The organism is Neobacillus cucumis (assembly GCF_023715505.1).
Window position 1 is genome coordinate 1 of the sequence record NZ_JAMBOH010000019.1, and the last position, 57671, is coordinate 57671.

48 protein-coding genes, 1 tRNA gene and 1 rRNA gene (1 of these 50 running past the window's edge) are annotated in these 57671 nt (G+C 39.5%); 13 read left to right on the forward strand and 37 right to left on the reverse strand.

The window, feature by feature from the left end; translation table 11 throughout:
* Nucleotides 1–219: ribosomal RNA gene (locus M3226_RS21820) — 16S ribosomal RNA — on the reverse strand; the annotation flags it as partial.
* Between the two features lie 395 nt (nucleotides 220–614).
* On the opposite strand from M3226_RS21820, the gene M3226_RS21825 reads away from it, so the two are divergent.
* The 4 genes from M3226_RS21825 (at nucleotide 615) to M3226_RS21840 (ending at nucleotide 3582) form a co-directional block, all read left to right on the forward strand.
* Entirely contained in the window at nucleotides 615–1304 is a 690-nt protein-coding gene (locus tag M3226_RS21825) for an MgtC/SapB family protein (RefSeq protein ID WP_251570602.1), read from the forward strand.
* Nucleotides 1305–1386: 82 nt separating this feature from the next.
* A tRNA-Ala gene (locus tag M3226_RS21830) sits at nucleotides 1387–1459 on the forward strand.
* A gap of 258 nt (nucleotides 1460–1717) precedes the next feature.
* The gene (locus tag M3226_RS21835; protein ID WP_251570604.1) at nucleotides 1718–2047 is read left to right on the forward strand and encodes a DUF485 domain-containing protein; all 330 of its coding nucleotides are present in this window, start codon (nucleotides 1718–1720) and stop codon (nucleotides 2045–2047) included.
* The gene (locus tag M3226_RS21840; protein WP_251570606.1) at nucleotides 2044–3582 is read left to right on the forward strand and encodes a solute symporter family protein; all 1539 of its coding nucleotides are present in this window, start codon (nucleotides 2044–2046) and stop codon (nucleotides 3580–3582) included. The genes M3226_RS21835 and M3226_RS21840 overlap by 4 nt, the downstream gene beginning before the upstream one ends.
* A 220-nt stretch (nucleotides 3583–3802) precedes the next feature.
* Here the strand turns inward: M3226_RS21840 and M3226_RS21845 are convergent, their stop codons facing one another.
* The gene (locus M3226_RS21845) at nucleotides 3803–5218 is read right to left on the reverse strand and encodes a DEAD/DEAH box helicase (protein WP_251570608.1); all 1416 of its coding nucleotides are present in this window, start codon (nucleotides 5216–5218) and stop codon (nucleotides 3803–3805) included.
* Between the two features lie 189 nt (nucleotides 5219–5407).
* Between M3226_RS21845 and M3226_RS21850 the strand changes: the two genes are divergently transcribed.
* A complete protein-coding gene (locus tag M3226_RS21850; protein ID WP_251570610.1) occupies nucleotides 5408–5983 on the forward strand; it encodes an RBBP9/YdeN family alpha/beta hydrolase in 576 nt (191 codons plus the stop codon).
* 156 nt (nucleotides 5984–6139) lie between these two features.
* A complete protein-coding gene (locus M3226_RS21855) occupies nucleotides 6140–7024 on the forward strand; it encodes a selenium metabolism-associated LysR family transcriptional regulator (RefSeq protein ID WP_251570612.1) in 885 nt (294 codons plus the stop codon).
* A 43-nt stretch (nucleotides 7025–7067) separates the two neighbouring features.
* On the opposite strand, the gene M3226_RS21860 is transcribed toward M3226_RS21855, so the two are convergent.
* From M3226_RS21860 to M3226_RS21910, 11 genes are all read right to left on the reverse strand, one after another.
* The gene (locus tag M3226_RS21860; RefSeq protein WP_251570614.1) at nucleotides 7068–8576 is read right to left on the reverse strand and encodes an acyl-CoA synthetase; all 1509 of its coding nucleotides are present in this window, start codon (nucleotides 8574–8576) and stop codon (nucleotides 7068–7070) included.
* Nucleotides 8577–8781: 205 nt separating this feature from the next.
* Nucleotides 8782–9678 (reverse strand): intracellular short-chain-length polyhydroxyalkanoate depolymerase, encoded by an 897-nt coding sequence (gene phaZ / locus M3226_RS21865; protein ID WP_251570741.1) that lies wholly within the window; start codon nucleotides 9676–9678, stop codon nucleotides 8782–8784.
* Entirely contained in the window at nucleotides 9678–10688 is a 1011-nt protein-coding gene (locus tag M3226_RS21870; protein WP_251570616.1) for a 3-oxoacyl-ACP synthase, read from the reverse strand. Before M3226_RS21870 ends, phaZ begins: the two co-directional genes overlap by 1 nt.
* A gap of 17 nt (nucleotides 10689–10705) precedes the next feature.
* Complete coding sequence (locus M3226_RS21875) at nucleotides 10706–10885, reverse strand: hypothetical protein (RefSeq protein WP_251570617.1); 180 nt, start codon at nucleotides 10883–10885, stop codon at nucleotides 10706–10708.
* 12 nt (nucleotides 10886–10897) lie between these two features.
* Nucleotides 10898–11896 (reverse strand): branched-chain amino acid ABC transporter permease, encoded by a 999-nt coding sequence (locus M3226_RS21880; protein ID WP_251570620.1) that lies wholly within the window; start codon nucleotides 11894–11896, stop codon nucleotides 10898–10900.
* On the reverse strand, nucleotides 11893–12762 hold the full coding sequence (locus tag M3226_RS21885; protein WP_251570622.1) for a branched-chain amino acid ABC transporter permease: 870 nt from the start codon (nucleotides 12760–12762) through the stop codon (nucleotides 11893–11895). The genes M3226_RS21880 and M3226_RS21885 overlap by 4 nt, the downstream gene beginning before the upstream one ends.
* Nucleotides 12763–12778: 16 nt before the next feature.
* Nucleotides 12779–13486: an ABC transporter ATP-binding protein gene (locus tag M3226_RS21890; protein ID WP_251570635.1), complete on the reverse strand. Its 708-nt coding sequence runs from the start codon at nucleotides 13484–13486 to the stop codon at nucleotides 12779–12781.
* Complete coding sequence (locus M3226_RS21895) at nucleotides 13464–14237, reverse strand: ABC transporter ATP-binding protein (RefSeq protein WP_251570637.1); 774 nt, start codon at nucleotides 14235–14237, stop codon at nucleotides 13464–13466. Before M3226_RS21895 ends, M3226_RS21890 begins: the two co-directional genes overlap by 23 nt.
* Before the next feature lie 86 nt (nucleotides 14238–14323).
* A complete protein-coding gene (locus M3226_RS21900) occupies nucleotides 14324–15508 on the reverse strand; it encodes a substrate-binding domain-containing protein (protein ID WP_251570744.1) in 1185 nt (394 codons plus the stop codon).
* A gap of 200 nt (nucleotides 15509–15708) precedes the next feature.
* Nucleotides 15709–18957 carry a BTAD domain-containing putative transcriptional regulator gene (locus M3226_RS21905; protein WP_251570639.1) on the reverse strand — a complete coding sequence of 1083 codons (3249 nt, stop codon included), beginning with the start codon at nucleotides 18955–18957 and terminating at the stop codon, nucleotides 15709–15711.
* A 107-nt stretch (nucleotides 18958–19064) separates the two neighbouring features.
* Nucleotides 19065–19817: a glucose 1-dehydrogenase gene (locus tag M3226_RS21910; RefSeq protein WP_251570641.1), complete on the reverse strand. Its 753-nt coding sequence runs from the start codon at nucleotides 19815–19817 to the stop codon at nucleotides 19065–19067.
* Nucleotides 19818–19983: 166 nt separating this feature from the next.
* Between M3226_RS21910 and M3226_RS21915 the strand changes: the two genes are divergently transcribed.
* Both M3226_RS21915 and M3226_RS21920 read left to right on the forward strand, forming a co-directional pair.
* Nucleotides 19984–20127, forward strand: a complete 144-nt coding sequence (locus tag M3226_RS21915; protein ID WP_251570643.1) for a hypothetical protein — start codon at nucleotides 19984–19986, stop codon at nucleotides 20125–20127.
* 60 nt (nucleotides 20128–20187) lie between these two features.
* Entirely contained in the window at nucleotides 20188–22722 is a 2535-nt protein-coding gene (locus M3226_RS21920) for a putative bifunctional diguanylate cyclase/phosphodiesterase (RefSeq protein WP_251570645.1), read from the forward strand.
* A 44-nt stretch (nucleotides 22723–22766) separates the two neighbouring features.
* Here the strand turns inward: M3226_RS21920 and thrB are convergent, their stop codons facing one another.
* Nucleotides 22767–23675 carry a homoserine kinase gene (thrB, locus tag M3226_RS21925; protein ID WP_251570647.1) on the reverse strand — a complete coding sequence of 303 codons (909 nt, stop codon included), beginning with the start codon at nucleotides 23673–23675 and terminating at the stop codon, nucleotides 22767–22769.
* A gap of 98 nt (nucleotides 23676–23773) precedes the next feature.
* Nucleotides 23774–25069 (reverse strand): homoserine dehydrogenase, encoded by a 1296-nt coding sequence (locus M3226_RS21930; RefSeq protein ID WP_251570649.1) that lies wholly within the window; start codon nucleotides 25067–25069, stop codon nucleotides 23774–23776.
* A 385-nt stretch (nucleotides 25070–25454) separates the two neighbouring features.
* Here M3226_RS21930 and serA point away from each other — a divergent pair, with 385 nt between their 5' ends.
* Entirely contained in the window at nucleotides 25455–27089 is a 1635-nt protein-coding gene (serA, locus tag M3226_RS21935) for a phosphoglycerate dehydrogenase (RefSeq protein ID WP_251570651.1), read from the forward strand.
* A 36-nt stretch (nucleotides 27090–27125) separates the two neighbouring features.
* On the opposite strand, the gene M3226_RS21940 is transcribed toward serA, so the two are convergent.
* From M3226_RS21940 to M3226_RS21955, 4 genes are all read right to left on the reverse strand, one after another.
* Complete coding sequence (locus M3226_RS21940) at nucleotides 27126–28250, reverse strand: HAD family hydrolase (protein WP_251570653.1); 1125 nt, start codon at nucleotides 28248–28250, stop codon at nucleotides 27126–27128.
* A gap of 357 nt (nucleotides 28251–28607) precedes the next feature.
* Nucleotides 28608–30029, reverse strand: coding sequence for an NAD-dependent succinate-semialdehyde dehydrogenase (locus M3226_RS21945; RefSeq protein WP_251570746.1), 1422 nt, complete (start codon nucleotides 30027–30029; stop codon nucleotides 28608–28610).
* Between the two features lie 37 nt (nucleotides 30030–30066).
* Nucleotides 30067–31437, reverse strand: a complete 1371-nt coding sequence (gene gabT, locus M3226_RS21950; protein WP_251570655.1) for a 4-aminobutyrate--2-oxoglutarate transaminase — start codon at nucleotides 31435–31437, stop codon at nucleotides 30067–30069.
* Between the two features lie 411 nt (nucleotides 31438–31848).
* Complete coding sequence (locus tag M3226_RS21955; RefSeq protein WP_251570657.1) at nucleotides 31849–32442, reverse strand: cell wall hydrolase; 594 nt, start codon at nucleotides 32440–32442, stop codon at nucleotides 31849–31851.
* A gap of 373 nt (nucleotides 32443–32815) precedes the next feature.
* Here M3226_RS21955 and M3226_RS21960 point away from each other — a divergent pair, with 373 nt between their 5' ends.
* Entirely contained in the window at nucleotides 32816–33262 is a 447-nt protein-coding gene (locus M3226_RS21960) for a Dps family protein (protein WP_251570659.1), read from the forward strand.
* Between the two features lie 276 nt (nucleotides 33263–33538).
* Nucleotides 33539–33625 carry a YjcZ family sporulation protein gene (locus M3226_RS21965; RefSeq protein WP_251570747.1) on the forward strand — a complete coding sequence of 29 codons (87 nt, stop codon included), beginning with the start codon at nucleotides 33539–33541 and terminating at the stop codon, nucleotides 33623–33625.
* A gap of 68 nt (nucleotides 33626–33693) precedes the next feature.
* Here M3226_RS21965 and M3226_RS21970 read toward each other — a convergent pair whose 3' ends face one another.
* The 7 genes from M3226_RS21970 to M3226_RS22000 form a co-directional block, all read right to left on the reverse strand.
* Nucleotides 33694–34101: a disulfide oxidoreductase gene (locus M3226_RS21970; protein ID WP_251570661.1), complete on the reverse strand. Its 408-nt coding sequence runs from the start codon at nucleotides 34099–34101 to the stop codon at nucleotides 33694–33696.
* A complete protein-coding gene (locus tag M3226_RS21975) occupies nucleotides 34094–34807 on the reverse strand; it encodes a DsbA family protein (protein ID WP_251570663.1) in 714 nt (237 codons plus the stop codon). Before M3226_RS21975 ends, M3226_RS21970 begins: the two co-directional genes overlap by 8 nt.
* A 141-nt stretch (nucleotides 34808–34948) precedes the next feature.
* Complete coding sequence (locus M3226_RS21980) at nucleotides 34949–35584, reverse strand: YesL family protein (RefSeq protein WP_251570665.1); 636 nt, start codon at nucleotides 35582–35584, stop codon at nucleotides 34949–34951.
* A 46-nt stretch (nucleotides 35585–35630) separates the two neighbouring features.
* On the reverse strand, nucleotides 35631–37910 hold the full coding sequence (locus M3226_RS21985) for a glycoside hydrolase family 127 protein (protein WP_251570667.1): 2280 nt from the start codon (nucleotides 37908–37910) through the stop codon (nucleotides 35631–35633).
* Nucleotides 37911–38021: 111 nt separating this feature from the next.
* Nucleotides 38022–38870 (reverse strand): carbohydrate ABC transporter permease, encoded by an 849-nt coding sequence (locus tag M3226_RS21990; protein WP_251028741.1) that lies wholly within the window; start codon nucleotides 38868–38870, stop codon nucleotides 38022–38024.
* A gap of 107 nt (nucleotides 38871–38977) precedes the next feature.
* Complete coding sequence (locus M3226_RS21995; protein WP_251570749.1) at nucleotides 38978–39835, reverse strand: ABC transporter permease; 858 nt, start codon at nucleotides 39833–39835, stop codon at nucleotides 38978–38980.
* 194 nt (nucleotides 39836–40029) lie between these two features.
* Nucleotides 40030–41664 (reverse strand): extracellular solute-binding protein, encoded by a 1635-nt coding sequence (locus M3226_RS22000; protein WP_251570669.1) that lies wholly within the window; start codon nucleotides 41662–41664, stop codon nucleotides 40030–40032.
* Between the two features lie 365 nt (nucleotides 41665–42029).
* Here M3226_RS22000 and M3226_RS22005 point away from each other — a divergent pair, with 365 nt between their 5' ends.
* Nucleotides 42030–43025: a helix-turn-helix domain-containing protein gene (locus M3226_RS22005; RefSeq protein ID WP_251570671.1), complete on the forward strand. Its 996-nt coding sequence runs from the start codon at nucleotides 42030–42032 to the stop codon at nucleotides 43023–43025.
* A 215-nt stretch (nucleotides 43026–43240) separates the two neighbouring features.
* On the opposite strand, the gene M3226_RS22010 is transcribed toward M3226_RS22005, so the two are convergent.
* Nucleotides 43241–44182: a family 43 glycosylhydrolase gene (locus tag M3226_RS22010; protein WP_251570673.1), complete on the reverse strand. Its 942-nt coding sequence runs from the start codon at nucleotides 44180–44182 to the stop codon at nucleotides 43241–43243.
* A gap of 364 nt (nucleotides 44183–44546) precedes the next feature.
* Between M3226_RS22010 and M3226_RS22015 the strand changes: the two genes are divergently transcribed.
* Nucleotides 44547–47102: a LamG-like jellyroll fold domain-containing protein gene (locus M3226_RS22015; protein WP_251570675.1), complete on the forward strand. Its 2556-nt coding sequence runs from the start codon at nucleotides 44547–44549 to the stop codon at nucleotides 47100–47102.
* A 48-nt stretch (nucleotides 47103–47150) separates the two neighbouring features.
* On the opposite strand, the gene M3226_RS22020 is transcribed toward M3226_RS22015, so the two are convergent.
* The 10 genes from M3226_RS22020 to M3226_RS22065 form a co-directional block, all read right to left on the reverse strand.
* Nucleotides 47151–48092: an ArsR/SmtB family transcription factor gene (locus tag M3226_RS22020; RefSeq protein WP_251570677.1), complete on the reverse strand. Its 942-nt coding sequence runs from the start codon at nucleotides 48090–48092 to the stop codon at nucleotides 47151–47153.
* Nucleotides 48093–48429: 337 nt separating this feature from the next.
* A complete protein-coding gene (locus M3226_RS22025; protein ID WP_251570678.1) occupies nucleotides 48430–49278 on the reverse strand; it encodes an MBL fold metallo-hydrolase in 849 nt (282 codons plus the stop codon).
* Nucleotides 49279–49322: 44 nt separating this feature from the next.
* Nucleotides 49323–50297 (reverse strand): aldo/keto reductase family protein, encoded by a 975-nt coding sequence (locus tag M3226_RS22030; protein ID WP_251570680.1) that lies wholly within the window; start codon nucleotides 50295–50297, stop codon nucleotides 49323–49325.
* 34 nt (nucleotides 50298–50331) lie between these two features.
* Nucleotides 50332–51708: an MATE family efflux transporter gene (locus M3226_RS22035; RefSeq protein ID WP_251570682.1), complete on the reverse strand. Its 1377-nt coding sequence runs from the start codon at nucleotides 51706–51708 to the stop codon at nucleotides 50332–50334.
* Nucleotides 51709–51963: 255 nt separating this feature from the next.
* The gene (locus tag M3226_RS22040; protein WP_251570684.1) at nucleotides 51964–52929 is read right to left on the reverse strand and encodes a glycoside hydrolase family 43 protein; all 966 of its coding nucleotides are present in this window, start codon (nucleotides 52927–52929) and stop codon (nucleotides 51964–51966) included.
* Between the two features lie 29 nt (nucleotides 52930–52958).
* Nucleotides 52959–53909, reverse strand: a complete 951-nt coding sequence (locus tag M3226_RS22045; protein WP_251570686.1) for a glycoside hydrolase family 43 protein — start codon at nucleotides 53907–53909, stop codon at nucleotides 52959–52961.
* Nucleotides 53910–53950: 41 nt separating this feature from the next.
* A complete protein-coding gene (locus M3226_RS22050) occupies nucleotides 53951–55003 on the reverse strand; it encodes an aldose epimerase family protein (protein ID WP_251570688.1) in 1053 nt (350 codons plus the stop codon).
* A 109-nt stretch (nucleotides 55004–55112) separates the two neighbouring features.
* Nucleotides 55113–56624: an arabinosylfuranosidase ArfA gene (gene arfA, locus M3226_RS22055; protein WP_251570690.1), complete on the reverse strand. Its 1512-nt coding sequence runs from the start codon at nucleotides 56622–56624 to the stop codon at nucleotides 55113–55115.
* Nucleotides 56625–56687: 63 nt separating this feature from the next.
* Complete coding sequence (locus tag M3226_RS22060) at nucleotides 56688–56966, reverse strand: DUF6171 family protein (protein WP_251570692.1); 279 nt, start codon at nucleotides 56964–56966, stop codon at nucleotides 56688–56690.
* A gap of 175 nt (nucleotides 56967–57141) precedes the next feature.
* Nucleotides 57142–57671, reverse strand: the 3' end of a protein-coding gene (locus tag M3226_RS22065) for an alpha-N-arabinofuranosidase (RefSeq protein ID WP_251570694.1). Its footprint extends 958 nt past the window's final position; only the last 530 of its 1488 coding nucleotides appear in the window; the start codon falls outside the window, past its right edge; its stop codon occupies nucleotides 57142–57144.

Consider the following 57671-nt stretch of genomic DNA (forward strand, 5'->3'; position numbering starts at 1 on the left):
CGAAACCGACTTTCAGCTTTTCCTCATGAGAGGAAAAGGATTATCCGGTATTAGCACCGGTTTCCCGGTGTTATCCCAGTCTTACAGGCAGGTTGCCCACGTGTTACTCACCCGTCCGCCGCTAACCAACAGGAGCAAGCTCCTGTTGATTCGCTCGACTTGCATGTATTAGGCACGCCGCCAGCGTTCGTCCTGAGCCAGGATCAAACTCTCCATGAAAGTTGATTAGCTCAATTTGTTACGTTGGCTTAGTTTCATAGTAGAAACTAATTATTATTGTTTGTTGACGTTTTTGTTTGTTTAGTTTTCAAAGAACAATTAGCTTACTCATTTTTGTATCGCTCAAAAGCGACTTCACTAATGTAACATATTTCTCAACTCAATGTCAACAACTTTTAAAATTTCTTTTTCGTTATTTGACCGTCTCGCTGAGGACGAGAATTAATATACCATGATATATAAATGTTTGCAATATAATTTTAAAATTTTATAAAATCGAATCAATAATATTGAATAAGCAAGATGGTCTTATGTTCGGGACTTTCAGTTCTTCCCTTTCCACCCTTATATAGTTTAATATTAAAATACAACTTGAGTATTGGAAGTGAATTTTTATGAATACGGCAGATACGGATATATTGATTAAGCTAGGAATTTCGGCAGTGTTTGGACTTATTATTGGTCTTGAACGAGAACTTAAAAGAAAACCAGTAGGTCTTAAAACAAGTCTCGTTATTTCAGTGGTAAGTTGTTTGCTTACCATTGTGTCAATACAGTCAGCGTATATGTTTCCAAACTCAGATAATGTGAAAATCACGATGGATCCGTTACGATTGGCAGCACAGATTGTTTCGGGGATTGGTTTTTTAGGTGCCGGAGTTATATTAAGAAGAGGAAACGATAGTATTTCTGGTTTAACAACAGCAGCGATGATTTGGGGGGCTGCAGGTATTGGTATTGCAGTAGGAGCCGGATTTTACATTGAGGCGTTTGCTGGTGTAGCTCTTTTGATTATAAGTGTTGAATTAGTCCCATTTTTAATGAAACTGTTTGGTCCAAAGCAATTACGAGAAAAAGAAATTAATCTTCAATTATTTATCAGAGACCAGAAACAAATTGAGCCAGCTATATCTTTTCTAATAGGTAAGAAATATATTATCCGCCGGCTGAGAATTAAAGATTTGGATAATGGAGACCATCTAGTCCAAATCCTAGTTGCCGTCGATTATCGAGAAAAAACAACAGAGGTTTATGCTGCGGTTTCTGAATTAAACGGAGTGAAAAAGGTGGAAATTGATAGTTAAAATAAAAAAATATCATATTCTTTAAATTTCCACTTGCAAGATTTTTATAGTATAGATATAATACTTTTTGTACCACATAAACGGGGGCTTAGCTCAGCTGGGAGAGCGCTTGCATGGCATGCAAGAGGTCGTCGGTTCGATCCCGATAGTCTCCATATTAGTAACTCTTTGCAAAAGCAGAGAGTTTTTTTATTTTTAGATACTACACTTCCAAAAATAGTAAAAAAATACTATTTTTTTTATTTTCGCTTGCTAATTTATTTTTATTGTTACTATAATTAAAAATGTAGTTGTAATTTTTAGAAAAATCTATTTTTGAAGAAGGGGGGGTACTTTCGACTCTGGCTTCGTTTTTTGTTATACCATTTGCACCCTAAGTCATGCTTATAAGTAAATGAGAGGGGGGCTTCCCATTGGAGGCACGGAAAACAAAAATCAATCCTGAAAGCGATTACACAGATATTGTTCATTCAGCTGCATTTCAAAAACTACTCTCCGAAAAGAAAAAGTTTATTATTCCAATCACGATCTTCTTCTTTTGCTTTTATTTTGCACTGCCTATTCTCACTTCCTATTCAACCATCCTAAATCATAAATTTATCGGCAGTATAACCTGGGCTTGGGTTTTTGCATTCCTGCAATTCGTTATGACATGGGGACTATGTATGCTTTATTCAAAAAAAGCAGCTAAATTTGATGCATTAGCAAATGAAGTGATGCAAAAAGGAGGAAAGAACGAATGAATACTCCTGCATTTATCATGTTTCTTGGCATTGTTTTCATTACATTAATCATTACCTACTACGCTTCTAAAAAAACAAAGAATGCAAGCGAATTTTACACAGCAGGAGGGGGACTAACAGGCTGGCAAAATGGAATGGCCATAGCTGGGGATTATATGTCAGCAGCATCATTCCTTGGAATTGCCGGTGCGGTAGCCTTAACAGGGTTTGACGGATTTTTTTATAGTATTGGTTTTCTAGTTGCCTATTTAGTCGTTCTTTATTTGGTAGCAGAACCATTAAGGAACCTAGGGAAATATACTTTTGCAGATATGATTGCAGCCCGCTTTGATGCAAAAAAAGTACGCGGTTTTGCAGCTATGAATACAGTCGCCATTTCTATTTTTTATATGATTGCCCAACTTGTCGGGGCTGGTGCACTTATAAAATTATTATTAGGTTTAAACTACACAACCTCGGTTTTAATTGTTGGAGTTTTAATGACCGTCTATGTTATTTTTGGCGGAATGCATGCAACAAGCTGGGTCCAGATTATTAAAGCCATTCTATTAATGGGCGGTACATTCTTAATCTCGATTATTGTGTTAGCGAAGTTTAATTGGAGCATTACTGATATGTTTGAACAAATGAAAACAGCTACACCTTTAAAAGAATCTTTCTTAAATCCTGGGGTTAAGTACAAAATCGGTCTTGATACCATCTCCTTAAACATGGGGTTAGTACTCGGTACAGCCGGGCTGCCGCATATTCTCGTCCGGTTCTTTACTGTAAAAGATGCAAAAACAGCCCGTTCGTCTGTAGTGTATGCAACTTGGATCATAGGAATCTTTTATGTCATGACCATTTTCCTGGGCTTCGGTGCAGCAGCGTTTGTTGGTAATTCCGAAATTATAGCTGCTAACCCTGCCGGCAATATGGCCGCACCTCTTTTAGCCAAAGCTATTGGCGGAAATATGTTGTTTGCTTTTATCTCAGCTGTTGCCTTTGCAACCATTCTTGCTGTCGTGGCAGGATTAGTTTTAACTGCAGCTTCTGCTTTTGCCCATGATTTCTATAATGAAATTTTAAGAAAAGGAAAAGCATCTGAAAAACAGCAAGTCAGTATGGCTCGCTGGGCTGCAATCGGCGTTTCTGTCATTTCCATTATTTTAGCTTTAGGTGCTCAAACACTAAATGTAGCCTTCCTAGTCTCGCTTGCATTTGCTGTGGCAGCAAGTGCAAACTTACCGGTCATTATTTACACCATTTATTGGAAACGTTTTAATACGACCGGTGCAGTTTGGGCAATGGTCATTGGCCTTATTTCAGCAATAGGATTAGTTCTTATTAGCCCGAATGTTTTCAGCCCTGAAGCCGGAAAAGCTATTTTTGTTGGGAATCCTATTTTTCCATATACTACTCCGGGGATTGTTTCGATTCCACTTGGATTTATTGCCGGGTATTTAGGAACTATTTTTTCTAGACAAAAAGCAGATGTGAAAAAGTTTGATGAAGTGCTTGTAAAATCCAATACTGGAATTGGAATTCGAGGATAAAACACAAGCGCAAGCGCCTTGATCAGCCCCGACAAGCATAAGAAGAGCCTGCCTAAAGGTTGCTTTTTAACCTTTTGGACGGATTGGCTGTAGACCATCGAGGGGGTAGGCGCTGGAGCTGGACGCTTCTAAACCTGTAAATTATCCACAAGTAGTAAACCTATAATTTCCTTTACCAAGACGGAGAGGGGCTGATCATGGATCCGCCCCCTCTCTTTTTTTATCTCTTTCCTTTACTTCTAGATGCTGCTGTCGGTTTACCGCTTCCTCGATTGGATTTACTGAAAGTAGAGTAGTTAGCCCGTTTCCCCTGACTATCCCTTGCCCCACTAGGTTTCTGAGATGTCTCCTTCTTAGGACCCCTGCTTAATCCCTCCGACCTTCTGTCATTCCCGCTTTTAGCCCTAATACGATTTTTGGAATCTCTATTCTGCCTTTCTCTTCCTTGACCGCGTTTTTCTGTCGATGGATTACGCCGCCTTGCCGCGATGCCCTCTTCAGAATTCTCTTTTTCCTTTTTGGCATTCCCATCAGTTTGTTTTGGAATGGTTATAGATAGTTCTTTTTCAATTTGATCAAGTGCAGGCCGGTCGGCCGAGGTATAAAATGTTACTGCCAGTCCGGTCATACCAGCTCTGCCTGTCCGCCCGATCCGGTGGACATAGCTTTCAGCATCCTGCGGGATGTCATAGTTAAAGACATGGGTAATTCCCTCAACATCCAGACCTCTTGCCGCGACATCCGTTGCGACCAACAATTGTATTTCTGCCTCTCTAAAGCGTTTCATGACCTGTTCCCGTTTAGACTGAGAAAGGTCTCCATGTAACTCATCACATGAAAAGCCATGGGCCTTCAGTGCATCGTACAATTTACTGACCCTGCGTTTCGTCCGGCAAAAAATAACCGCTAAGAAGGGGCGATAAGTTTCAATTAAATCAATGAGTGATGCTTGTTTTCCTCTGTCGGTAGTATGAACGGCCATTTGCTTTACACTTATAGCAGGACCCTGCTTTTTTTCAATCTGAATATATTCAGGTCTCTGCATATGCTTTTCTGCTAACCTTCTTACTTCTGTCGGCATCGTAGCTGAAAACAGCAAAGTTTGTCTAGTAATTGGTGTTTCCTTTATAATCTCCTCTACCTCATGAAGAAAGCCAATGTGGAGCATTTGGTCTGCTTCATCTAATACAAGGAAATTGGTTTCACCCAAGCGTACGGTCTCTCTACGAATATGATCTAACAGACGTCCAGGTGTTCCCACTACAATTTGCGGATTTCTTTTTAATTTTTTTAACTGTTTATCAACATCTTGGCCTCCATAGACTGCTAATACAGCTAAACCTTTTATATTCTCTATTAATTTCTCAATTTCCTCTGTGATCTGTAAAGCCAATTCCCTTGTTGGTGCAACTATAAGTGCTTGTATGTGCGAAGCATTTCGGTCTATTTTTTCAAGAATGGGCAAGATAAAGGCAAAGGTTTTACCTGTTCCCGTTTGTGCCTGGGCGATTACATCTTTCCCGTTCATCATCAATGGAATGGCCTGTTTTTGAATCGGTGTGGGAACCGCGACACCGTAAGCGCGTAATTGTTCCGTTAACTCTTTAGATATACCTAGCGATAAGAAATCTGACAACAAATACCCCTACTTTCTAATTTACCTATTCACTAATATTGATTGTTTATCATGGTAATTGCAAATATACATCCTTTTTTGAAACTAATTAATCATCCTCTGTTGTAATTCTGGCCTAAAAACATTATAATTTTTAAAAATACCAACTTAATCAATCGGAATAATGGATATTTAATTTATTGGAGGGGTATGATGAGTCAACAACATTTTCTTATTATTCATGGGTTAGGCGGGAGCGGCCATGACCATTGGCAGACGTGGCTGGCAGACACTTTAACGGAAAAAAATTATCCAGTGAGTTATCCAACCTTTTCAACTTTTCATGCACCAAATCTTAAGGTATGGTTAACGGAATTACATCAGGCAATGGAAGTGATACCAGCCAATTCAGAGCTTACCGTTATCACACATAGTCTAGGCTGTCTCCTATGGCTTCATTATGCAGCAGCCACAACCAAAAGGATAGCTAAGCGTGTAATCCTAGTTGCGCCACCATCTCCAACGATCACACTTAAGGAAGCAGCATCTTTTTTTCCTGTACCTTTAAATAGCAGCCATTTATCAAGGACAGCAGAGGAAATATTGTTTATCCACTCAAATAATGATCCTTATTGCAATATGGAGGATGCGAGAAACTATTTAAATCTAGATCATCCTTCTATCGTCTTACCTAATGCTGGTCATATTAATCCGGCATCAGGTCATGGAAAGTGGCCGTCAATACTGGATTTATCCATAACACATAAAATGCCAATACTAAATTAAATTAACGGAGTGATGTTCATCCATCACTCCGTTTTTGTACGCATATAAATTTAATAAGTCCGGGTTCACTTATAGATGTGTATTTATGGTAAGCTACTATTTATCTAAAACACCTATCATCAACCATCGATTTTATCAATTTAAGGAGAAGATTTAATGGATTTACACCAACTCTATGTATTTACAAAAGTTGTTGAGCATAAAAGCTTTTCCAGAGCGGCGGAAGATATCTTCTTAAGCCAATCAACGGTCAGTTCACATATTCAAGGACTCGAGAAAACACTGGGTGTGAAATTATTTGATCGTGTAGGCAGGGAAAGTATCCTTACTCCACATGGGGAACGGTTGTATCATTGGGCCCGCCAGCTTTTACTTATTAAAGATCAGGCCTTACTTGATTTAAAGGAGGGAATGACATCACTTCGAGGAATGATTCGAATTGCAACAAGTTCTGTTCCCGGACAGTTTATGGTTCCGAAAATGATCAAACAATTTAGAGTGCAATACCCTGAAGTCATCTTTCATATCAACCAGTCTTCATCAAAACATGTTGCCGAAAAAGTCCTAAATGGTTCAGTTGACTTAGGGTTATTAGGTCAGAAATTCGAGGATGATAAATTACGCTACATACCATTATTAAAAGAAAAACTAGTCCTCGTTACCTCTAATGAAATTAGGATCACCGAACCAGTAGAAATAAATGAAATTTTACAATACCCTTTTATCATGAGGAATTCTGATTCAGGAACGAACGCTTTATTAGAAAGATTTTTGAAAAAAAATAAAATTAGCAAGGACCAATTAAATATTGTTTCCTATATTGAAGACGGACAGAGTTTAATACAAATGGTTATTGAAAATGTCGGTATCTCCATCATTTCAGAAGTAGCTGCGCGTGTATATTCCCGCCATCACATGCTGAGGATGTATAACATTCAGAACTTTGATGACGAACGATATTTTTATCTCGTTTATAATATTAATAAAACCCAATCGATTGTCTCAAAATTATTTATTGAAGGGGCAGCTGAATTAGTATAATTTCTGGACTCCCCCCTGAACACAAAATAACAAGGGAAGAAATTTATGTTCTCCCCTTGTTTAAAGCAATCTCCTTTAATTTGTTTTTATCCATTTTCCCGACGTGTGTTTTAGGCAGTTCCTCTAAACGAATAAATTGTTTAGGAATTTTATAACGGCCTAACTTTGACTCACAATAACCTCTTAATTCTTCGTCTTCTACAGTGTGGGGTTTTTTTAGAGAAAGAAAGGCAACTACGATTTCGCCCCATTTTTCATCGGGGAGTCCGATGACAGCCGCTTCGTTAATCGCAGGATGTTCAGAAAGCCAGTGTTCTATTTCAAGTGGATACACATTTTCTCCTCCGGTTATGATCATATCCTTTTTCCGTCCGACAATATAAAAATAACCATCTTCATCCCGCTTGGCTAAATCACCGGTATGAATCCAACCCTCCTTAACCGTTTCCTGCGTAGCTTGTTCTTGGTTCCAATAAAACGAAAAAGAATGCTTGCCTTTGATTACTATTTCACCAACTTCGTTTGCCTTGGTCTCATAACCATCCGCTTTTACCAATTTGACCGAATTAAATAACATTGGCTTCCCAACAGAACCGCGTTTGATTTTTGCATCCTCAGGGCTTATATAAAAATTATTCGGCCCTGCTTCAGTCAGACCATATCCTTCTTTAAAGGCTAACCCTTTTTTATAAAAAGCTTCATAAATTAGGAGCGGGCAGGGGGCTGCCCCCGATAAAAAGACCTTCATATCCGGGAAGCAGCTTGATTCGAACTCCTTCGTTTGAATCAATGTATGATACATAGTCGGTACGAGGAGAACAATGGTACATCGATATCGTTGTAAAGACTCGACCGCCTTTGCTCCAGAAAAACTGTCCCCTATGACGACGGTTCCGCCGCTCATCAAAATCGGAATGCTCAAGGCATTTAATCCTCCCGTATGAAACATTGGCAAGTAGGTAATTGTTGTATCGTCCATCGATAAACTCCAGCTGACGATCGTGTTGATCGCATTACAGAGAATGGCACGATGACTTAATACCACACCTTTTGATTTGCCGGTGGTTCCGCCCGTATAGATCATTGCCAATGGGTCTGTTTCCGCGATTTGTTCTTTTGTAACCGTATTAATGGGATAAGAGACTATACCTTCATAGCTCGCCTCTCCCACTAAAAAGGAGCTCAAGCCTCCGCTTGTTAAGTTTGGTGTGAGCATTTCGAATTTTTGATGGATTCCTATTAAAATCGGCGTACAATCCGCTAAGATGACCCTCAATTCATGCGGTGATAACCGCCAATTCAAAGGTACAAAAATGGCGCCTATTTTTCCGCAGGCAAATAATAAATCGAAATAGCTAATATGATTAGGCGATAATAAGGCGACCCGATCACCTTTTCTAGTGCCGCGTGCATAAAGCCAGTTTGCGGTTGCACATGCTCGCTCATTTAATTCTGAAAATGTCCAGGTTTTGTTAGTTTCTTCATCGATAATGGCATTCTTTCTAGGCGTTAATCTTGCTCTATGCTCCAGCCAATCCATTTCCCAGCTCACCGAATAATCGCTCCTTCTCTAACCAAATAAGATAGCTCTATTTTATCGGATTTTGGTTACATTGGAGTTACAGAATGGCTTTTTTAATAAATTATCAGTGGATATTAACAAATTCTCGGTTTTATTAACAATTTTTCGTTGGATATTAACAAATTACAAAAAAACGACCCTAATAGGGCCGTAACTTGATCTAACCTCTTCTCAACTATACATCCAAAAATCGCGTAATGGCTGATAATAGCTGCGGCAAATCATCCACCAGCGGAGAGTGCCCGCAATTCTTTAATTCGATGAACTTAGCTTTACTTCCTAAATCTTCAAGAATTTCATTCGTCATTTCCGCTGTTACCACATAATCACGTTCTCCCCGCAATACAAGGACAGGAACATTTATGTCATCCACTTTTCCATTTCCTTCAACAAGCCCATTGTGATGATGGCTGATATTAAAGGTATTATTGGAATGATGGACCTCTGCTAGATTGCGCTGCGTTCTCATATCCTGCAGATATTCCTCATAGAGTTCTGGTGATGGTTGGTTATGTGTATAAATCACCGCATTCCAAATTAACTTCAATAATTCCGTATTATTCGTATCATACGCCGTCTGCACTGGGATCGTTTTGGTTACATCTTTTTTAATCTCTTCATGTAAAGCGAAGCGATGCAGTTCATCATTTTCATGTTGTTTACCCTCAAAAGGATAGCCTCTCGTTGATTCGGATGCTAATAAAATCAGCTTGTTACAATAGCCCGGGTAATCAGCAACAAATTGCATCGACACTGCCCCACCAGTTGACCAGCCCACAATGGCAAAGTCCTTTAAGCCAATCGCATCAACGAATAATTTCACATCATCGGAAAAATCTTTAATCGACGTAATTAGATTGTTATAAGTTGACTGGCCAAAGCCTCGTAAATCAACGGCATACAGCTTATATTTGGCGTCGATATTTTCATAAACTAAATCCCAGTGCTTCGAAGAGGTCATATTTCCATGAATCAATAAAACTTTTTGCTTCCCGCCCTCTCTTTCTCTATAGGCAAGTGTCTCGCCATTTGGCAAATGAACTTCCTTTATTGTTATGTTTACCACTTTCATCATCCTTTTCCCCATTTAATGGTCGTCGCTCCCCAGGCATAACCGATTCCGGCACTGACCAGCACCACGAGGTCTCCATCCTTTACTTTCCCGCCCTTCTGGGCAAGCTCCAATGACAAAATCTGATCGATTTGGCCGATATGCCCATAATCTTCGAGATAAATAGATTGTTCAGGGGACAACCCCAGTTCTTTTAAAACATATTCATGGGCTGACTTTTTCATGTGAAGAATCGCTAAATAAGCAATATCATTCACCTGATAACCGCTTTTCCGTACAGATTCCCTAATCACCTTCAAAAAGTTAGCCATTGACTTTTGCTCGAGACGAGACTTCATTCCCTCTGGATCGAGAACATCGAGCATATTAAGCCGCTGTTCAATAGCTTCCTTCGTAATCGGGTTCTTTGTTCCTCCTGCTACAACCACAACATCCTCGGAAAATGAACCATCTGTCATCAGCTCTGTTTCTAACAAAACATTTTCACTATGATTCTTTTTCAAAAGAATGGCTCCACCACCGGCACCAAGATTATACATAAAACGGGTCCTAGGATTCTGATAATCGATAAAATCGGCGTTACGATAACCACCTGCGAGCAAGACAGTCTGAATTCCAGGATCGGCAATCATCAGACTTTTGGCCAATTTTAAAGCCATAACGGTCGTACCGCACCTTAATGCCGCATCAAATGCCCAGGCATTTAGTGCCCCAACCTCTTGCTGAAGCTTGATTCCCGCTGTCCAAAGCGGATATTCCTTATGCTCCTCGCCGATATAAATGACAAGGTCAATATCCATGGGATTAATCCCGGCTTTTGCTATTGCCCGTTTGGCCGCAATAATCCCCATTTCACAGGTATGGTCACCTGCTCCCGGAACATACTTTTTCTTTATACCCATTTTTTCTTCCACAACATGCAGAGGGATACCTGCCATTTGGGCAATCTGTTTCCCCGTCACATAATCCTCTGGCAGATAAATTCCTGTACTAAGAATCCCAATATTCAATGCCGCACCTCCTAAGCTTACGCTTGTTCCGCCATTTCCTTCATATATTCCATCGCTTCCTCCATACTTTCAAATAATGTTTCCCTTTCCAGTTGGACATGTGTAACTTTGATTCTCCAATGCTTTTTTGCAGTGTCTTTTTCAACCCCTGCTAATTGAAATCGGACGACGAAGGAAGCAATCTGATTATTCTCCATTAGTTCCTCCCTCTATCCTGCCACTTTTTCTTTACTTTTTACAGCAGTCTGTTTTTTTCGTTTCGACGGATAAGTGCTTAACGTCCCCACAATTCCTTTTGGGAAGAACATTACGACTAAAATATAAATAATGCCGAAGAAAATAATCCATCGTTCAAAGATGACATGCTCCTTGGCAAGTTCCGTCAGCCAGTCATGGGCAAATTCAATTAACCCCGCCCCAATGATGGCCCCGACTAATGTGCCAACCCCGCCAATAATCGTCATTAACAACGCATCTAACGTAATATCCATGGAAAACACACTGGTATTCACATATCTTAGCGAAATGGCATATAAAATCCCCGCTATCCCAGCGATCACCCCAGAAACGACACTCGCGGCAATCTTATAATGCAACACTTGAAACCCGAGTGATTCGGTCCTTTGTTCGTTTTCCCTGATGGCTTGGAGTACTCGGCCAAGCGGAGAATTGGTAAACCGTTTTAAGAATAAAAAGATTGCCATCATGAGGCAAAGGCTGAGCCAATAAAAATGAGTCCGGTCGATAAACAATTCAGGAACGCGGAAGGTGAATCCATCGTTTCCAAATGTCATGGACCGCCATTTTTCCGCCAGCACTAAAAAGAGCCCCGAAAGTGATAAGGTTAACATGGCGTAGAAATGACTTTTTAGACGGAGAGTCAACAGACCGACAATAAAGCTTACCAATCCGGTAAGAACAATCGTCGACAAAACCGCTAGGAAAAAGTAAGTCATCGTCGGTTCAAATTTTTTCATAAAAATCCCCATTGAATAGGCGCCAATCCCAAAAAACATCGCATGACCAAACGAAACAATGCCAGTAAAACCGATTAACAAATCATAACTCATCGCAAAAATAGCAAAGACAAATATTTGGGTTAATAAGATCAATAGGTTTCTAGACTCATAAACAAATGGAAGAAGGATAAGGAAGGCGGCGATGACTAAAATTAAAGCGGTCATTCTATTTCCTTGGATTAATTTCATCTTCTGACCCCTCCCTCACCAAATAAGCCCTGGGGCCGAATAATTAACACGACTGCCATTAGGAGCATATTGACCGCCAGTGATAAATCCGGGACATAGTACGCCATGAATGAACCGGATAATCCTACTAAAATAGCCGCTAAAACGGAGCCCTTAAAATTGCCCATGCCTCCAATCACCACGACAATAAACGCTAAGATGGCGAATTCCATTCCCATTCCGGCATGGATTACCCCAGAATAGGGGCCGAGCAGTACACCGCCAAGGGCCGCCATACCTGCACCAATCATAAACACAAACATAAAGACCTTTTGAATATTAATCCCGAGTGCTTGAACCATTTCTTTATTCATCACACCCGCCCGGACAACAAGGCCGACCTTTGTGTTTTTAAGGATATATTGAACAGCGGCAAAAATAACAAAGCCGACTAAAATAATAAAGATCCTATATTTAATAACAATGACCCCGCCAAGATCCCAGCTTCCCTTTAAATAATCTGGAGGCGAAGCCGTCAATTGATTCGGTCCCCAAATAACCTTTAACAGTTCTGATAAAACAAGCATAAGGCCAAGTGTAATTAAAATTTGCTGCACATGATTTCCGTAAACGGGTTTAATGATCCATTTCTCGATGATGATTCCGAGCAAACAGCCCGTAATGATGGCCCCGGCAATGCCGATGATAAAACTCCCTGTCTGCTGATAAACCCATAGTCCGCTATACGCCCCCCAGGCAAACAGCCCGCCATGGGCAAAATTCAGCACATCCATCAAACCGAAAATCAGCGTGAGCCCTGCTGCAAGTAAAAAAATCAGCATCCCCGTTGCCAGGCCATTTAAGGTTAAATTGATGATTAATTCCATTTGACGGTCCTCCTTTCTAAGCGATGCCTAGATATTTTCGTTTCATTTCTTCATCTTCTTTTAATTGCTTCATGGTGCCAGACCTAACTGTCCGCCCATCATCAATAATGTAAAAACGGTCACCAATTGTGCTCGCCATCATAAAATTCTGCTCCACTAAGACGATGGTTGTTTGATTCTTCATTTGTAAAATTGACTCCATTACTTTCTCAACAACAATGGGTGCCAATCCCTTGCTTGGCTCATCAATTAACAACAATTCATTCTCATTTACATAGGCTCTAGCAATCGATAACATTTGTTTCTGCCCGCCGCTTAAATGTCCGCCGGTTTTTTTCCAAAACTTCTTTAGGTCCGGGAACAATTCTAGAATCCAATCCATTCGTTTCGCTGTTTCCTCATTTTCTTTTTGAATCGCCACTTTCATATTTTCTTCTACGGTTAAACCCGCAAAGATTCCCTGATCTTCCGGGACATAGCCGATCCCCTTTTTAGCAATTGTATAGGTTGGCAAGGCTTGAATTGGTTCTCCCTTAAAGGTAATGCTGCCTTTTGATGCAGAATTTAACCCCATAATCGTACGTAAAGTGGTTGTCTTCCCAGCCCCATTTCTTCCTAACAGCACGGTTACTTCACCCTTCTTTACGTCAAAAGATATCCCTTGGAGAATATGATATTGACCGATATGTGTCTCTACTTGATCAAGCTTCAACAGGTCGTTCATCCAAATGACCTCCTAAATAAGCAGACTGAACCGTTTCATTTTTCATGATTTCTGCAGGGGTGCCGTCAGCAAGCAGCCCCCCGTTAAATAAAACCATAACGGAATCCGATAAATCTAAGATCATATCCATTTTGTGTTCAATAAGGAGTATGGTCCGGTTGCCTTCATTTTTTATTCTTTTGATTACTTCTAAAATTGCAGGCACTTCCTCTAACGACATGCCTGCTGTGGGTTCATCAAGTAAGAGGACCTCCGTTTCAAGTGCAAGCAGCATGGCAATTTCAAGCTTCCGTTTCTCACCATGGGCCAGATTGATGGCCAGCGAATTCTTTTTATCATCTAAGAGGACCAGCTTTAGCCATTCCAACGCCTTCTCTTCAAACACCCGGTATTTTTTATGATGAAACAGCATCTGGTAACGAACTCCTGCTTGTGATTGAACGGCCAATCTGACATTTTCTAGTACCGTTAGATTCGGAAAGACATTGGTAATTTGAAAGGAGCGGCCAATCCCTGTCCGCGTCCGGAGTGTCGGGGAGAATTTGGTAATATCTTTTCCCCGGTAATAGACTTTTCCACTTGTTGGAGGTAGTTGGCCGCTGAGAAGATTAAAAAAGGTCGTTTTTCCGGCCCCGTTTGGTCCAATGATCGACATAAAATGTTTTTCGGGGACAGCAATGCTGACAGAATCTACTGCTGTATGACCGCCAAAGGTAATGGATAAATCTCTCGTTTCAATAAGAGTTGACATACTTTCACCACCTGATTTTTTAGCGTTAGAAAAAGGCAAGAGGGTGACCTGGTATAACTTGGTCGAACCCTCCTGTTTTTTAAATTTTACTTGTTCCGGATTGGTGGAGCTGTTTCCTCAGGAGTTAGTTCTCGAATCAGAACTGGAACTGGGTATGGAACACCATCCTTCTTTTCTAATTTAATCGCATACAACGTTTGGAGGGCTTGGTGGTCTTCTTTCCGGTAGGTCATTTTCCCTTTTGGTGTCTCAAAGCTCATCCCTTCCATTGTATTGATTAATTTGTCAGCATCGGCGTTCCCATTGGTCTTTTTTAATGCCTCAACAATGGAGATCGCCGCACTCATACCGCCAGGCGTAAATAAATCTGGTACGTCTCCGTTAAACCGCTTTTTATGTTCAGCGACAAGCCAGTCGTTAATTTTGTTTTTTGGAAGGTCATGGTAGTAAACGGTAAAGCCTTCCATCCCAATCAGCGGCTCCATTGTGGAGAGAGCAGCAATATCAGGTGCACCAGTTGAAATCTTAATGCCCTTTTCTTGGACCTTCATGTCTGAAAGCTGCTTCCAAGGAGAGTTTGCTCCGGCCCAGACGACAAATAAATAATCAGGCTTAGCATCAATGATTTTTTGAATATTGGAAGTAAAGTCTGTAGCAGCAGGATCTGCATATTCTTCTTTTACAATTTCAGCTCCGAGCTTTTTCGCCGCTTCCTTAAAGGCTGCCACGCCATCACGGCCAAAAGAATAATCAGGTGCAAGTGTGGCAATCTTTACTCCCTTTTTGGCAATTGCCGCTGCACCTGCTACAGCATCTTGTGAGGAGTTACGAGCGGAATGGAAAATATATTTATTAAATTCTGAACCGGTAATACTATCAGCAGCGGCCGGTTCAACGACCATTACCTTTTGATATTCTTCTGCTAGCGGTAACACAGCTAACGTATCGGCTGAGCTTGATGATCCGACTAAAAAGTCTACATTATCTTCTTCTAATAGCTTGGTAGCTTTTTGAACAGCGACCTCAGGCTTTGTTTCTGTATCCTCTACTATAAATTCAATCTTTCGGCCGGCCACTTCACGTTTACCGTCTGTTGCATAATCAAGTCCAAGCTCAAAACCTCTTAATGTTTGTTTTCCATATGCTTCAAGAGCGCCTGTCTTTGAGGCAAGGACGCCAATTTTAATTGGCTCTTTTTTATCTGTGTTGGTGCCTCCCTTCGATTCTGATGATGATTTGTCCGAGCTGCAAGCGCTCGCAAAGATCATCATAAAAGTAAGTAAGCCTAATAATGCCCATTTCCTTTGATACCCCTTCACTCTTTTTCCCCCTTAATATGTTTTCAACAACTTGTAAAGCTTTAAATCTATGATAGGAGATAATAGTTACAGAAGAGTTACAAACAAGAAAAGCGCAAGCGCCTTGACCAAGGGCGGGAACTGGTGTTGGACGCAAAAAAAACAGCCTGATCTTAAGGCTGTTCAATCGAATTTAAAATACTTTCGGATTCAATGATCATTTCATACATATGTTTGGTCGGTTCTAATGGAGTGACACCAAGTTCTTCCTCCAGCACTTCTTTACATCTTTGATACCACTTCATCGCTTGCGGGCGGTTATTTTTTCGATAATAACAGTACATTAATAAGCGGTAGGCCTCTTCCCAGGTTCGGTCCCGATCCAAGATTCTTTCACACCAATTGATTGCAGCGTCATATTTTTCAGATCGCACCATCAACTGCGCCATTTTCTCCGCACCCCGTAAAAAATATACGGCCATGCTTTCTCTTTTACTAATACACCAATCATCATAACGACGGTCTGGAAGATAATCTCCATGATAGAACGATAATCCTCTCTCTAGGAATGGAATAACTTTCTCCGGTTGATTTTCCTCGAGTCCAGCTTCAATTAATTCTTTAAATTGAGTGGTATCCATTTCAATGACTGCATCCGGGTTTAATCCATAAAACATTCCTTCTCTAATAACGAAAAAGGGTGCTGCACGTGCCTTACGGTGCGGTTCAAGCACATTATGGAGACAATTAAGTGCTACTTTAAAATCACGGTCCGCACTTTTTTTCTCCTGATTAGGCCAGAGGTGCGCAATAATCTCATCCTTGGCCATAGATTCATTCACCGTAATCAAAAGTTGAAAAAGCTCCTTTGCCTTTTCTCTTTGCCATTCTTTGTCTCCCACCTCTTTTTCACCAAGCCATAATTTGAAATGCCCCAATGTCTGAACTCGGATGGAATAGCCCGGATGAGCATCATATTCAGTTATTCCCATATCCTGAAGGATTTTCTTGACATAGGATGATTGAATTTCTTCTTTCAAACATGTAATTAACAATGGCACATAGATTTGTAAATCTCTCGGGCTAAATAGTGTTCTTTTGTGAAAAAAGAATTCATATTCGTGAATCTGCACCAAGTTTAAAAAGGCAGTTATTGCTTCTTTAAACAAACTTGGCTGTTTTTCAAGGTAAAAGACGTAGGCAAGCCAAAACTTACCTAGCATTTGTCCATAGCAATCCTCACATCGCTCAAAAAGTACCTCTGCTCTCCTTAGGAAATTTAGTGCCTTAGGAACCCGCTCATTATATATACAGGCAATTCCCATACAAAGAGTTATAAGTGATGAAAGCCACACGTCATGGACCTTTTCAGTTTCCTGTAGGGCTTTCTTTCCGGCCTCTAACCCCCGCTCCAATTCCCCCCTAGTCCCGTACAAAATACACAAGCCCATCAAGGGCTCTGCTTTCCCTCGGTCAACATGGATTTGTCCCATGATTTCTAAGGCGGTTTGATAGCAGCTCTCTGCTAAGCTCGAATCATACTTATTCAATATTTGTACGGCATGCCCCATGCGAATCCAACCGCATGCCTCCACATATGGGGCTTTATAGCTGATCCCCTGCTGAATCCCTGCTTGGGCTAGGTTCTTAGCTTTAAAGCCTTCTCCCATAAAGGCTTCTATTAAAGCGAGTAATAAGTCGGTTTCGCGGTGGGATTGCGGCAATGTATTGACAGTTGAATCCTTTAATTCTTCTTTTTTTAGGAGAAGGACTTTCTTTGCAGCCTCAAAACGGCCCGTTCTTAAGTATAATCTGGCTTCTAAATTCGCATCAGAAAGAGATACTTTTGCTTCCTTAGCTTTTTGTATCCATTTTTCCGCTTCTCGGGCTTTACCAGAGTTTAGTAGATTCTCAGATAACAATTGATATAATTTCCCTTTATCGTGATCTGCTCCCGGCCGTTTTTCCCGCTGAAAAATCGCATCATATAAAAGTTTTTCCGCATGATGAGGCTGTATGGTATCGAGGAATATCTTTGCTTTTCCTTCTAACGCCAAGCTCATTCCAAGATGATCTTGTGTTTTTTCCGCACCAGCATAGGCCTTATCGTAACATTCCTGTGCCTCCTGATAGTGTGATCGATAGCGATGAATTTCCGCTTTTAAATACCAGAGAAGATAATAAGTCTCCATGTCTTCTTCTGGTAGGAGGATTAATTGATCGTACAAGCTTTCCAATTTTCCACTTTCGAGCATCCGCAGACCATTTTTTTGTAAAATAGAACAGATTGCCTTGTGGTGATTAATTTTTTTATAATGATGAAGCGCTTTCTCCCATTGTTGTTTTCGCTCATAATAACGGGCGCAGCGTTCGTGGAGACCCATATAGGCAGTCACATTATTTTTCTGAAAAATATCTTCGAGGAATTCTTTGAATAAGGCATGGTAACGATAATGGGTTCGCCCAATCTTTTGGATAAATAAATTGCGGTCTTTAAGCTGCTCAAGTAAACTTGAGGCTTCGTTTAGTCCAATCACTTCTTTACAAATTTCTTCCTCAATTTCCTCAAATATGGAAGTTTGTTCGAGAAATTGCTGAATCATTGGCGGCTGTTTCGAAAAGACTTCCATGACTAAATACTGAAAAAAATCTTGGAGAGATTGAGAGGAATGTTTAAAAATCTTAGGTTTGTCGTTTTGTAATGGTATTTGCGTGGCAATCATGCAAAGGGCAATGATCCAGCCCTCTGTTATTTCATAAATGGAATGCAGATACTCTGCCTCAATCTCTAATCCATAAAGATCAGTTAACAATAATTCCATTTCTTCCATCGTTAAAACTAAATCTTCCCTTGTTATTTCTAATAATTGGCCGCACACCTTCATTTTGGTTAAATGCCTCCAGTGAGGACGGCTGCGGCTCGAAATAACAATATGTAAATTAGCTGGGATATGCTCTATCAGTTTTTCCATCCAACGATTAATCGTATAAGAATGTTCAATTTGGTGAAAATCATCCAAGATAAGCGTAATCTCGGCATTACACTCGAGAATTTCGTTAATAAAAAGGGAACATAAAATACTTAATTCCTCTTCACGGATAAACATTTCCATGTTGTCCATATTGGCGGATAACTTTGTTCCAAAAGAAGGCTCTATCTGTTGTATCGTTTGTACCAGATAGGATAGGAAGGTCAGGATGTCATCATCCAAGGATGAAATAGAGTACCAGCATCCCTGATGCTTTTCATCCCTCAAAAATAATGCGAGTGCCGTACTTTTTCCAAAACCAGCTCCGGAATGAAGAAGAGTCAAAGGAAACTCAAGAATCGTTTTCAATTTTCGAGTCAGCTGTGCCCTCCTAATAAAATCATCCTTAACAGCAGGGATTCGCAGCTTTGATTGAATAATTGGCAGCTTCATCTTCAACCCCCTTCCCTTTTTCTTACTATTTACACTATTTTACCATATATAGAACAAGCAAGGTAACCTTCTTTTATGTAGTAATCTTTAACGAGTCTTATTTAGATTCATTCCTCTACATAAATCATTTTTCTGGTCATTCCTCCGTCGATCACTAAATTAACGCCGGTCACAAAATCATTATCAGGATTCGTTAGATAGAGGCAGGCACGGGCAATATCACTAGGTTTGCCGACACGTCTTGATAAATGCTGTTCATGATCAGCATGTGAAAGTTCAGCCTCATCACCATTATGGATCCAGCCCGGAGAGATTGCGTTAACGGTTATTCGATCTTGACTAAATGAAGCAGCGAGCGCATGCGTAATCGCGACAATTCCCCCTTTAGAGGCTCCATACGCTTCGGAGTTAGGCTCTGACATTAAGGCACGCGTTGAAGCAATGTTCACAATCGCACCGCCAATTGGATTTTCTCTCATATATCGGGCTGCTTCCCGTGAGCAAAGGAAAACACTGCGTAAATTGGTGTTCAGACAATCGTCCCACTCCTCAATTGTTAAATCATAAGGAGATTTAAATACACCTTTTCCGGCATTATTGATTAGGATATCGATTCTTCCAAATGTCTGGTTTGCCACTTCAAACAAGTGAATAATGTCCTTTTCGTTTCGGACATCTGTTTTTACAAAAAGTGCCTCTCCACCCTGCTTATTAATTTCAGTCTCCGTTCTTTCTCCGGTTTCAGATTCTACATCTGCCAAAATGACTTTTGCACCTTTTATTGAAAAGGCAGCAGCTACTCCACGGCCAATTCCTTTCGCTCCACCTGTTACCACGACAACTTTATTAAGAAAATTCACTTATTTTTACCTCCTTTGTTAAGTTAAGCTCTTACCTTTTCTTTATAGCATAGTCAGAAATATAGACACAAAGTTTTTGGATTAAAATGGATGGTTTTTCCAAGTAATAAAACCTCCAAACCGGAAAAAACTACAAAAAAAGGAATGATGAGAAAGGAGACTGATTATGGCAGAAAAATGTTTTTATTGTACAGAGGATATTGAGGAAAGACAATTGCATTATGTCCCATTTGTTTCCATGAATCAGGAAAGAGATGAAGCGCTATGTGATGAATGCTACCAGGAATGGCTGCATGGGATAAAAGGGTAATTATCTAATCTCAAGGTAGTTACAATCACCTCTAAAGTCAGCTACTGGAGTGTGGCATCATTGTCGATCAAGAAAAAAATACCCTTGATATTTTTTCTGCTCGTTTTGTTTATTTTATTAGCAAATAATACCTTTCATTATTTTTGGTCAAAAAGCCAGTTGCTAGAATATAACGAACGAGAAATCTCTGTCATTACAAATGAGGTCTCGTTCCAGGTGGAAAAAACAAGAGAAGGTTCATTATATGTAGAGAATATTCTGGGGAGAGACTTGAGAATTGCATCCCTTGCAATCAAACAATCTCTTCCTCCAACCTATCAGGAAATTACCAACGATCAATTAAAAAGACTTGCTGGTGAGGTCCGGGTATCTCACATCACCTTGTTAGCCAAGACTCCGGGCGATATTATTGGTGTCCGTTCATCTGACCCTGAAGAAATTAACATGTCAACAAAAGGCTGGGGCTACTGGTATGACGCCTACCAACAATTGTTGGCCCTAAAACCTGTTAATGTTGGAAAAGGGTTAACATTACCGCACTATTGGTCTGGTCCAATTGAAATTGCTTCATCCGATCCTGATCATATTGATAAATGGGGCTATTATTATGATGGGACAACAAACTATATCATCAATCCCTATTTTCGGGATAGTGAAGTTTTGGAGTTTGAGCAACGATTTGGCCCAGGGAAAATCATCGAAGGTTACACAAAGGAACGAGGCATTTTAGAAATATCCGTTTTTAATCCCAAAAACTTTGGGAAAAAGAGTGAAGTGGTTCACCTAAACGGAAATAGTTATATACGCATCTCAGCTAGACCGATTTGGTATGGTACTTATAAATACCGCAATATCGAGACTGATGCTGCCTATATTAAGAAGGCAGTCAATACAAAGAAAGTGCAATCATACAATGATACCCTTAACAAGAAAAGTGTTTTAAAAACATTTGTTCCTGTCTTCCCAAAATCGGGTCAGCCCTTCGTTATTGGCCTTGCCTATAATTATGGCCTTATTCAAGATGAGCTTAGACATGAACTATTTATGCATATTCTCCTTTCGCTCGCCATCATGCTGATCGTTTTAATAGTCAGTTTTATCTTTTCCCGTTCGATTACTGAGCCAATTGGTTATATTGTTGAACAAGTTAATGAGATTGCTCAAGGAAACTTCGGCAAGCACTTAGACTTAAACCGAAAAGATGAATTAGGCCTTCTTACCGAAAATGTAAATGCGATGTCGACCGATTTACATCGTTATGTGGAGGACTTACAGCAAAGTAAAGCACTGATAGAATATCAGGCAAACCATGATCCATTAACCGGGTTATTAAATAGACGGTTTTTACAAGAAAAATTGAGCAGCATTATGATTCAGGCAGATGAAAAGAAGGAAACTGTCTCCGTTTTGTTCATTGACATGGATCGTTTTAAACAAGTAAATGACTCTTATGGACATAACAAGGGTGACGAACTCCTAAACATTATTGCAGCAAGGGTAGAAAATTGTCTTGATTTGGAAAAAAGCTTCTTAATAAGGCAAGGTGGAGATGAATTTATTATCCTTCTCCTCTCCCATGATAAAGAGGAAACAAAAGCAGCTGCCGAAAGGTTAATTGAAACCCTAAGAAAACCTTACATGATAGATGGGAATGAATTTTACCTTGGCGCCAGCATAGGAATTAGCCTCTATCCGGAGCATACAACCAATATGGACACATTGATTAGCTATGCAGATATGGCTATGTACAATGCCAAGAAGAACGGCGGAAATAAAGCCATCTTTTATTCGGAAAAATCGATGCATTCAGATATTGATAGACCACGGCTTGAAGCCCATCTAAGAAGGGCGATTGAGAATAAAAAAATTGATGTGTTTTATCAGCCTAAGATTAAAGTGGATACTGGGGTTGTTTTTGGGGCAGAAGCTTTGGTGAGATGGACAGACGAGGAATTCGGAAATGTCTCACCGGTCATTTTTATCCCTATAGCTGAGGAAACAGGATTTATCCAGACGCTTTGGGAACTTGTTATGGAAAAGGCCTGTGAACAAGTGAGTAAATGGAATCAAACTCGTTTGCACCCTTTATCGGTCTCGGTCAACTTTTCAGCCCGGCAATTTCAGGAACCAGACCTAATGCTAGAGACGGTTAAGAAAATTCTTGCCGAAAAAAATCTCCCGCCGCACCATTTTGAGATAGAAATAACGGAGAGTATCCTGTTAAATAATTCAGCTGAAATTGTCCAATCACTTCAAACACTGCAAAATCAAGGCATTTCCATCTCTATTGATGATTTTGGGACAGGCTATTCATCGCTAAGTTATTTAAAGGACCTTCCGATTAACACCTTAAAGATTGATCAATCCTTTATCCAAAACATTAATGAAAGCTTAGAAAATACAGAAATACCTGAGGCGATTATTAATCTGGCCCGCGCCCTTCATTTAGATGTGATTGCAGAAGGTGTGGAAAAAGAACATCAAAAAGAATTTTTGCTTTCAAAAAATTGCGCCCTCATGCAAGGGTATTTGTTTAGCAAGCCTCTAAGCAGTGCTGAGTTTGAGAAGTTTCTTTTTACTTTTGAACACAAGTAAAGAAAAAAATAAGTATAAGGGCAGCCCATAAGCTGCCCTTATACTTATTTTACTAATTCGATCACACTGCTGCCAATAAAATCGATTAACAGCTTTTTGGCAGTCATGGCAGGAAATCCGGTTTCCAAGGCGTTCACAAGGCCTTCCGCCTTGCCTTTTTCAGTAAAACAAATCATCGTTGGTCCAGCTCCGCTTAATGCAGTCCCGAATGCCCCATTGGCTTTAGCCGTTTGTTCAATTTCATCATAGCTTTGAATAAGCGATTTACGATATGGCTGATGGAAACGATCACTCTCCATCATTTTTCCGGCAAGCTCCCAATTCTGCGTTAATAGGGCGCCCACTAATAAGTTGGCTGTCGAAGAGGCCTCAATCGCCTGCTGACGAGTATAAGATTCCGGCAATACATCTCGAGATGCCTTTGTTAGCAGGATTTCCTGCGGAATAAGGACTACCACTTCGATCGGTAGGTTTGTAAATGAAAGCATATCTACTTCATCTTGCTTATAACGGCCAATAACAAGCCCGCCATAGATCGATGCTCCCACATTATCCGGATGGCCTTCCCATTCTGTTGCGTGAAGGAGCTTTTCTTGTTTTGTTAAGCTCAGGCCGCCCACTGCGTCTGCCAGCTCAATCCCTGCTACAATGGCCGACGCACTAGAACCAAGTCCTCTCGCTAACGGAATATCACTCTCAACCTTGATTTTACAAGGAGACAGCTCCACACCATGGTGGGCTGCTGTTTGAAGGGCAACCTTTACGATATAATTGTCTTCACCCGTAGGGAAATCCTTTAACTCTTCACAAAAGGAATAGCAATGCCATTCTTTACTTTTCTCTATTTCTAAGGTCAAATACAAATCAAGTGCAAGACCCATTGAATCAAAACCTGGGCCAAGATTGGCTGTACTTGCCGGGACCTTAATCATCATACGGTCACGAAGTGTCATGCGGTTACAACTCCTTGAATATGTTCTGTAACTGCCCTTATCAACGTTAGGGAGTTGGATAGAGTTACTTTATATGCATCAAGTAACCCCTTGCCCTATCATAGTGATTTTCTCACCACTCTATAGGCACTTTTAATTTCTTTAACTGCTTGTAAATCATATAACTCTAGTAGAATTTTATCATAATTTGTTAACGAAGCCTTGTGTGTCACTAGCACAATTTCGGATGTTTCATGTTTCTTAATCGGAAGCTGGAGAATTTTTTCAAAGCTTACACCGTATTTGGCAAAAATAGAGGTAATATCTGCAAATACTCCTACCTCATCCTGCACATGAATCCGTAAAAAGTATTTCGAAAACTTCTCTTCGTTTTCCTTTAGCATTTTCGGATATTGCGGTGTTACAGCACTCCTGCCATTTACCCCAAGCCTTAAATTCTTAATGACACCAACTAAATCTGAAACAATGGAAGTTGCTGTCGGCAGGCTTCCTGCCCCAGGGCCATAAAACATCGTTTCACCTACCGCTTCCCCGTACACATAAACAGCATTGTATTCATTTTGTACAGAAGCAAGCGGGTGATTATTCGATAAAAAGGTAGGGGCGACACTCACTTCTACCTTTTCCCCTTCTCTGTGAGCAAATCCGATTAATTTCATGGTATAGCCTAATTGTTTTCCGTAACTCAGGTCTTCTTCTGTCACATTAGAAATACCACTGACCTTAACGTCGTCTAAATCAATATGCATCGAAAAGCCTAGCGTCGCAAGAATCGTCATTTTTCTTGCTGCATCTAATCCCTCCACATCAGAAGTTGGGTCTGCTTCGGCAAAGCCAAGTTCTTGTGCCTCTTTTAAAACTTCTTCATAGGAGCGGCCTTCATCACTCATTTTGGTTAAAATATAATTGGTTGTACCGTTAACGATCCCCATCATTTGCGTAATCCGATCGGAAGCAAGACCATCTACCAGCCCGCGTAAAATGGGAATACCTCCAGCAACACTTGCTTCGTAATACAAATCGCAGCCATATTCTGAAGCAACGGTTAGTAATTCTGATCCGTGTAAGGCCATTAAATCCTTATTCGCCGTGACGACATGCTTACCTTGCCTTAGGGCTGTTAGTAAATAATCTTTTGTTTCTTGGACTCCACCCATTACCTCTATTACTACATCAATATCCTGATCCAAAATGATCTCTTCCGGATTGGATGTTAAAATAGTAGGATCAACATAAACCGGTCTGCTTTTATGTACATCTTGTACAAGAATTTTTTTTATGACAACCGGACACCCCACTTGGTGGATTAATTTATCTTGGTGATTTTTAATAATTTGTACTACGCCTGAACCCACGGTACCTAATCCTAAAAGACCAATCGAGATTGCTTCCATGTCTACTCCTCCTACTCTGTCTACCTGAGACGTACAATTGTTTTTATATAGTAGACATTATATGACGCTATTTACTTTTTTACAATAGATTTATTTTCTATACATTTAACTCTAACCGCTTAAAGCCTTGCTGTAAATGGGTTACTACCAACTTGTAAAATTTTTCTGAATTAAATAAGTATTTCTTTAACTTAGTCTTTACAAAAATGAAAGGTGGGTTGTAGAATAATTTTATTAATTTTTGAAATTTCAATCTATTTATGTTATTTTATAAATGAAAAACTACTGATGAAGATGGCCCACAATCCTACACGTCCTTCATAAAATGGCAGCTTTGTCTGTATGAGGGGCGTTTTTACTTAACAAAACAATGGAGGAATGGATCATGTATAGAGTATTGGTAACAGATGGGATTAGCGATACCGGATTAAAAAGATTACTTGATCATCCAAATTTTGTAGTAGAAAGGCAGCCAACATTACCAACAGAGGAATTGAAAAAAATTATTGGTCATTACGATGCATTGATTGTGAGAAGCCAAACAAAGGTTACAGAAGACTTGCTTTTATCCGCTGATAAACTCCATGTCATTGCCAGAGCAGGTGTTGGAGTGGACAACATTGATGTAAATGCAGCTACACGCAAAGGGATTATTGTCATAAATGCCCCTGGTGCGAACACAATGGCTGCAACTGAGCATACATTAGCGATGATGTTAGCATTAGCAAGAAATATTCCTCAAGCCCATCAAAAAACAGCTGCCGGCGAATGGGACCGCAACTCCTTTAAAGGAGTTGAATTGTATAAAAAGACCCTTGGCGTCATCGGGATGGGTAAGATTGGGACAGAAGTGGCGAAACGAGCTAAAAGCTTTGGTATGAATATTTTAGCGTTCGACCCTTACCTAACAGAGGACCGCGCTAAGAAGCTGGGCATGACAAAGGCAAGCCTGGATTTAATTGCCGAGGAGTCGGATTTCATCACGGTTCACACCCCATTAACAAATGATACAAGAGGTCTTATCAACGATGATTACTTAAGCAAAACGAAAAAAGGTGTTCGATTTGTCAACTGTGCCCGCGGCGGAATCATTGATGAGAAGGCTTTAGTGAGAGCCATACAGTCCGGACATGTAGCAGGCGCTGCGCTTGATGTATTTGAAAAAGAACCTGTTGCCAATGAGGAATTGCTGCAAAATCCAAATATCATTGTCACACCGCATCTTGGGGCCTCGACGGTGGAAGCGCAGGAAAAAGTTGCCCAAGAGGTGAGTGCGGAAATTATTGAGATTTTTGAAAAACAATCGATCCAGAACGCCGTCAATATGCCGCAAATGTCAGGGGAAACACAAGCAAAGCTTCAGCCTTACTTATTGTTAGGTGATCAAATGGGGCAGCTAGTGATTCAATTGCTAAATAAGCAGGCACCCTCCAAGATTGAAATCAATTATTATGGGAATCTCATTGATGAAGATACAGAGTTACTAACGCGTACTCTATTAAAAGGAATTTTATCCTATCATTTAAGTGATTCTGTCAATCTAATTAACGCCCTCCATTTACTAAAAGAACAAGGGGTTTCCTATAATGTTGTCAAGAATGCGTCGAATAAAGGCTTTGCCAATTATTTGGAGTTAAGTGTGTCTAATGGCCAAGAAACAGCCAAAATCGGCGCTACGGTCCTAAATGGTTACGGAGCTAGAATTTTAAAAATAAATCAATACCGGATTGATGTGAAGCCGGAAAAATATCTTCTATACATTAAACACCGCGACGTACCTGGGATGATCGGTAAGGTAGGATCGTTACTGGGTGACCATGATATCAATATTGGTACAATGCAGGTTGGCCGTACGGAGGTTGGCGGGGAAGCGATCATGGTATTAACCTTAGATCGAACGTTAAGTGCAAATGTTATCAAAGTCTTAAAATTAATTGATGGCTTGCAGGAAGCACAGGTCCTTGAGTTAACCACCGTTGGTTCTTATGAGTCTGAGCGTGAAAAGATAAAAAGTATTTAAAAGAGGGAATGGCGCGGCCATTCCCTCTCTCTATTTTTATAAAATGGTTTTAATATCGAGGACGGAATCTAGGATATAATCTGCCTCATGTTTTTCAAAATCTTGGCGTGCATCTTTCCCAGAAAGACCAGTTAAAACAGCTGCAAATTGACAGCCTAGCTTTCTTGCAGCAAGAAGGTCCGCCAATGAATCACCGACAACCAATACTTCTTCCCCCTTTTGAATGGGCAGCGGAGTGTTTAAGCAGTCTACTGTTGATGTCTCTTTTCCTTTAAGCCCCATGATATAAGTAAATGGATGCGGCTTTGATAAGGATTTAGGCTCGGTTATCTCTTGTTCCGCTTTCGATACTTCATCGGCTGTAATAATTCGGTTTTCATTGAAGTATTTCAGCCAATTTAAATGTTTAAAAGGCTGGATCGTTTCTAGGTCCGGTCTTCCGGTACCAATTCCAATTGTAATTCCAGCTGAGGAAAGGTACTGAAATAAAGCGGCAATTTCCTGGGCTGGAGCGAGGGTTGTTTCATTGGCAAGGAATCCCTTTTTCCCAGTCTGGACTGATGGTCTGCCAGTTGAAGCGAGGACATTTTCATCGCCCACATACCATTCCTGTGAAACATGTTCACAAATAGACCAGAGCTCGCCTTTTTGGAAAATCGATGTTTCTACGCCAAGCTTCTCCTTAGATAGTACATTCAAGTATTCAAACAATTCCTGCTTTGTCGCATCTGATTGAGTGAATTCGTCCACGAACAAGCCAAAATTCAATTCTACCTGATACCGACTTAATACCATGCCAATATCCCGTAAGGTTTCATAATTGATTGGATTCGTAAGCCATTGAGCTATTTTTGCAGCTTCATCCTCTTTAATCTGCGACAGAAGATGTATGAGCTGATGGCTGAAGGATAGGTAAATCATATCCCAGTTTGCGTTTAGGCCGCGGGATTTCATAAATTTAAGGACCTGGTCGTTTTGGAAGACATTTTCCCTGATACGGTTGATTTCTGCTTCAGTATATTCGGTTTTAAATTGTTCCGGTGCGAGTGCTAGATAATTGCTGCTAATCAGCATCTCCCAAACAGTCAGTGCAGATGCATCAAAATAGTGCTCTTCGCTCAAAAGCACTCCATCAACATCAAATAAAACGGTGTTAATCAATTTCCCTGCCCCCTCGATTCTTGGTTTCCTTTTATACGTTATCGTAACACAGCGGGAGTTGTAATTTGAAGTATTAGACTACTTTTATTAAAAAAACAGGGGCATCAACGGCCGATTTGTTAATAAGTTTGAGGATTTTGTTAATAAAACTAGACTAGACGGGAATGAGAGTTCGGAATTCTACGTAAATCCGTTTCTTTTCTACCAAGTTGAAGGCGAATTCTACAAAACTACCACACAATTCTACGAAATTCAAAACTAATTCTACAAAAATTGGTAACCATCTTCCAAATCACCTGGAAAGCAAAAAAATGCCGTGCGCTCAGATCTCCCAGCGTACGGCAAGCTAGCTCTTTACTAGATATCCAATCCAATCGAAATATACTTTACTTCTAAAAACTCTTCAATTCCGTAATGCCCGCCTTCGCGTCCTAGGCCGCTTTCTTTATAGCCGCCAAACGGAGCTTGAACCACTGACGGCAAGGCATCATTTAAACCAATAATTCCATACTCCAGTTGTTCCGTAATCCTAAAGGAGCGGCTTAAATTTTCCGTATAGACATAGGCAGCCAATCCGTAGCGGCTATTGTTGGCCCGTTCAATCACTTCCTCTTCTGTTTTGAAGGTCGAAATCGGCGCAAGCGGACCAAAAATTTCATCCCTCATACATTCCATATCATCATGGATATTTGTAAGGATCGTCGGGGCATAGAAATACCCTTTATCATCCACTGGCTTAAGACCGCTATAAATAACTTTACCGCCTTTTTTAACGGCATCATGAACCAATGACTCTACTTTTTTATAAGCTGATTTATCAATTAACGGACCGATATCTGTACCTTCTTCTAGTCCATTACCGACTTTAAGCTTTTCTAATTCAGCTTGAAAAAGCGTAATGAATTCGTCCGCGACACTTTCCTGGACATAAACCCGATTGGTACAAATACAGGTTTGACCGGCATTGCGGAATTTCGATTGGACAAGGCCAATGGCAGCCTTCGCTAGGTTCGCATCATCCATCACGATAAATGGAGCATTTCCGCCAAGCTCTAACGAAACTTTTTTTACATTTTCAGCTGCCCCGCGCATTAACGTCTTTCCTACCTCTGTAGATCCGGTAAAAGTTATTTTTGTAACACGGGGGTCTTTTAACCATACCTCGCCAATTTCCGAAGAGCGACCCGTAATGATGTTAATCACTCCTGCTGGTATTCCAGCTTCATGTGCCAGTTCCGCCATTTTTAACGCTGTAAGCGGTGTTTGGTTGGCCGGTTTCACGACTGCCGTACACCCTGCTGCAAGGGCAGGGGCTACCTTTCTCGTAATCATCGCGGCTGGGAAGTTCCATGGAGTAATCGCTGCAATTACACCAACTGGTTCTTTTCTGACTAGTATCCTTTTATTTGGACTTGATGCAGGAATGGTCTCACCATAGACCCTCTTTGCCTCTTCTGCATACCAAGAGATAAATCCATTCGCATACGAAACCTCGCCTAAGGCTTCCTTTAACGGTTTTCCTTGCTCAATCGTCATAATTCTTGCAATTTCCTCTTTATTTTTTTCAATTAAATAGAACCATTTCATCAAAAGCTGATACCGTTCTTCCGCTGTCCGTTTCGACCAATTTTTAAAGGCCTTATGGGCAGCATCAACAGCCTGCTTCGCTTCGTAAGCTCCGCCTGTTGGAACTGCACCAATCACTTCCTTCGTCGCAGGGTTAATCACTTCTGTAAAAACCGAGTAATCATTGCCAACCCATTCACCATTTAGATACATAGGATAAATTTGATCATTTTGTTTTAGAACATCCATATTATTCTCCTCCAACGGATAAGGCTGAATTATTTTGGTAAACTGCTTCCATTGCTTCTTCAAGTATTTGCAGACCTTCTTCAAGCTGCTCATCTGTGATGGTTAATGGCATGAGCAGTCGGATGACATTACTGTAGATACCAGCGCTTAACAGCATGAGGCCGCGCTCAGCTGCCGCCTTGACAATTTTTCCAACCGATTCTTTATCCGGGGTCTTGTGCTCTCGGTCTTTAACAATTTCCATGGCACACATCGCACCTAAGCCGCGTACATCGCCAATGCCGTTAAAGCGGGCGGCAAGGAGCTGCATTTTTTCAATGACTCGCTCACCTAGTTTACTCGCCCGGTCATTAAGCTGTTCACTTTCTATAATATCTAACACAGTCAATGCTGCCTGGCATCCGAGCGGACTTCCGGCATAGGTCCCGCCAATCTCGCCAATTTCAGGGGTGTTCATGATTTCCGCCCTGCCGATGACACCTGAGATCGGAACTCCTGCCCCCATCGATTTTGAAATGGTAATTAAGTCAGGAACGACATCAAAATGTTCAATTGCGAAGTATTTTCCGGTCCTTGCAAAACCAGTTTGTATTTCATCGGCAATAAACAATATTCCATACTGTGAACAGATTTCTCTTACCCGTTTTACGAAGGCCTTGTCAGGAACGATGAAGCCGCCTTCCCCTTGTACAGGCTCCATGACCACGGCTGCAATGGTTTCTGGAGCAGCTTCTGCAACTAAAAACTGTTCAAACTGTTCAGTGATCATGTCGCTATATTGAGTTTCGTTCATTCCTTCTGGACGGCGATATACATATGGATATGGCGCCTTATAGACTTCCGGGGCAAATGGACCAAAGCCAAATTTGTAAGGCTTGACCTTGCTTGTCATGGTCATCGTCATTAACGTTCTGCCATGGAATCCCCTTGTAAACGAAACGATCCCTTGGCGGTTTGTGTACTTGCGGGCAATTTTAACCGCATTTTCAACGGCTTCCGCACCGCTGTTAAAGAAAGCGGCCTGCTTATCAAAATCACCTAGCGCCAGCTTACAAAGCCGTTCAGCCAAGTTAATATAGGATTCATACATCATCACATTAAAACCGGTATGGATAAATTGGCCTGCTTGATCCTGCACGGCTTTGACCACTCTCGGGTGTGAGTGGCCGACATTTAGCGTTCCAATTGCTCCGGCAAAATCAATATAATGATTGCCGTCCACATCCTCGACCAGTGCACCTTCTGCTTTTTTTACAAAGGATTGGCAGTTGTTACTAATTCCTTTTGGAACATATTTATTTCTTCGTTCCAAAATTTCTCTCGATTTTGGTCCAGGTATTTCTGTTTGCAGCTTGACAAATTTTCTTTCCAAACCCCACTCCCCCTTTTCTAAAATCAAGCGAATCGTACCGCTTTCAAATCTTTTTAAAGAACATTACTATCTATATGTTCTATATGAGATATTGAACTGTTTATTTAACAAACCTAACAAACAATTGTAATGCAAGTAAAAGTAAGTCAAAAAGAAAGAATGACCAACATTAGTTAAAATGTTCTTATTTTTTTTACACTAGAAAGATAAGAGGTATGAAATGGAGCCTTGGAGTATGAATGAAGTGATGCTTTATTCGTAGGTGTCTTTTGCGATGATTTTTGTACCATATATATTATTTCTATCAGTAAATAATATTGTCCTTTTTTTTTTACAAAAAAAAAACAGCGAAATTCATTTTACTGAATCTCGCTGTTTTTGAATAAAAGCTATTTTTATTTCTGATACTAATTATCGTGCAAACCTGTGATTTCCAATGGTAACCGTTACAGGACGTGAAGTAATCCATGAACTTGTTGACGTTTTAGGGTTATAGAAGAATAAAGATCCATTTCCTTTTCCAGTTAGAGCAATTGCTTCATTTACCGCTTTTTTAGAAGCAGCATCAGCTGGCTGGTTAATTGTTCCGTTTGCTACTGGAGTAAATGCATAATGTCCATTAGCAATTTGATAGACTACCCCATTTACAGTATTCGGGAAATCAGCACTTCTTACTCTATTAATAATAACGGTAGCAACTGCGACTTTCCCTGCATATGGTTCGCCAACTGCCTCTGCACGAACAAGACGGGCCATTAAGTCCTTCTCTGCCGCCGTGTATGGAGAGTTTGGCAATGTCATGTATTGACCTGTTAAAAGTGGTTTACTATTATTTGTCTTCATTACGCTATTAACAGGAATACCGAATCCTTTTGCTATTTTCCAGTATGTCTCACCAGATTGTATTTTGTGAGTGGTTGCTGCCTCTGTTTGATTTGTTAAAGTAAATGCTGAAATTGAGAACATTAATCCAGCGGCTACTATTAGTTTCTTTAGCTTTTTCATGTATTTGTTCCTCCTAGTAGTCGTTTTTCGTATACTATTAGGCTATCAGATGTAATATACTCGTTCATTGCCCAAAGTTTGGTAATTTACTATCAACCCTTCTACCCCTTGCAGCAAAACAATTAAACTATAATTAGTTAAATTTATCCATTGAAGAAAATTATCAAATAATATCTATCTAAGGAAAAATATGGACCTATCATTACAAAGATTTCAAGCTGTAACAAACCATAATCAATAGGAATTCTGCATAAAGGCCTATTTAAAGTAACTCTTTCACAAAATTGCCATCAAAACGGTTGGAATTGGCAGGATTTTCTTTTTAATTTTGGTCATAATAATAGTGAAGCCATATTCAAGGAGGATTTATATAGTGGAAAATCAGTTAGTGGACATCCTTAATAAGCAAATTGCCAATTGGTCTGTCTTGTATATCAAGTTACATAACTATCATTGGTACGTAAAAGGCGGGCAATTTTTTACGCTGCACGCTAAGTTTGAAGAATTCTATAATGAAGCCGGCCTTCATGTTGATGAATTAGCAGAGCGGTTACTTGCCATTGGAGGTAATCCTGTTGCAACAATGAAAGAATGCCTAGAACTATCCTCGATTCGTGAAGCATCTGGGAGTGAATCTGCCGAAGAAATGGTTCAATCCATCATTAATGACTTCTCGATTATTATTGGAGAACTAAAGGAAGGTATGAGCCTTGCTGGAGAATTAGATGACGAAACAACCGAAGATATGCTCCTTGCTATTCATTCCGGATTAGAAAAACATGTATGGATGCTGACAGCATTCCTAGGGAAGTCCATTTAAAGCAATGAGTCCAACAGTAATGCTGTTGGGCTTTTTCTATTCTTATTTATTATAGGTCCCTTATTTTCAGAATCCACCGTAAACCGTACAATCAATTTATGACGAGACCGATTAGAAATATACAAGAAAGGCTGACCCAAAGCGATATTAGGGCTAGCCTTTTTAATTTGTAATCATACATGTTAAATTTTTTCTAATTCTATGCACTTGTCCCTTTCAACTTAAAATGCTCGTTCATAAATTATAATATATCAAAACAAGGGAGGTGGAATTACTATGGGATACGATGGCAGAAACAACTTCGCGTTAATCGTTGTATTGTTCATTCTTTTAATCATCATCGGTGCATCTTGGATGTACTAATTTTGATTAAAACACTCTAGGAAAAAGGAGCGAAAAAAATAATTTTTTCGCTCCTTTTTATTATTCCATTAAGCTCTTTGTCTGCGGGCAAGAATCAGTAAGCTAACAGTTATGATCGTAAAAGCAATAAACGCCAACAATGGAATTGTAATAAACCCAAGCCAGTTTATGTAATCCTTGGAACAGGGTACACCGGTTGTACACATTTCAAATTGCTGTAAATACGGGAGCTTTTGCAGTAGCGTATGATAAGCGGAAATAAGCATCCCAATAATGGAAAGTGGAAGAACATACCGATAAATTCCTTGGTCATTACGATAAAAGGCGATGCCCAAAATAATCGTTAACGGATACATAAAGATTCTTTGATACCAGCAAAGCATACAAGGGATGTAGTGCATGACTTCACTAAAATATAGACTGCCAAGTGCAGCAATAATCGCAGCAAGCCATGCAAGCAGCAAAGGCTTATTCATTAGGGTTCCCCTTTGCCGCTTCCTCTACCATTTTCTTCAAGTCATCGATGGTTTGACCTTTAAACATCTCCCCATTGACAAAAATGGTTGGGGTACCTGTTACACCCAATTTTTCAGCGTAATCCATATCCTTTTGCCAATCATCCTCAGAACCTTTTGACTGGAAGTTTTTCACAACCTTTTCTACTTCAGCATCACTAGCTACCTCTTTCAACGTACTAGTTAAGAATTCTTCGGTAAACACATCCATTTTCTCATATTTTGGGTCCTCTGGTTGTTTTTTATAAAGGAGTTCATGGAATTTCCAAAATGTCTCATTTCCCAATTCCTTAAAGACCGATTCAGCAAATTTAGCAGAGCGAATTGAATCTGTATTAATGAAGGAATCGTTCATAAAATAAAATTTGGCTTTGCCTGTGTCAACCAACTCTTTTTCAATAACCGGTACTACATTGGAGGCGAAGTTCTTACAATTCGGACATTTATAATCGCCAAATTCAATAATCGATACCGGAGCCGTCTTTTCTCCAAGATAAGGCTGATTCGTATAATCAATTTTACTAACTTTGGTCGTTTCCTGTTTTTTGTTATGATTACCAAAAAATATAAACGCTGCAAGACAGACCACCACTAGTCCTATCACCCAAAAGGTAAACTTTGCGGATGAATTACTTCCACTTTTCTCGTTTTTCTTTTTATTTGCCATATATAAACTCCTTTTTCTTTCACTACTAGTTTCAGCATCCTATACCATTAAATTTTACTAAACTAAAACGATAATGCAAATAAAACAGTTTGACTCCACAAATGAATAGAAGCATTCGTCATATGGCGAATGCTTCGTTTTCTATAGGGGTCTATACTTTTCACTAGACAAATGATCACTAACACCGGAAAGCTCCATTTTTTTAAAGACACGGTTACACAGGGAAAAATTAATATACGCTCCGATACTAAAAAGAATTAAAGTAAAAACAGGCAGGTACATTAATACAGCTACAAGTATGACAAACACTCCAATAATGTACAAGGTAATTGGAAAGTTTGCAATCGCCATAAAAAAGGAACTGGTAATGGCTCGCTTCCAAGTAATTTCGTAATGGGACATGACTGAAAATAAATAGGAAGAAGTACCTATAAACAATAGGCTTATTAATAATAAAGGCACCAATATAATGAATTTTGCTCCAGATTGGTCTTGATTTAAATAAAAATAATTAAAATACAATAATAATGATATGGCCATCCAGATTAGGCCGATGATAAAACTATGTTTAAAGTTTTCTCTAAAGTATCTGAAGTAATTTCTAACTACACTCGTATCCTGATGCAGCTGCCATTGCCGGACAACACTAAACATGGCTGTTGTTGCAGGTACTATGGTAACAATGGGAAGGCAAGAAAGAATCCAAAAGATATTTAATATAAAAAGATTGGAAAGTCGATCAACTACCGCGTAAAATCTAGTATCTAATATATTCATTTCTACCACCAATTCTAATAAAAGATTTAAATTGATTTTCCTACTTTTAAGACAAGGTAGAGTTTACCATACTAACCCCATAGACCCCGCCTGCTGCTTTTCCTTCACCAGATTGAAATTTAACTTCTACTTTTTGCTTTTCTTTTGTCAAACTTAAGGGAATCTCATAGTACATATCAACAAGACCTTCGGAATGATTTCCCTCAAGTTTTTGAGTAGCGATTAATTGACCATCAATAAGAATGTCAAATTCACGTTCAAAAATCTTACCCTCTGTATAGAGAGTCTTATCTCTGCCAAAATAGGTTACTTGCAAATACATTTGCTTTTCTGGCTCCACTTGCATTTGATAACTGAAAAATCCTTCCCCGCGGCTGTCTCGCCATGATTTTTCTACCTCGTTAAAATAACCTGTACTAGAGTTGCTGCTTTGTACTCCATGCTCAATCTCAGGCTGCTGTTCACCTGGCTGGACCACATCTACAGTAATCGCTCTTAATCTCTCAAGTTCTTCTTTTTCCTTATCTACGAAAGTTTTATAGGCTTCTTCATCCATTAGATTCCAATATAAGGTATAACGCTGATGATGAAGATCATAAAACGGAATGAGGGTCACCTTCCTATTACCAGGCTGGCCGACTTCTGTAGTTTCAAACAACAATGGTTCTCCCTCAACAGGCTTAATCCAGTCAGTCAAATTTTCCTTGTCAGCAACAAGGCTTGGTACATCAATTAACGGGTAGTTGTTTAATTTTAGGTGGTCCTCCAAGATATCTGTTTCCGGGAAGTTTTCTCTCCCCAATGCCCCGGCCAATACTACAGGTCCATACATAATTCCCACTTTCGTCGGATTATCCTTAGCGGTGTATGTGTGAAGACCTATAGGAAGTGAAAATTCAATCGTATCTCCTGCACTCCAGTTTCTTCCTATCACAAGATAACCATTTTTTGCAATAGCATCTGCTTTAATACCATTAACTGAGAGGGCTATGTCGCCATTCACCCAATATGGAACTCGGATATGGATATTTAGGAATGCGTCCTTCGCTTCTTCAAAGGATACCCGAACATGATTTGACCTTGGGAAATCTGTTTCTTGTTTGAGTTTTATCTTCTTTTCTTCCATTACTATTTCAGATGCAATAAATAAATTAACAAATAAATCTTCATTATCCTTATAGAAAACATTTCTTGTATAACGAGCAGGATTTTCCATTCCTGTCCCCGTACAGCACCAGAAAGAGTTATCGTGGGAACAATAGATTTTAAAATGACCGGGCTGTGTACTTACAAAATAGGTCTTCATTCCTGATTCTGGGTCCTGTGAGGCAAGGATATGATTGTAAAGGGCTCTTTCATAGTAATCCATATACTCACTCTTATGAGCCCAAGCGAATAAGTGCTCCGTTAGTTTTAACATATTGTAGGTATTACAAGTCTCAGCCGTTGTAATCCCTAATGTTTCCTTATTAATAGGTCCAAAATGTTCTCCAATACTATTTCCGCCAATAATATAGGAACGGTTTTTTGTGACCTCATTCCAGAAGAAAACGGCCATGTTCTTGTAATTTTCATCTCCAGTTATTTCATATAGCTTTGCAGCGCCGATTACTTTTGGAATTTGAGTGTTAGCATGTTTTCCCTCTAGTTCATCCACGTCTCTTGAGAGAGGCTCCAAGATCGCATTGTGGCAAAACCTGATTGCAAGCTTTAAATAATCTTCATTTTTAGTAATGGTATAGAGATCGGCCATTGCCTCATTCATACCGCCATGTTCGCAAATAAGCATCCGTTGGAACTGCTCATCACTAAGATTGTCCGTCCCTTTTATGGCCCAATCTGCCAGCTTAGTAACCACGTCAAGCGCTTTTTGATTACCTGTTAGCGTATAAACATCAATTAGTCCAGCATAAATCTTATGAATGCTATACCAAGGCACCCAGCCGCCTGCTAAACTAAAATTCTCTACTTCAAAATCTCCAGTAAAGACTTTGTCAAAATAGGTTCGAGGAAATCCGCTGACATATCCACTCTCATCAAGGCTTTGTACATAGGCTAGTTCGTTAACGGCATACTCAATTTTATCGTTTAATTCTTCATCCCTTGTAACAGAGTACATGGTTGCAGCGGCTGAAAGCCAATGTCCAACAGAGTGCCCGCTGATCGGCGTCGATTCCCAGCCGCCGTAACGAGGCTTTTTAGGAGTTTGTGAAGCCGCTTCGTAACAAGGCGCTACTAGCCGGTCAACATCTAAGTAAATCAAATACTCCTTTCCCTTTTCTTGTGACTCTTTAAAAATCCCATTTAATAATGTAACGTTCTTCATTATGTATTCTCCTTTAATGTCCTTATACAATTATATTTTTATAGCTATCGATAGAATGGATAGCTATAAAAATATATTTGGTGCAAGTCGTTTTGATTTTAATCCTGTGCCTCATCCTTTTACAGATCCAATCATAACGCCCTTTTCAAAGTATTTCTGGATAAATGGATAAACAAGTAAGATTGGTAATGTGGACACGATGATGACACCGTATTTGATCTGATCTGCATATTTCTGTGCATATCCGCCTGCAGCACCTCCGGATCCGGCCCCTTCAGCAAACACTTGGTTGGAGATGAGAATGTCTCTTAAAACAATTTGCAATGGCTGCAAACTATAGTCTCGAATGTAAATGAGTCCTGTGAAAAAGTCATTCCAGTGCCCCACTAAGTAATATAGACCAACAACCGAGATAACCGCTTTTGATAACGGCAGCGCTACTTTTCCGAAAAATTGAAAATGTGTACAGCCATCCATTTGGGCAGCTTCAAACAATTCTTTCGGCAGTGAGCTCTCAAAAAATGTCCGTGTAATAATCAAATTGAACACATTAACGGAAAATGGAACAATAAAAACCCACATATTATTGGTAAGATGTAAGTCTTTCATTAATAGATAAGTAGGAATTAATCCCCCATTAAAAAACATCGTAAAGACAAACACAAACATTAAAAACCGTCTTGCTTTGAATTCCTGTCTTGATAAAACATAGGCTGCAGGCAGCGTAAACAACAAATTGACAAAAGTACCAAGAAGTGTGTATATAATGGTATTTTTATACCCCACCCAGATTCTTGTATCTTTAAAAATCTCCGTGTATCCGAATAGGCTGAATCCTTTTGGATAGAGAAGAACTTTGCCAGTCGATACCAAAGTAGAGTCACTAACAGAGGCAATAACGACAAAATACAATGGATAAGCAATGATTAAAAATATAAACACACAAAATACAAAAATCATACAATCGAAAATAATATCTGAAGTCGTTTTTCCTTTTCTATTAAAAAGCACCATGACTTTCCCTCCTTGCATGGTTGAGATGTAATCTGAGTAAGCCAAAATTTGAATTACCACAAACTAATATTTGAAAATCTCTTTGCAATGGTATTCATAGCTAGTAAGAAGACGAAATTTATGAGTGTATTAAACAAACCAATGGCAGCAGAGTAGCTGAATTGACTTGAGATAATACCAATCTTATATACATAGGTGGCAATAACCTCAGATACTGGGAGATTTAATGGGTTTTGCATTAAGAATATTTTTTCAAAACCTGTATTTAAGATATTTCCCATACTAAGAATAAAGAGAATAATCATGGTTGGAACAATCGCAGGTATATCGACATACCTTATCGTCTGCCATCTGCTTGCTCCATCAATTTTTGCAGAATCATATAATTGTGGATCCACGCTTGCCAACGCTGCCAAATAAATAATGCTATTCCATCCGGCATGCTGCCATATGTCTGAAAGTACATATACTGGTACAAAGGTTTTTTCAGAAGCTAATAAGTTTATGTCTCCCAGTCCCAATGCTTTCATTAGATGACCAACAACCCCGGTTTCTGGTGACAATAATACATTTAACAAACCAACCATTACAACCATTGAGATGAAGTGTGGCAAGTAGACGGTTGTTTGCAAGGTTTTCTTCCACCTTTTCCCAAAAACTTGGTTGATAATCAGCGCCATAATAATCGGTGCCGGGAATCCTAAGATTATGGTTGCTAAACTGATGGTGATTGTATTTGTCATTAAATCTTTGAACATATAGTTATGAATAAATTGATCAAAATACTTAAGACCTACCCACTCGCCGCCGGTAAAGCCTTTCGTAAAATCAAATTCGCGGAAGGCCAGCTGGATGCCATACATCGGTATGTAATTGAAAATGACAATAACAACAATGGCAGGCAATATCATGAGCCACAACTGATAGTCGCGTTTAAAAGTGTTCCATACATTTGCCTTCTTTGTTGGTATAACACTATTGATACTGGATAAATTTTCGCTTATTTTTTTTGTTTCAGCATTTATAAAGGCCACAAACTATTCCCTCCTTTATTTAAGGAAGATGCTATACCACTTTCATGATATAGCATCTCTCTGACAATTATTTATTTCTGATTGTTCTTGTAATCATCATAATACTTTTGCATAATCTTAATATTTTCAGGCAAGCCTGTTTTCTCAACATTTTTCACGTAGGCATTCCAATCTTTATCAATGCCGCCTTTTGTGATCCACTGAGAATATTTCGGCATCACCAAATTCATAAGATTTGTATTGTTTAGAGCTAATTTTGAATTATCCTCTTTGCTGTACTTAATAAACATGCCAGGGAAAAGATCATTATCCTTATCAATAGCATCAATAGCACTCATCAGCGGTTCGGTTTGTTTACCAACTGATTGCATATCTGTTCCAAGCTCAAGCTTTAAATCATCCGCAATATACATTGGACCATTATCAGCCCATGTAGAAGTCCATTTCCATGTACCTGGGTCCATCTTCGAATCTGTTGGTGGTAATACTTTATAGCTACCGTCTCCATTATCGGCAATATTAGTGCCCATTGAACCAAACAGTACTTGCATACTTACTTTTGGATCATACAATTCATTGATAAATTTCATCGCAGCGTCTTTATTTTTACTCTGTGCTGACAATGTAATCATATTGGCACCATAGTTTAAGGAATTATAATCGTAGGTCCAGGATAATTTAGCAGTTGAATCAGCCATCTGCTTTAAAGGAGCCAACGTTGTATATTGTGGAGCCAATGTGTTTCCGAATCTGTCTGTTAATTCCCAGCCATACGTATAACCAACTTTAGCCACATCACCATTACCGCGGGCTACAGATTGGTATTTAGTATAATCCTGAGTAAATACTTCTTTGCTGATTAACCCAGCTTTATAACACTTATTTAAAAACTTAACAAAATCTTTATAACGTTCGTCTGTAAAGAAGTTTTTGACTTTACCATCTTCAACATAATAGCCTTGGCCGCTGCCTTCACCTAAAGTAATCCCGGTGCTGCCCAAAAGAACGGTCGGTTGGAAAAACCCGAATCCACCTGTTCCTGTCGGAGAGAAATCCATAGGAATTTCGTCGTTTGGATCGCCGTTGCCATTAGCATCCTTTTCCTTAAAGGCTACTAAAACATCGTATAATTCATCCCAATTGGTTGGCTGTTTTAAACCTAGATTGTCTAACCATTTTTGATTGATGAATTGTCTTGTCGCTGTTGCTGGCCAAAATCTTTGGTATTTAGGTAAGCCATAAATTTTTCCGTCAAGCTGGGTGGCAATCCCTTTTGTTTCTGGTTTAGCTTCAAACATCTTTTTAACGTTAGGTAAGCTCTTATCAAGATCATCAGAAAGATCTTCAAATAAGCCATTATATTGAACATAATCCGCGTCCGTAATGGCATTCGGTCCAATAATTAAGTCTGGAACATCACCGCTTGCAAGGAGTGCGCCCTTTTTCTGATCCCAGTCGGCCGTAACTTCTTGCCATTTAATGTCCACACCCGCACGATTCTCAACTTCTTCTAACCATTTCATTTTTTTAAGGTCTTGTGTTAAAGGATGTTTTGTTATAAGTGCGGTTAATTGCACTTTTCCATCTTTTGTTGTGCCGCTGCTTCCTTTTCCATCGCTAGATGCTTGGTCGTTTGAACAAGCAGCTAATACTGCAGCAGATAAAGATAGTGCTAGAAAACCTTTTACAAACTTTGTCTTTCTCATGTGATTTCTCCTTTTCTATGATTTATAGAAATAATCTTTATGTTTTCGCACAGAATTGCCTAACGATTACTACCTGTACAAAAAATCCCAGCAATTGATTTTTCTGTTATCCCTTCAAAAACATCGATACGGAGTAATGCTTTTAAAAAGGCAGAACAAAAGAAATGGACTTTCCTGACTAAATTCAATCAGTCAGAAATATCTATTAAATTATAAAATGGAACATAAAAGAATGAGGCTTTACTCCATTATGTATACCCCCCTATTATTTCTTCCGTTCTCCATCATGTTGTAAACACTTACATTTATTGATTTAAGAATAACATTGGGTCTATATACTGTCAGTAACCAACAAAGTATATTTAGTGGATAAAATTGACTATTTAAAAAATTATGATATTGTAATAAGTATAGGAAAAAATAGTGTAATGATATCTTTCAGGCATGAAGAGGCGATATTTATGACAGAATACCTGAAAATGAATGTTAGCTCCCCAATTGAATTTGTTCTTGGTGGTAAATTAATTTCCACTGAACCTTTTACTCATATGAAACGAACAATGCCACTTTGCGAAATTATTATTGGCATAAATGAAATACTATATATGGAGTGTAATGGTATAGATTATGAGGTTAAACCGGGTGATGTGTTATTTGTGCTGCCAAATCAGCTCCACCTAGGCTATAAGGAGTGCCAGGCAGGACTTTCCTTCTATTGGTTTCATGTCCTTTTGCCGGACGATATAACAATAATGGATGAGATGACTATGGGAAACCAAGCTAGAATTCTTCAATCTAATCCCTACCCCAAGGAATCAAATCATTCAATATTATTACCCATCTATTCAACCCCAAAGCGGATTGATAGAATCAATATATTATGTAATCAAATACTGGATGTAGCACATGCAAACTACTTTAATCGTTATGCAGCCAGTTATTTAACCACCTCTTTACTTATAGAATTATCTGAACAAACAATTACAAACTTTCAGGACCCTTTAAATAGCACGTATTCAGACAGCAAACTCGTAAAAATATTAGAATGGATTCGTGTAAATGCATTGGATAGTAATATTTCCACTAACTCTATTGCTAAAACCTTTAATTATAATAGGGATTATTTATCTCGTTTTTTTAAAACTAGTACTGGCATGAACGTACAAGAATATATCCATATTCTTAAACTATCAAAAGCTAAAGATTTACTTATTAGTACAAATATGAATATTGGAAAAATCGCCCACTTAATCGGAATTAATGACGAAAGATATTTTATGCGGCTCTTTAAAAAGTACGAAAAAGTTACTCCAACAGAATATCGCCAAGCCTATCATCGGATCCCCTTGAATAGGGAATAAAAGCCATTATTCCTAAATACATAAACTTTAAAAATGGTTGTGTTAAAGGTTATTGGTGATATTTGAGCATGTTGATTGTAGCGGAAATCAACATTCAAGATTAACACAGCCTTAAAAATAAAGACTGCCAGCAAACCTGTTAATTTTTGGATTTTCAGGCAGTTTAAAACTCACCAAAAGACAGTTTTGGTGAGTTTTTCTACTTTCATATTAGCCTAAATATTCGGCCATCCATCTTCACCCCAATATAATGGTCGAATTTGCAAGATCGGTTTTCCTTTTTTCAAGGCATCGTAGGCGTGATTCACAAGCAGGCTCGAGTTTCCAGAAAAGTAGACCGCACAATGCCCAGGACCAATCCAGCGCTCATCTCCTGCGTCAATCAACGTTCCTCCCCCTTCCATCATCCATATCCCGTCTTTATCAAAATATGGTCCGGTAATCTCCGTCGCCCTGCCGACAACAATTTTATAAGTACTTTCAATACCGCGGCAGCAAAAATCAAAGGATACAAACTGATAATAATATCCTTCCTTATATACAATAAACGGTGCTTCAATCGTATTAGGCTGTTCCATTCTACTTGAAATAGACAGTAATTCGGCATTTTCAGCTGGCTTCATTGTTTCAGGGTTTAATTTAATCAGTTTAATGCCAGACCAAAAGGAACCAAAATTTAACCATGGCTGACCATCTTCGTCAAAGATTAAATTCGCATCAATTGCATTAAAATCATCAGTTTCAGTCGAATGGATCACATGTCCTCTGTCTTGCCATTCATAATCAGGATTCTCGGGATTAAGCGTTGTATTCGTTACTAACCCGATTGCCGAAGTATTTTTTCCGAAAGTAGACACAGAGTAATAAATATAATAGACACCATTATGAAAATAAATATCTGGGGCCCAAATACTATCTTCGTCTTTTTCTGGTACATATTCTTTTGCCCACTCTGGCAAAGAAGTAAAAATAGTACCCAATTGTTTCCAGTTCACGCCATCTTCGGAGGATTTAATTTGAATGCCGCTTCCTGTATGGAATACATACCAACGGGAACCTTCCTTTGCAATTACCGGATCATGTGCCCATAAATCCCCGTTCAAATTCCAATCAATATCGTAAAAATTAACCCCGCCAAACTGTTCTGACTTAGCCATAAGTAGTTATTCCCCTTTCTGTTAAATAATTAATATAATTATTATATAATTAATAATCATATTAACAAATTAATTAAATAATAAGAAGAGGTTATGACTAATCTACTTAAAAATTTCAATATCTTGTAACTAAAATTCCCCTTCTTATACCAATTAGATTTTACTTTCTTTTTTTAAAAATAAGAAAAAAGACCCATGAGGAATTAATTATTTTATATTACTATTAATCCATTAATATTTGTATTAATATTAATGATATTTGTAAGCGGTTAAACAAGTTATCAATCTACTAAATGGTGGTGATTTCTAGACGCAGTTTGGGGACGATTTTCTTTTATCGTACATAAAGAAAGGAGAAATTTTAATGAATAGACGCATGTTTCAAAAATTTGCCTTTATGTTCTTAACACTTTTATTAATCATCCCAATTTCAGTATTTGGGAAAACTGCTGCGCAATCTACTGCCCAGCCGAGCGAAAACAGCAATAAACCAAACCTTGACTATCCAGGTGAGGATCCAAATTTTCAAAATGTATCCGTACATGACCCTTCCATTGTTAAAGATGGTGACACCTTTTATGTGTTCGGCTCCCACATTGAGGCTGCCAAATCAACCGATTTGATTCATTGGCAAACCTTTACGAATGGGTATACAACACCTAATAATCAGATATATGGTGATTTATCAAAGAATCTGGCTGGTTCTTTTAAATGGGCCGGTGAAAACGATTCTGACAGTAAAGGCGGCTTTGCGGTTTGGGCCCCGGATGTTTTCTACAACAAAGAATATGTAAATAAGGACGGTTCCAAGGGAGCCTATATGATTTATTATAGTGCTTCCTCTACGTATATCCGTTCTGCGATTGGTTTTGCCGTATCGCAAAATATTGAAGGGCCTTACAAGTACGTTGACACCATCATCTATTCTGGTTTTACAAAGAATGATGCGAAGGATGCCAACAGTAATGTGAATAAGAAGTGGACCAATACAAATATTAAGCCGCTTGTCGATAACGGTACAATAGAAGGTCCAAGCGATGATTGGTTTAATGCGAATGGATCTTTCAATAATTACAATTTCCCGAATGCCATTGACTCCACCGTGTTTTATGATAAGGATGGAAAACTATGGATGACTTATGGATCTTGGTCTGGCGGAATTTATGTCCTTCAGATAGATGAAAAAACAGGTAAGGCCATTTATCCTGGCAAGGATGGAAAAACTGCTGACGGCCGTCTAGTTGACCGTTATTTTGGCACAAAAATTTCTGACGGATATTATAAATCCGGGGAAGGCCCTTATGTTATTTATGATAAGAACACTGACTACTATTATTTATACGTAACATATGGCTGGTTAGGGGCTGATGGCGGCTATAACATGAGACAGTTCCGTTCTAAGAGCCCAGATGGCCCTTATGTAGATGCCTCCGGACAAAATGCAGTTTTACCAAGTGATGTCGCAAATACACCTTATGGAAATAAAATCATGGGGAATTTCTTATTTGAACGAAAAGTGGGTGATCCTGGCACAGGAATTGGTGTAGGATATCTTTCACCAGGACATAACTCTGTTTACTTAGATCCAAAAACGGGGCAGCAATTCTTGGTATTCCACAGCCGCTTCCCTGGGTCCGGTGAGTATCATGAAGTTCGTGTTCACCAGATGTTTATGAATAAAGACGGCTGGCCGGTGGTTGCACCGTACCGTTATACTGGTGAAACATTAGACAAGGTTAATAGACAAGACCTCATTGGTGATTATAAATTTATAAACCAAGGAAAAGAATATTCAGCAGCGATTAATAAATCTGTTTTCATCCGCTTAAATGAAGATGGAACCATTACTGGCGATGTAACTGGGACATGGAAGAAAACCAGTCATAACCTAGCAGAACTTACGATTGATGGACATACCTATAACGGAGTTTTTGTTCGAGAATATGATCCTGTTTCAAAAACCAAGGTAATGACCTTTTCAGCCCTATCAAACGGAGGAATATCCGTTTGGGGAAGTAAACTAGAAAATAAAACAGACCAAGAAGTCGTAACAGCCATTGTGAACGACTTAAATCTTGGTGACACTGGAAACGTTATTTCGAATTTGACACTGCCAACAGATGGTACGCAAAAAGCGACGATTACTTGGGAGACTTCAAATGCAAGTGTTGTGACGAATACAGGTGTAATTACGCGTCCAGAGGCAGGTTCTTCTCCTATAACAGCAACCCTGACAGCAACCATCACTAAAGGTGATGTAACTGCCACAAAAGTATTTAATATTAAGGTTATTCCATACGAACAAGCAAGTTTAGCGGCTCAATACTCGTTTGAAAATAATCTAAACGATACAACAGGCACTTTTGGTACTGGAAGTGTTACAGGTAATCGAATTGATAATACTGGCGGAGCTATTGCTTATGCTGACGGTAAAAGCGGCAAGGCTGCTGTCTTCAATGGTGCTTCAGGAGTTCGTTTACCAAATGGGTTGATTTCTAGCAACAAATATTCTGTTTCATTATGGGTAAAACCTGAACAATTAACCATGTATACCACCACCTTCTTTGGAGCAGCGAACCCTAATAGCTGGGTCAGCCTTGTTCCAAATGGTCCAGCCGGCGGGAACACGATGGTCTGGTCTGGCAGTGCCAAATGGTACGATGCTTCTTCAGGGTTAACGATTAAGACCGGTGAATGGACACATTTAGCATTTACCGTTGATAACGGAACGATTAAGGTGTACGTAAACGGTGTTGAAAAGTTTACAGGTACAAACTTCTCGAATATTTTCACGACAAACAACGCCAGCTTCAGCCTAGGAGTCAACTGGTGGGATACCCCATTCAAAGGCTTAATGGATGAATTGAAGGTTTATAATGGAGCCCTTACTCCTGCACAGGTGACAAAATTAGCTCAATAGTTTTTCAAAAAAAAAATCGTATGGATATCCAGTATCCATACGATTTTTTTATGAAAGTTTTTCTGTCTCTTCTTTGGTTAATTCACTATCATTGTAATAGAGGCGAAAACGAATATCTTGATTATAATTGCCAAAGCCTGTTCCAAATAGAGTAACCCCGCCGACATTTTGGCTCTCTTCAAGGACGGCAATCTGAAACGTCCATTGCTTCTCACGAATACTAACATCATCAAGACTAACATCTGATATCTTTAACCCATCCATATAGGTACCTTCTGATGTTATGCGGAGCCGTTTTAGCAATCCATATTGATTGACTTCACTCGGCCACCAGTCAGGTGTGAATTTCCCTCTGCTATCACCGAAATCTCCGGGACTAGTCCATTTCCCCAATACGACATTATTTAGGTAAAAATGGATATCGGACGGCCAATTACTGTTCGTAAATGGAGCCTCAGAGGATAGCTCTAATGATATCTCAAGTTCGCTTGGGTCTTGATTTCCCAGCAGGAAGTTTGGCAGTTTATATTCGACAAATCCTTTCCCAAACCACAAGATTTTGGCACTCATTCGGTCAGAATGAAGAAAATACCTTGGATCATCAAATTCTCCAATAATGGTTTCAGTGGTGGCGATTCCACAGGTTGGTTCGATGGAGAAATCAGTATAGTGACCAACTGACACTTCTGTTTCATGAAATTTCTTTAATTCACGTTCCTTTGAAGGAAATAATACTTCCATTTTTTCAGTCACAAGATAGCACTTTTTTTGTAATCCGCCTTTACCGGAGATTAATTCTGATTGGATGATTCCCGCTTTCTCTAATTTCTTTACATGCATCGTCATGATGGCACTGGTGAGTTCTAAGCTTTGCGCGAGTTCCTTTACATTTCGAGGCTGTTCCGCCAAAAGGTGAATAATTTTCATTCTTACCTTACTGGCAAGCGCTTCAAAAACAGGCAGTGATTGTTCGGATATATCTAAATTCATGTAGTAATTCCACCTTAATAATAATTAACATATTTATTAATCATTATTACAATACTACTTTTTTCCTATATTTTCAATATAGGACGGGAAATTTATTTAGTTAAACTAAATAGAACAAAAGCGCAAGCGCCTTGAACAGCCCCGACAAGCATAAGACGCTCAGGGAAAGAAGGCGTTCTTTGCCTTCATTCCCTGAGTGGCTGTAGACCATCGAGGGGCTAGGCGCTGGAGCTGGACGTCGATAGTCCGTTTTTTAATAGTTATCTACAAGCAAAAATTTTATAATTTCCTTAACGAACAAAAAGCATGCAGATATCTGCATGCCCTTTTATGAACATTATTTATGATAAATAAATCTTTCACCTGGAACCATCATGTGGAATTTTTGGTTAGGGTAGTGATGAAACAAGTAATCCACAAAATAAGCAGGATTCTCCCGATTATTCGGAAACATATCGTAATGAATCGGAACAATCAGGTCTACCCCAACAGCTGCCGAAAAGTCGGCTGCTTCTCTGAAACTCATGTTTCCAATAATTCCTCGGGAAGTGCGGAAATAGTCTCCTCCATTGATTGGCAAGAAAGCAACATGTGGTCTAAACCCTTTTACTTTTTCAATCAATTCAGGTGTAACGACTGTATCCCCGCTGTGAAATAGACGAATTCCACTCACCTCTATGAAATACCCTAAAAATGCATGATTTCCTAACGAATCCGTTTCATATTCCGTATGGGCCGCAGGGATAGGTGTAATTTTAAATCCTTTAATAGTAAAGGGCTCACCATCTTTAGCGGCATGTATATATTTGTTTTCCACATGTTCTTGAACTAACGAGATATGAGGTGCCGGGATGGCAAACACGGAGTCTGAAACTCTTGCAATCTCTTTAATGCTTGCTAGATCTAAATGATCATCGTGTCCATGTGTAACTAAAACACCGTCTAAGCCTCGAAGTATTCCCGGGGAAACAACCGGTGAAAAAGCTCTCTTAAATTCAGTCTTCGGGTCCCGTTCTTCAATACTTTTGCTTAAATAAGGATCGATACATAGGAGCCCGTCCTCTTCTGTTCCCTTTAGGAGGATACCGGCTTGACCTAAATTCCAAAAAGAAACAGATTCTCCGTAAATTTTTGTCTTCCAAACCTCATTCATCAATTCTTCTCCACTTTTATAAATAGCTGCCATAGATTCCACCTTTTTTCTATTAAAATAGTTTAATACAATATCATCTACCTTAACGGAGCAAAATCTTTTACTCCTTTGAGTATGTTTTCGATTGCTTCCAATACATCCTGAGTTAATTTTAGACCAACTGCCTTTACATTTTCCTCCACTTGCTGTGGACGACTGGCCCCAATAATAGCCGAACTAATACCAGGATGACGAAGGATCCAGGCCAGTGCAAGCTGGCTCAATGTAACGCCTAACTCTTCAGCCACACTATTTAATGCTTGAACACATTCCAGAACATCATTTCTAAAATAGCTGTTAATCACCCCGTTTGTTGAATCATTAGCTGCCCGGCTGTCTCTTGGTTTCTCTGTATTTGGTTTATATTTTCCAGTAAGAACCCCTTGAGCCAATGGCGAAAAAACAATTTGCCCAATTCCTTTTTCCGTACAAACCGGCAGAACTTCTTTTTCTATATATCTCTCAAACATGTTATAGATTGGCTGGTTAGAAATGATTGGTCTTAAACGATTGGTTTTACCGATTCCAACCGCGTTTTCAATTTGTGCAGCACTCCATTCACTGACGCCTGCATATAATATTTTTCCTTGTCTGATTAAATCATCTAAGGCATATAGTGTCTCCTCTACCGGTACCTCTGGATCAAAACGATGACATTGATACAAATCGATGTAATCCAAACCAAGCCGTTTCAGACTAGCATCACATTGTTCGACAATATGCTTTCTAGATAGGCCACGCTGATTGGGCTTATCCCCCATCGGGAAAAACAGTTTTGTCGCGACCACATAACTGCTCCTAGGATAAACTTTTAGTGCTTCTCCAAGGACCTCTTCTGCCTTTCCGCCTTCATAAGCATTAGCTGTATCAAAAAAATTAATTCCTAATTCATATGCTTTATGAATACAGTCATGTGCTGTATTATCTGCTACTGCCTTTCCATAAGTTAACCAACTGCCTAAACCAATTTCACTAATCTTTAATCCACTATTTCCGAGTCTCCGGTATTTCATTTGAGTTTCCTCCATTTTAAGTTGTTTTCCTAGATTAAGAACTTACAGCTTTAGCTTTTTGTTTGACCACTAATACCTTCTTTTCCCATACCCTGCTTTTCCATCTAAAAAACATAACAATGCCTCTAAACCATTCATCTACGATAAAGGCAGTCCAAACTCCAGCTAAACCCAGCCCAAAATGGATTCCTAGGATATAGGAGATTGGAACAGCAAGCCCCCACATGGAGAGAACGCCCATTTTAACAGTAAAGGCAGCATCCCCAGTAGCCCTTAGGGAATTCACCCCAATTAAATTCAGAGTTCTTCCTGGTTCAAGAATTAAACATAATAATAATAATGTACTGCCTGTTTCAATAATTTCTTTATTATGCGTAAACAGACTTATTAAATCCTTTCTAAATAAAGCAATTAATATCGAAATAAAAATAGAGATCACAAAGCTAGGTTTAAGACTTTTATATAATTGACGATAGGCATCCTCATAGTTGCCTGCCCCAACACGGTATCCTATTAAGATTTGAGTGCCCTGCCCCAACGCTAATCCAAACAACATAATGAAGGACATAATATTCCAAGTATAAACACGTGTTGAAAGGGCAGCTGCTCCGAGCATAGCGGTAATAGCTGTCATTGCCATTTGGCTGGTATTATAACTAATTTGTTCCCCTGCGGCAGGTATTCCAACCTTTAGGATTTTTTTAATAATCGTCCAATCGAAATTAAGATAATCTTGCCGTTTAATGGTTACTGGCAGCCGCTTGTACATAAGAATGAATCCGATGGCAAGCGCAGAAGCCCTGCTAAAAGCAGTTGAGAAGGCTACCCCTTTCACTCCCATTTCAGGGAATCCAAATAAGCCGTAAATAACGATACTGTTGCTCATTACATGGATCACATTCATGCTAATCGATACAAACATCACCTCTCTTGTAAATCCATTAGCCCTAAGAATAGAAGAAACAGTAACTAAAATAGCCTGTAAAAACAAAGTTCCGCCCACAACGGAAAGATACTCATATCCGATTGAGGCAAGATGATCTTTAAGATGGAATAAATCTAATAAGGGCCCTTTAAAGATAATCATTAAACAGCTTACTATTAAGCCTATAAATAAATTGATTGATAAAGAGATGGCAGCTGCTTTTTTTACATCTACCCTTAATCCTGCTCCTAGATATTGTGAAATAAGGACAGCTGTCCCAGTGGCAGTAAAGCTAAATATCAAAATGCAAAAAAAGACAAGCTGATTGGCGACTCCTACTGCTGCGACAATATCATCGGAAATATGAGACAGCATAATGGTATCTGTACTTCCCATGATCATTTGCAGCAGCAACTCAACAAAAATCGGCCAGGTAATGGCGAGTAAAGTTATATTTCTATGATTTTGATCGATTGAATTTCCCATTGTTTTCTTCACTTTCTACATAAGAAAAGCGCAAGCGCCTTGGTCAGCCCCGACAAGTATAAGACAAGCCGGCCGAAAGGTTGCTTTTTAACCTTTTGGACGGATTTGCTTATAACCTCGAGGGGCTAGGCCTGGAGCTAGACAATTCTCAAATTGAAAATCTTTTATACTTCCTTATCCTAAAAAAGATTCATATCAGAGAAAAGATATGAACCTTTATAACTGTAATATTTAATCTGTGCACGATTCCTGAGCTTAACTAGGATAACCAAAGTTTGGAGTACCATCGGAGTTCCATGTAAACTCTTTCGCACAAGTATGGCGGTTTGGATCATACAGTGGATCACCAACAATTTCTGTGTAATTTCTTACATGATAAACCAGAATATCCTTGCTGCCATCTTCAGAGACCGTGAAGCTGTTGTGTCCTGGACCGTATTGGCCTGCTTCATAATTTGTTTTAAATACCGGTGCTTCTGATTTTCTCCATGAATTTGGTTCCATCACATCGCTGGATTCATCCGCAGTCAAAAGACCCATGCAATAATTTTCATCGGTTGCACTACCGGAGTAGGAAATAAAGATTTTCCCGTTTCTCTTTAATACAGCCGGCCCTTCATTGACCCAAAAACCAATGGTTTCCCAATCATACTCCGGTTTAGCAATCATTACTTGCGGCCCTTTGATGGTCCATGGATTTTCTAATGGAGCAATATAAAGATTGGAATTGCCGCGGATGTCAGGATCCTTTTGAGCCCAGACAAGATATTGCTGGCCATTATGTGCAAAAGAAGTGGCATCTAGTGCGAATGATTCCCAATCGGTTTTAATTTGTCCCTTTTCTTCCCATACACCATCTAAAGGATTAGCAGATTTATTTTCGATCACAAACATACGATGTTGAAAAAGTCCATCAATAATTTCCTCTGATGGGGCAGCAGCGTAATAGATATACCAGTTTCCATTGATGTAGTGAATCTCTGGAGCCCAAATCAGTGCACTCATTGGTCCTGTCTCATGTTTTCTCCAAGCGACAACAGGCTCCGCCTCAGCTATACCTTGAATGGTTTTTGACCGTCTGACATCGATACGGTCGTATTCAGGTACTGAGGCGGTAAAGTAATAATAGCCGTCGGTGTGTTTATAGACCCATGGATCGGCTCTCTGCTCGATGATTAGATCTTGTGCTGTTTTTGCCTCTTCAATTGTTACCTTTACCATCCTAATCTTCCTTCCAAACTAGATGTAGATTATTTTGCATCTGCTACTGGAACACCAAAGTTTGGAGTTCCATCTTCATTCCAGGTGAACCCTTGTGCACGAGTATGGCGGTTCGGATCCCATAATGGATCACCCTCAATATCCCGATAGTTACGAGCATGATAGATTAGAATATCTTGAATTCCGTCTTCTGAAACGGTGAAACCGTTGTGTCCCGGTCCGTATTGACTGTTCTCTACACTTGTTTGAAATACAGGTGTTTCTGATTTTCTCCATGATGCTGGGTCTAATAAATCGCTATTTTCATCTGCTGAAAGGAGACCCATGCAATAATTGTAATCTGTCGCACTTGCAGAGTAGGAAATAAAGATCTTGCCATTTCTCTTTAAGACTGCCGCACCTTCGTTCACTAAAAAGCCTATGGTCTCCCAATCATACTCAGGCTTTGTGATCATGACTTGTGGTCCTTCAATCGTCCATGGGTTGACCATGTTAGCAATATAAAGATTAGAGTTTCCAACAATTTCAGGGTCTCTTTGGGCCCACACATAATATCTTTGTCCCTTATGCTCAAAGGTAGTGGCGTCAAGTGAGAAGGACTCCCAATCTGTTTTCACTTGTCCCTTTTCTATCCATGTTCCTTCAAGAGGGTTCTCGGAATCAGTTTCGATCACATACATCCGATGGTCAAAAATCTCATCTACCCTTGCAGCAGCATAGTAGATATACCATTTTCCATCAATATAATGAATTTCAGGTGCCCAAATATTCGCACTCATAGGGCCTTCTTCATGTTTCCTCCAGGCAACGACTGGTTCTGCTTCACCTAACCCCTGAATCGTAGCCGATCTTCTAACCTCAATCCGATCGTATTCCGGAACAGAGGCAGTGAAATAATAGTAACCGTCTGTATGTTTATAGACCCATGGATCGGCACGCTGCTCGACAATGGGATTATTTAGTGCTTCAACCTTAGACATAGTTAATCACCTTTCTCTTGATTTATTTTACTTTAACCAATTTATTTAGCTGCAACTCCGAATTTATACTTTGTTATAGTTGTGTACTCTTGGTCTTTTTCTAAAACCCAAGAAGGAAAGTTTGGATGGTGAATGGCATCAGGAAGTCCTTGTGTTTCTAAGCAAATACCAAGGTATTGACGAGATGGGACACCGTAAATCTCGCCACTTGCTTTCATTTGGTTTCCAGAGTAAACCACTACTCCGGGTTCATCGGTTTCAATGGTTAATGTACGGCCGCTCTCCGAATCTTTAAGGATAATCTCTTGGTCATGATTTGATGATAGTAAAAATGGATGATCATACCCATGTCCAGCTAAAAGGTTTTGTGGATGACCAGATTCTACACCTGTTTGAATCAAGCGTTCACTGGTAAAATCAAATGGTGTTCCGTTAACGTCTAGCAATTCTCCAGTTGGAAGTAACTCATCATTTAATTCTAGGAATTTCTCACTCTTAATTGTTAGAGAATGTTTCAGCACATCGCTTTTCATATCTCCGCTTAAGTTAAAATAAGAATGATTGGTCATATTTAATAATGTTTTCTCATCTGAGATACCAGAATAATGGATGGTTAGTTCATTATCATTATTGAGTGTATAGGTCACCTTGACATTCACATTTCCTGGGTATCCCTCTTCACCATCAGGGCTCAGGTATGCAAATTGAACACTTACTTCTTCGTCATTCTCTTTTATAGAAGCATTCCAAATCACTTTATCGAACCCTTTATTCCCCCCATGGAGATGGTTGTTGTTTTCATTTTTTGCGAGGGTATAGGTTTTTCCGTCAAGTTCAAATGATCCGCCCTTTATGCGGCCGGCTACACGTCCGACAACTGTACCGAAGAAATAATTTCCCTTCACATATTCTTCTAAACTCTCATATCCCAAGACAATATTTTCATAGTTTCCGTCTTTGTCAGGCGTGATCATTTTCGTAATTATACAACCATAATTAATACAAGTAAGCTCCATACCATGGTCGTTAACGAGTGTATAAGATTTAACCGTTTGATTATTTAATTCACCAAACTTTTCTTGAATAACCTTCATATTAATCCTGCCTTTCTCTCCTGTGTTATCGCTTACGCCTGCCATTCAAATAAAAAATAGTCCATATCCTCTTAGTCTAGTTGACTAAAAGGATATGGAATATAAAGAATTACTTACGTTTCGCTAAACGAATTACATTCCAAGATAGCTTCGGAAGTATAGCAGTTACCCCGCCATTGTTGGTCTTAGCATTTCCATTTGAATGAGGAGCTACAGGTGCTCCCTTAGCTGAATTTGTTTGCTTAATATCATCATTTTCTAGGACAATATGCTCGACTACTTCGTAGCCTTCAAAATTACGGATATCTACTTCTAGGTCTAAGCCTTCTTGAAGGTGACGGTTTACTGCAAAGATGGTTAATGTCTCTTCCTCTTCATTGTAAACAGCCGTTGACTCTAAATATGGAACATCTGTGAAATCCTTGCTGTCATATTTAGGACTTGAAATGATAGGATTTAGCGAAACTCCACGGCCAAATACAGATGTATGCATGTATGGATAGAAAATCGTTTGCTTCCAAGCAGGTCCGTTATCTTCTGTCATAATTGGTGCAATAACGTTCACCAATTGTGCAAGGCAGGCAATTTTCACGCGGTCCGCATGCTTTAGCAATGTAATCAGCATACAGCCTACTAATAAAGCATCTTCAAAGTTATAAATATCTTCTAATTGTGGTGGTGCAATGCTCCATGGTTCGATTCTTTTATCCTGCTCATTGCTGTGATACCAAACGTTCCACTCGTCAAAAGATAGATTAATATTCTTTTTGCCGCGTTTTTTCGCTTTAATATAGTCAGCAATAGAAATGACAGATTTAATAAAATCATCCATCTCTAAGGAAAGGGCTAAATAGTTTGAAATTTCATTGTCACGGTTACCATAATATTGGTGCAGCGAAATAAACTCAACATGATCATAGGTATGATCAAGAACAGTTGCTTCCCAATCTGCAAATGTAGGCATATTTCTATTTGAGCTTCCGCAGGCAACAAGCTCAATTGAAGGGTCCACCCACTTCATTACTTTTGCCGCTTCTTGGGCAAGACGTCCATATTCAGCAGCAGTCTTGTGACCAATCTGCCAAGGACCATCCATTTCGTTCCCTAAACACCAGGTCTTAATGTTATAAGGATCTTTAACTCCATGAGAAATCCGTAAATCACTATAATAAGAACCGCCAGGATGGTTACAATACTCGACTAAATTACGAGCAGCATCAATACCGCGTGTTCCAAGGTTAACGGCCATGTTTACATCCGCGTTTACAAGCTGGGCCCATTTCATGAACTCATTCGTACCCATTTCGTTTGTTTCCGTTGTACGCCATGCTAATTCTAACCGACGCGGGCGGCTTTCAACAGGGCCGACGCCATCTTCCCAATTGTATCCGGATACAAAGTTTCCGCCTGGATAACGTACAAGCGGTACTTGCAGTTCTTTTACCATTTCAATCACATCTTGACGGAAGCCGTTTTCATCTGCTTGAGGATGACCTGGTTCATAAATACCGCCGTAAACGGCACGTCCTAAATGTTCAATAAAAGAACCATAAATACGATTATCAATCTCAGATACTTTAAAATCCTTTTCTAAAATCATTTTTGCCTTTTGATTGGACATGTTCATTCTTCCTCCCCTGTCATCTTAATAGTTTTATAAACGAGAAAACTCTATAAATACTAGTTAACTGACTTTATCCCATTTTGGTTTTCCTGCAAATGGACAGCTCTTGTCTTTAAACTTGGCTCGATAGCGGACAATACATCCGCTATGTGCACAAGTGGTACCATATTGCAGGGAAGGACAGCTTTCACAAGTCTTTAATCTTGCTAGATAGACCTCGTCAGAAACGATAACAGTCGGATTCTCTTCAGCTTCTTTTATTAATTCTTGAATGATCTCTTCCGTTACGATTACACTCTCCACGCAGCCCTTGCACAGACCTTTTTGATTCACTGTCATTCCCCGCCTTTTTCTTTATTCAATATCTTTGTTAGAATTGTCTTTTGATTTCCGCTCCAGGCGCGAGCGGTTCGCGGGCGGTTGGGGGAGCCTCCTCGGCGCGTTTCGCGCCTGCGGGGTCTCCCCTGTCCCGTAATCCCGCAGGAGTCTCGCGCCTTCCGCTCCAATCAATAGCCTATTCAATTACTAATGTCACAACAGACATTGCTGGAAGCTTGATAGCCAATTTATTATTTTCAAGAGTTACACCAGTGAATTCAACTGGTTTAACTACATCCGGCTGTTCAAATGTGTTATGAGCATTCATCGTGTCCGCAGTGATAATGGTGCCTGACACCTTTGTATTTGCTGCATTAATTCCGCGTAGGTCTAAATCTAATTCAACCCCGTTTTGGTGATCGATATTACATAAGCTTACATGGATTTTGCCTTCTGCATTTTTCGATGCAGATACTGTTACCTGCGGCAAGGTTTCGCCATTATACTCATAAGTTCCAAATGAAGAATCAACAGCTAAAACTTCTGCATCCTGGTGAACCTTGTACATATCAAATACATGATACGTTGGTGTAAGAATCATCTTCTCGCCTTCAGTCAAAATCATAGCTTGCAGTACGTTAACCGTTTGTGCAATGTTTGTCATTTGAACACGATCTGCGTGGTTGTGGAAGATGTTAAAGTGTAAGCCAGCCACTAATGCATCAC

Coding starts and splice junctions, on each gene's coding strand:
- M3226_RS22030 (WP_251570680.1), bottom strand. CDS start 50,297: ATGAAATACCGGAGACTCGGAAATAGTGGATTAAAGATTAGTGAAATT.
- M3226_RS22050 (WP_251570688.1), bottom strand. CDS start 55,003: ATGAAGGTTATTCAAGAAAAGTTTGGTGAATTAAATAATCAAACGGTT.
- arfA (WP_251570690.1), bottom strand. CDS start 56,624: ATGTCCAATCAAAAGGCAAAAATGATTTTAGAAAAGGATTTTAAAGTA.
- M3226_RS21850 (WP_251570610.1), top strand. CDS start 5,408: ATGATGAGTCAACAACATTTTCTTATTATTCATGGGTTAGGCGGGAGC.
- M3226_RS22040 (WP_251570684.1), bottom strand. CDS start 52,929: ATGGTAAAGGTAACAATTGAAGAGGCAAAAACAGCACAAGATCTAATC.
- M3226_RS21985 (WP_251570667.1), bottom strand. CDS start 37,910: ATGAAGAACGTTACATTATTAAATGGGATTTTTAAAGAGTCACAAGAA.
- M3226_RS21945 (WP_251570746.1), bottom strand. CDS start 30,029: ATGTATCTAAATGGTGAATGGGTTGGCAATGATTACTCGGTTTTTACA.
- M3226_RS21930 (WP_251570649.1), bottom strand. CDS start 25,069: ATGGAAGCAATCTCGATTGGTCTTTTAGGATTAGGTACCGTGGGTTCA.
- M3226_RS21965 (WP_251570747.1), top strand. CDS start 33,539: ATGGGATACGATGGCAGAAACAACTTCGCGTTAATCGTTGTATTGTTC.
- M3226_RS22045 (WP_251570686.1), bottom strand. CDS start 53,909: ATGTCTAAGGTTGAAGCACTAAATAATCCCATTGTCGAGCAGCGTGCC.
- phaZ (WP_251570741.1), bottom strand. CDS start 9,678: ATGAAAGTGGTAAACATAACAATAAAGGAAGTTCATTTGCCAAATGGC.
- M3226_RS21905 (WP_251570639.1), bottom strand. CDS start 18,957: ATGAAGCTGCCAATTATTCAATCAAAGCTGCGAATCCCTGCTGTTAAG.
- M3226_RS21875 (WP_251570617.1), bottom strand. CDS start 10,885: ATGGAGAATAATCAGATTGCTTCCTTCGTCGTCCGATTTCAATTAGCA.
- M3226_RS22010 (WP_251570673.1), bottom strand. CDS start 44,182: ATGGCTAAGTCAGAACAGTTTGGCGGGGTTAATTTTTACGATATTGAT.
- M3226_RS21955 (WP_251570657.1), bottom strand. CDS start 32,442: ATGAAAAAGCTAAAGAAACTAATAGTAGCCGCTGGATTAATGTTCTCA.
- M3226_RS21975 (WP_251570663.1), bottom strand. CDS start 34,807: ATGGCAAATAAAAAGAAAAACGAGAAAAGTGGAAGTAATTCATCCGCA.
- M3226_RS21990 (WP_251028741.1), bottom strand. CDS start 38,870: ATGATTTTTGTATTTTGTGTGTTTATATTTTTAATCATTGCTTATCCA.
- M3226_RS21855 (WP_251570612.1), top strand. CDS start 6,140: ATGGATTTACACCAACTCTATGTATTTACAAAAGTTGTTGAGCATAAA.
- M3226_RS21840 (WP_251570606.1), top strand. CDS start 2,044: ATGAATACTCCTGCATTTATCATGTTTCTTGGCATTGTTTTCATTACA.
- M3226_RS22000 (WP_251570669.1), bottom strand. CDS start 41,664: ATGAGAAAGACAAAGTTTGTAAAAGGTTTTCTAGCACTATCTTTATCT.
- M3226_RS21890 (WP_251570635.1), bottom strand. CDS start 13,486: ATGAACGACCTGTTGAAGCTTGATCAAGTAGAGACACATATCGGTCAA.
- M3226_RS22020 (WP_251570677.1), bottom strand. CDS start 48,092: ATGAATTTAGATATATCCGAACAATCACTGCCTGTTTTTGAAGCGCTT.
- M3226_RS22025 (WP_251570678.1), bottom strand. CDS start 49,278: ATGGCAGCTATTTATAAAAGTGGAGAAGAATTGATGAATGAGGTTTGG.
- M3226_RS22035 (WP_251570682.1), bottom strand. CDS start 51,708: ATGGGAAATTCAATCGATCAAAATCATAGAAATATAACTTTACTCGCC.
- M3226_RS22060 (WP_251570692.1), bottom strand. CDS start 56,966: ATGACAGTGAATCAAAAAGGTCTGTGCAAGGGCTGCGTGGAGAGTGTA.
- M3226_RS21825 (WP_251570602.1), top strand. CDS start 615: ATGAATACGGCAGATACGGATATATTGATTAAGCTAGGAATTTCGGCA.
- M3226_RS21900 (WP_251570744.1), bottom strand. CDS start 15,508: ATGATGATCTTTGCGAGCGCTTGCAGCTCGGACAAATCATCATCAGAA.
- thrB (WP_251570647.1), bottom strand. CDS start 23,675: ATGACACTTCGTGACCGTATGATGATTAAGGTCCCGGCAAGTACAGCC.
- M3226_RS21995 (WP_251570749.1), bottom strand. CDS start 39,835: ATGATATTGCCTGCCATTGTTGTTATTGTCATTTTCAATTACATACCG.
- M3226_RS21885 (WP_251570622.1), bottom strand. CDS start 12,762: ATGGAATTAATCATCAATTTAACCTTAAATGGCCTGGCAACGGGGATG.
- M3226_RS21895 (WP_251570637.1), bottom strand. CDS start 14,237: ATGTCAACTCTTATTGAAACGAGAGATTTATCCATTACCTTTGGCGGT.
- M3226_RS22015 (WP_251570675.1), top strand. CDS start 44,547: ATGAATAGACGCATGTTTCAAAAATTTGCCTTTATGTTCTTAACACTT.
- M3226_RS21980 (WP_251570665.1), bottom strand. CDS start 35,584: ATGAATATATTAGATACTAGATTTTACGCGGTAGTTGATCGACTTTCC.
- M3226_RS21970 (WP_251570661.1), bottom strand. CDS start 34,101: ATGAATAAGCCTTTGCTGCTTGCATGGCTTGCTGCGATTATTGCTGCA.
- serA (WP_251570651.1), top strand. CDS start 25,455: ATGTATAGAGTATTGGTAACAGATGGGATTAGCGATACCGGATTAAAA.
- M3226_RS21880 (WP_251570620.1), bottom strand. CDS start 11,896: ATGAAATTAATCCAAGGAAATAGAATGACCGCTTTAATTTTAGTCATC.
- M3226_RS21915 (WP_251570643.1), top strand. CDS start 19,984: ATGGCAGAAAAATGTTTTTATTGTACAGAGGATATTGAGGAAAGACAA.